Raw genomic sequence first — 54013 nt, 5'->3', positions numbered from 1 at the left:
GGCACCAGCGCGTTCAGCGGGACGGCCGGCCAGTTGCGTTACGCCGTGCTCGGCGACGGCACGACCCACCTGTACGGAGACCACAACGGCGACCGCAACGCCGATTTCGAGCTTGTCCTGACCGGGTCGCTGTCGTTGACCGCGGCCAACTTCAAACTCTAGGCACGGACGGCGTGGCGGGCGGGACAAAAGGTCCCGTCCGCCCGTTCACGTTTCCGGGGCGTGCCGGCGCTCAGGCCGGCACCGGCGACGACTGGCGGGCCAGTTGCTGCAAGGCGGCGCCATCGTTGTTACCAACTACAGCACCTTGCCGGATCAAGAGCTTGACGGACTCTCTTGATCCCCGCCTTCGCGGGGATGACGGTTTTGAGAAAGGTTCAGGCTGAACCGGAATTCGCTCTAGAGGCGGAGTTTTCTTCCGCATCGCCGGACAACGCATATAGGTACGCGCCTACCGAGGTGCCCGCCCTCGCCACGGCAGCAGGGCGGGCACTTTCGTCTTGTAATCCCGGTAGGCGTCGCCGTACAGCGCCTCCAGCGCCCGCTCCTCGTGCCGCATCCCGGCCAGCAGGTAGAGCGATGCCCACAGGGCGGTGGCCAGCGCCCGCTCGTCCGCCACGACGCCCCACAGCATCAGCAGCGCCCCGGTGTAGAGCGGATGCCGCACCCAACGGTTGGCGCCGCGGACGCGCAGCGGCTCGTCCGCCGGCAGGGCCGCGCCGGTGCGGTGCGCGCGGATCTGCGTCACACCGGCGAAGCGGCCGAGGTCGTAGCCGGACACCCCCCACAGGAACACGCCCAGCCCGGCGAGCGCCGCCACCGCCTGGACCGCCGCCAGTTCGGGCGGCCGGGCGAAGGCGAGGGGATCGGGCAACAGCCAGCGTCCGGCGGCGAGCACCGCCAGCAGGTGCAGCGCCGCGAACCCGTTGTAGGCCAGCCGCGTGTACGCGCCCAGTCGCAGCCGTGCGGCCACCCTGGGAATGGCGAGCAGGCTGTGGCCAAGGCCGAAGCTGGCCCAGGCGAGGGCGTAGAGGGTGTGCGGCATAACATCAATATAGTCCTTCCCCCTGCTCCGCAGGGGGAAGGTTAGGAGGGGGCAGCGGCGTGTCGGGGAAGTCGCTGCCCTCACCCACCCCAAGCTGCGTTTGGGGCCCCTCCCTCTCCCAGCGGGGCTGGGAGAGGGCGCCATGCTACGACTGCATGCGCTTGATGGTGTTGGTCGTGCTCTGCCCGGCCACGAGGTTGGCGAGCACCACCTTGCCACCATAGCTCTGCACGAAGCCGGCGCCGACCACCGTCTCGACGGTGTAGTCCGCCCCCTTCACCAGCACGTCCGGGCGCAGCGCCTTGATCAGCTGCTCGGGCGTGTCCTCGCCGAAGACCACCACCAGGTCGACGCAGGACAGCGAGGCCAGCACGGTGGCGCGCGCCGTCTCCGACTGCACCGGGCGGGTCGGCCCCTTCAGGCGCTGGACCGACTCGTCGCTGTTCAGGCCGACCACCAGCACGTCGCACGCCGCCCGCGCCTGGGTCAGCAGCGAGATGTGGCCGGGGTGCAGCAGGTCGAAGCAGCCGTTGGTGAAGCCGACACGCTTGCCGCGCAGGCGCCAGCGCTCGGCGCGCTCGGCGGCCTCCTCGCGGGCGGCGACCTTGGCTTCGCCCTGGCGCCATTCCTGGGCGTGCAGCGCGGCCAGCAGCTCCGGCGCGCGGACCACGGCGGTGCCGACCTTGCCGACCACGATGCCGGCGGCGAGGTTGGCGAGGCGCGCCGCGTCGTTCAGCTCCACCCCCGCCGACAGCGCGGCGGTCAGCGCAGCGACGGCGGTGTCGCCGGCGCCCGACACGTCGAACACCTCGCGCGCCTCGGCTGGCAGGTGCACGGCCGGGCCGGAGCGGGTGACGACGCTCATGCCCCGCTCGGACCGGGTGGCGATGACGGCGTCGATGCCGCAGGTCTCGATCAGGCGGCGGCAGGCGGCCTCGACCTGGGCGTCGTCGTCGGCCGGCAGGCCGGTGGCCTGCATCAGCTCCTTGCGGTTGGGGGTGACGATGCTGGCGCCGCGGTAGCGGCGGTAATCGGTGCCCTTGGGATCGACCACCACCGGCAGCCCGGCGGCGCGCGCCGCCTCGATCAGGCCGGCGACCAGCGCGTCGGTCAGCATGCCCTTGCCGTAGTCGGAGAGGATCACCGCGCCGACCTCGGGCAGTGCCGCGCGGGCGGCGGCGAGCACCGCCTCCACCGAGGCCGGCCCGATCGGGGCGACCGTCTCGGCGTCGGCGCGCAGCAGCTGCTGGCGGCTGCCGATGAAGCGGGTCTTCAGCGTGGTCTGGCGGCCGGGCTCGACGACGATGCCCTCGGCCGAGCCGATCTGGCGCTCCACGATGTGCCGCACCTCGGCGCCGGGGCCGTCGTCGCCGACCACCGAGACGAAGCGGCAGGCGGCGCCCAGCCCCAGCAGGTTGGCGGCGACGTTGCCGCTGCCGCCGAGCATCACCGCCTCGCGCTCGATGCGCAGCACGGGGATCGGCGCTTCCGGCGAGACGCGGTCCACGGAGCCGTAGACGAAGCGGTCGAGCATGAGGTCGCCGACGCACAGCACACGGGCTTGCGCGAGGGCGTCGATGTGGCGGGCGAGGTCGCTCATGCGCACGCTTCTACCAGCGCCGACCCGTTCACGGCAAGGTGACTGGCCGGTGAGCGGCCGGGGCATCACTCTCTGTGCCATGCTCGACCACGCCGACATCCCGTCCCGTCCCTCATCCGCGCGCCGGCTGCTGCCGCTGGCGGTGCTGGCGGCGGGGTTCGCCGGCTTCTTCGCGCTGGGCCTGCACCGCACGCTGACGCTCGAGGGGCTGGCGGCGCAGCGCGCCCAGCTGACGGCGTTCGTCGAGGCGCAGGGCGCCCTGGCGGTGCTGGCGTACGTCGGGGTGTACGCGCTGGCGGTGGCGTTCTCGGTGCCCGGCGGCACGGTGCTGACGCTGGCCGGCGGCTTCCTGTTCGGCGTCGTCTGGGGAGCGGCGTACGCCGTGGCCGGGGCGACGGCGGGCGCCGTGGCGGTGTTCCTGGCGGCGCGCTCGGCGCTGGGCGGGGCCTTGCGCCGCAAGGCGCGGCCGTGGATCGGCCGGCTGGAGGACGGGTTCCGCGACCACGCCTTCCACTACATGCTGTTCCTGCGGCTGGTGCCGCTGTTCCCGTTCTGGCTGGTCAACCTGGTGCCGGCGTTCCTCGGCGTGCCCGTGCGGGTGTACGTGCTGGCGACGCTGGTCGGCATCGTGCCGGGCGCGCTGGTGTACGCGTCGGTCGGCAACGGCCTGGGCGCGGTGCTGGACGCCGGGGAGACGCCGGACCTCGGCCTGATCTTCTGCCCGGAGGTGATGCTGCCGCTGCTGGGGCTGGCGGCGCTGGCGCTGCTGCCGGTGGCGGTCAAGGCGTGGCGGAGGCGGGGGTGACGGAGCGCCTGTCCTGCGGGCTGTGCGTGATCGGCGCCGGGTCGGGCGGGCTGTCGGTGGCCGCGGCGGCGGCGCAGATGGGCGTCAAGACCGTGCTGATCGAGCGCGGCGCCATGGGCGGCGACTGCCTGAACACCGGCTGCGTGCCCTCCAAGGCGCTGATCGCCGCGGCGAAGGCGGCGCACGCGGTGCGCACCGCCGGGCGCTTCGGCGTGGTTTTTCCTTCCGGTGGGGGCCACGAGCCGGCGGTGGATTTCGCTGCGGTGCACGCGCACGTGCGCGGCGCCATCGCCGCCATCGCGCCGCACGACAGCCAGGAGCGGTTCGAGGGCCTGGGCGTGCGGGTGATCCGGGCCTCGGCGCGCTTCACCGGGCCGGGGACGGTCGAGGCCGGCGGGGTGGAGGTGCGGGCGCGGCGCTTCGTGCTGGCCACCGGCTCGCGCGCCGCGGTGCCGCCGATCCCCGGGCTGGACTCCGTGCCGTTCCTGACCAACGAGACCTTGTTCGAGCGCACGGCCGCGCCCGAACATCTGATCGTGCTGGGCGGCGGGCCGATCGGCGTGGAGATGGCGCAGGCGTTCCGCCGCCTCGGCTGCCGGGTCACGCTGGTGGAGAAGCAGACGCTGCTGCCGCGCGACGACCCGGAGCTGGTGGAGGTGGTGCGCCGCCGCCTGGACGCCGAGGGGGTGACGCTGGTCGAGGGCGTCGGCGTCGCCGCCGTGCAGCGCGCCGGCAACGGCGTGGCAGCGGTGCTGGACGACGGGCGGCGGGTCGAGGGCTCGGACCTGCTGGTCGCCGCCGGGCGCCGGCCGAACGTCGAGGATCTCGACCTGGATGCCGCCGGCATCGAGGCGCACCGCGGCGGCATCGCGACCGACAAGCGGCTGCGCACCACCAATCCGCGCGTCTACGCGGTGGGCGACGTCACCGGCGGGCCGGCCTTCACGCACGTCGCCGGCTACCACGCCGGGCTGGTGGTGCGGAACGCGCTGTTCCGGTTGCCAGCGCGCGAGGACTACGCGGCGCTGCCCTGGGTCACCTACAGCGATCCGGAACTGGCCCAGGTCGGCTCGACCGAGGCGGAGGCGCGCGCCGCCTACGGAAACATCGAGGTGCTGCGCCAGCCCTTCGCGGCCAACGACCGGGCCCGCGCCGAGGGCGGGACGGAGGGGCTGGTCAAGCTGCTGGCGCACCGGGGGCGGGTGGTCGGCGCCTCCATCGTCGGGGCGCAGGCGGGGGAGCAGATCGCGCTGTGGTGCCTGGCGGTGGCGACGCGGGCGAAGCTGTCGACGCTCGCCGGGCTGGTGCTGCCCTACCCGACGTTGTCCGAGGCCGGCAAGCGGGCTGCGGGCAACGCCTTCACGCCCACCCTGTTCGGCGCGAGGACGCGCACGCTGGTGCGGATTCTGTCGTGGCTCGGATAATCCACAGGGTTGTAACGCTTCCTTAAAGACGCTGTGCTTCACTGCCGCATCGGGCGAGGAGGCGGGATGCGGATCCTGGTGGTGGACGACTCGCGCATGGCGCGCACGGCGCTGTGCCAGCAGCTGGAGGGTTTCGGCCACCAGACGGCGTTCGCCGACAGCGGCGCGGAGGCCCTGGTCCGCACGCGGGACGAGGATTTCGACGTGGTGCTGGTCGATTTCCGCGTCGGCGACATGGAGGGAGTCGAGGTCTGCTGGCACCTGCGCGCCGCGCAGGGGGCGAAGCACCTCTACCTCATGCTGATGATTCCCGGCAGCATCACCAATCAGTTCTTCGAGGTTGTGGAGAACGGCGCCGACGAGTTCCTGCGCAAGCCGTTGGACTGGGCGTGGCTGCGCGCCCGGCTGCTCGCCGCCTCGCGCGTGGTGGACATGCAGCGCCAGCTGGAGCGCCTCGCCACCACCGACTCGCTGACCGGCGCCCTGAACCGCGGCCGCTTCATGGGGCGGGCGGCGGACGAGGTTATGCGGGCGCAGCGCTACGCCCGGCCGCTGTCGGCGATCATGCTGGACATCGACCACTTCAAGAAGGTCAACGACACGCACGGCCACGCCACCGGCGACGAGGCGATCCGCAGCGTCGTGCGCGTCTGCCGCTCGCTGGTGCGCGGCGCCGACATCCTGGGCCGCCTGGGCGGCGAGGAGTTCGCCATCCTGCTGCCGGAGACGCCGCCGCAGGGCGCGGTGCTGCTGGCCGAACGCCTGCGCCGCGCGCTGGCGGTGACCGAGGTGCGCATTCCCGGCGGGGTCGGGGTGACCTTCACCGTCAGCGTCGGCGTCAGCGCGCTCAAGCCCGGCGAGGAGTCGGTGAGCGCCCTGCTGGCGCGCGCGGACGAGGCGCTGTACCGCGCCAAGAACGGCGGGCGGAATCGGGTGGTGTGCGACGAGACGGTGGAGGTTTAAGGGGGCGTGTCACTTGCCCCCACCCCCGACCCCTCCCCCGCTCTCGGCGGATCCGGAGGATCCGCCTGCCGCGTCAGCGCAAGCGAAGCTTGCGCGTGAGCTGCGCAGGGGAGGGGGAATACGGCGGAGTTCCCTCCCCTGCGCAGCGGGGGAGGGTTAGGGTGGGGGCAATGATCGGGAGCTAAACCGCCCGGCTGTGCCGCCCCGCACCGGTGCTGAGGTAGGTGTCGAAGCGCGCCGCCGGGATGCGCATCAGCGGGCGGGCGGACTCCGGCACGCTCAGGCGGCGGCCTTCCACCATCGCCACGCCGTCGGCCACCAGATCGCCCATGCCGGCCAGTTCCTCGTCGAAGGTGCCGGCGGGCAGGCCGTGCTGCTCGGCCACCGTGTCCAGGTCCACCGCCATGTCGCACATCAGCCGCTCGATCACCGCGCGGCGCACCCGGTCCTCGTCGCTGATCGCTAGGCCCTTGACGGTGGCGAGGCGGCCGGCGTCGATGGCCTCGGCGTAGTGGTCGAAAGGCACGGCGTTCTGGATGTAGCCCTGCGGCAGCTGGCCGATCGACGACGCGCCGAAGCCCAGCAGAACCTCCGACTCGTCCGTCGTGTAGCCCTGGAAGTTGCGGCGCAGCTCGCCCTTGGCCTGCATCACCGCCAGTTCGTCGGTCGGCTTGGCGAAGTGGTCGAGGCCGACGGCGATGTAGCCGGCGTCGGTCAGCGTCTTGGCGATAGCGGCGAACTGGTCCCAGCGGCCGTAGGAATCGGCCAGCTCGGCCTCGACGATCTTCTTCTGGTGCGTCTTCATCCACGGCACGTGCGCGTAGCCGAAGACGGCGAAGCGGTCGGCGTCCATGGACAGCGCGATCTCGGCCGAGCGGGTGACGCTCTCCACCGACTGGCGCGGCAGGCCGTACATCAGGTCGAGGTTGATGTGGCGGATGCCGTTCCCGCGCAGCCACGCCAGCGTGCGCTCGGTCATCTCGCGCGGCTGGATGCGGTTGACCGCGGTCTGGACGGCGGCGTCGAAGTCCTGCACGCCCAGCGAGGCGCGGTTGACGCCGGCGCGGCCCAGGGCCTTCGCCATGTCCTCGGTCAGGGTGCGCGGGTCGATCTCAACCGCGATCTCGGCGCCGTCCACGATGTCGAACCGCTCGCGCACCAGGGCCATGAGCGCCTCGAAGTCCTCTGGCGCGGTCATGGTCGGCGTGCCGCCGCCGAAGTGGATGTGCGCCACCTTCATGCGGCCGGGGATGCAGTCCGCCACCATGCCGACCTCCTTGCGCAGGTGCGCGAGGTAGCGGCCGATCGGCTCGTAGCGGGCGACGATCTTGGTGTGGCAGCCGCAGTACCAGCACATCTCCTTGCAGAAGGGGATGTGCATGTACAGCGAGCCGGGCTTGGCCGGATCGATGGTCCCCAGCCAGCGCCGGTACGTCTCGTGCCCCACGTTGGGCGAGAAGTGCGGCGCCGTCGGGTAGCTGGTGTAGCGGGGCACGCGCAGCCCGTCGTACTTGGCGAGCAGCGCGGAGTCCATCGAGGATGTCTTGGTCATGGCGGGAGAGTGCGTCCAGGCCGGGCGGAGGGCTTTGATCCAGGTCAAGGTCCCATCGTCTCATCCGGATGCGCCTGTCGACAACCGTAGAATCGCTGGGGCTATCGCGGAGTCACCACCCGCATGCCCTCCTCCAGGTGCTGCTCCAGGAGGCGCAGGTTGCGCAGGTTCGACTTGAAGGCGACGTCGAAGACGGTGCCGATCACCGGGATCGAGCCGGCCGCCCAGTCGAACAGGACGTTGCCGAGCATGCGGGCGATCAGCCGCTTCGGCACGCCCATGCGCCGCGCCTGGTCGAGGATGTGCAGCGAGACCAGCGCGGTCAGCGTGTCACCGGCCACCGGCACCAGGCTGGCGATGCCGTCCAGGCCGAAGCCGATGCGGGTGCCGGGGATGGTCCAGCGGTTGTCCAGCAGCCGCGCCAGCCGGCGCAGACGGTCCAGCCGCTCCAGACGGTCGACGCTTTCGGCGCGGGGGCGGCGGGCGTAGGGGGAGGCCATGCTCATGCCGGGTCAACCGCCGGGGATGCCGTCGGGTTCCGCCGCCTGCGCCGGGGCGGGCCTCCGGACCGGCTGGAAGGCCAGCGCCGCGTAGCCGACCAGCGCCGAGGCCAGCGAGCCCAGCAGCACGCCCAGGCGCACCGCCACGTCCTTGTCCGCCGCCCCGCCGAAGGCGAGCGCGCCGATGAACAGGCTCATGGTGAAGCCGATGCCGGTCAGCACCGCCACGCCGTAGAGCTGCGCCCACGTCGCCCCGGCCGGCAGCGGCGCCAGGCGCAGCCGCACGGCGATCCACACCGCCAGCATCACGCCGATCTGCTTGCCGGCGAACAGGCCGAGCGCCACGCCGAGCGTCACCGGTTCCAGCAGGCTGTCCGCCGTGATGCCGTCGAGCGGCACGCCGGCGTTGGCCAGCGCGAACAGCGGCAGGATCAGGTAGGCGACCCAGGGGTGCAGCGCGTGCTCCAGCCGGTGCAGCGGCGTCTCCTCGCCGTGCGCGCCGTTGGTGCGCAGCGGGATGGCGAAGGCCAGCGCCACGCCGGCCAGCGTGGCGTGCACGCCGGATTGCAGGACGCACACCCACAGCACCACGCCGACGATCATGTAGGGGGTGAGCCGTGTCACCCCGACCAGGTTGAACCACGCCAGCAGCACGCCGCACGCCACCGCGAAGCCCAGCGCCGTGGGCACCACGCCGGCGGTGTAGAAGGCGGCGATGATCACGATGGCGCCGAGGTCGTCCATGATGGCGAGCGCCAGCAGGAAGACGCGCAGCGAACCCGGCACCCGGCTGCCCAGCAGCGCCAGCACGCCGACGGCGAAGGCGATGTCGGTGGCCGCCGGGATGGCCCAGCCGCTCAGGTTGTCCGGCCGGCTGATGTTGAAGCCGACATAGACCAGCGCCGGCATCGCCATGCCGCCCAGCGCGGCGATGGCCGGCAGCGCGGCGCGGGCGGGGGTGGACAGCTCGCCCGCCAGGATCTCGCGCTTGATCTCCAGCCCCACCAGCAGGAAGAACAGCGCCATCAGCGCGTCGTTGATCCAGTGGTGCAGCGACATCTCCAGCCCGCGCGCCCCGGCGTGCACGCCCACGGGCAGATGCAGCAGCCCCTGGTACAGCGGGGCGGCGGTCGAGTTGGCCCAGACCAGCGCAACCACCGAGGCCACCAGCAGGACGATGCCGCCCGACGCCTCGTTGTGCAGGAATTGGCGGATGGCGGTGAGCTTCACGAGAGCGTCTCCGAATTCCTGTTCGCAACAACCTTTGGATGGGGTCGATATGGTGTTGCAGGTGCGAGAATTCAGCGCTGCACCGCAATCGACAACTTCACATTCTTTTAAACATGCGTTCATCGGGCTGTCACCCAACCTGGGCTAAAGGTGCGCGGCGAATCGCCGCGTCCGGGGATGGTTGCTGGCGCAAGTCGTTGATTTGCCATGTCAACATGAGCGGAAGGATGAGGGTGGAGAGGGCGTCTCCAACCGCCATATGTCCTTTTCGCCGCTAGCCAGGGACCGAGGATTCCGGTGACACTCAGCCCAACGAAAGAAAAGGCCTCAAGGCCGATGAATATCCGGGAAAACCAAAGTCCGGGAGGAACCATGGACGCCCTGTATTGCGCCTGCTGCGGCCGGCCCTTCAAACGCGCCTCGCACCGCGGTCCTGCCCCGCTCTACTGCTCGCAGGACTGCCGCCTCCAGATGGCGGTGCGGCGTCGCGCCTGGGCCGGGGCCACGACCGCCGCCTGGGCCGCCACCCGCGGCGAGGGCAGGGGGAACGCCTACGCCAAGGTGGCCAATTTCTGACGCGGCTTCCACGACGCACCAAGATGGAAGGGCACCCCATGCGGGTGCCCTTTCGCGTTTCCGGGGCGAAGGGACTCCACAGGACACGAGTCCTGTGCTAGAACATAAAGGGAACAAAACCCTGCGCCGACCGGAGAATTTCCATGGCCGAAACCGCCAAGGCCACGCTGCTGGCCGAGTTGCGCAGCCGCATCCGCCGTATGGAAGGATTGAGTGGCGAGGCGGGCGGCGGCGTGCTGCCGTTCGGGGTGGCGGGGCTGGACGCCGGCCTGCCCGACGGCGGGCTGCCGCTGGGCTGCCTGCACGAGGTGGCGGCGGAGGACGCAGGCGCCGGCACTGCCTTCGCGGCGGCGCTGCTCGCCCGGCTGGCCGCGGCGCGCGGCGCGCCGGCGCTGTGGGTGGTGCGTGGCCGCGACCTGCACGCCGCCGGGCTGGCCGCCTACGGACTAACGCCGGAGCGGCTGATCGCCGTACGGGCGGAGCGCGAGACCGACGCGCTGTGGGCGCTGGAGGAGGCGCTGCGCTGCAACCGGCTGGCCGCCGTGCTGGGCGAGGTGGGGCGCCTCGACCTGACGGCCAGCCGAAGACTGCAGCTCGCCGCCGAGGCGGGCGGGGTGACCGGACTGCTGCTGCAGACGGGGGAGCCATCCAGGGGGGCGGCCAGCGCCGCGGTGACCCGCTGGTGCGTCGCGCCGGCGCCGAGCCTGACCGACGGCGAGCCCGGCGTCGGTGCGCCGTGCTGGCGGCTGGAGCTGCTGCGCTGCCGCGGTGGCCGGCCGGGATCCTGGCTGGTCGGCTGGCGGGACGGGGCTCTCGTGGGCGTCGAGGCGCCGGTGGAGGCGGAAGGCTTCGCGGCGGTGGCGTAGGGCGCCCACCCTACGGCACCGTATCGCGCCCTGGACCCCCGGGGGGCGAACGGCTAAGGTCAATGCCCCGGAGGAACGCCACCGACAAGAAGAGCCACGAGGATGAGCGACAACATCTACGACCTGTTCCGTTCCCGCTTCCCGGAGGACCGGACCCGCCCCTTCATCGAGACGGAGGACGGCGGCATCCTCAGCTACGGCGAGCTGGACGCGGCGGTGGGGCGCACCGCCCGGCTGCTGGCCGACCTGGGCGTGGTCAAGGGCGACCGCGTCGCGGTGCAGGTCGAGAAGTCGGTCGAGAACATCGTGCTCTATCTCGCGGTGGTGCGCGCCGGCGGCGTCTACCTGCCGCTCAACCCCGCCTACACCAAGGCTGAGGTCGCGTACTTCCTGACCGACGCCGAGCCGCGCGTCTTCGTCTGCCGGCCGGAGACCGAGGCGGCGCTGCGCGAGGTCGCCGACGCGGCCAAGGTCGCGCACGTGCTGACGCTGGGCACCCGGGGCGACGGCAGCCTGCCGGAGCAGGCCAGGGGGCTGAACCCGGACTTCGCCACCGTGCCCTGCGGGCTGGATGACCTGGCGGCCATCCTCTACACGTCGGGGACCACCGGGCGCTCCAAGGGCGCGATGATGAGCCACCGCAACCTCGGCTCCAACGCGCAGGTGCTGCACGCGTACTGGGGCTGGGGGCCGGACGACGTGCTGCTGCACGCGCTGCCGATCTTCCACACGCACGGCCTGTTCGTCGCCACCAACTGCGTGCTGCTGAACGGCACGCCGATGATCTTCCTGCCGAAGTTCGACGCCGACCAGGTGCTGTCGCTGCTGCCGCGCGCCACGGTGATGATGGGCGTGCCGACCTTCTACACCCGCCTGCTCGGCCATCCCGGTCTGACCAGGGAGGCGGTGGCGCACATGCGCCTGTTCATCTCCGGCTCGGCGCCGCTGCTGGCCGACACCCACAAGGAGTTCTCGGCCCGCACCGGCCACGCCATCCTGGAACGCTACGGCATGACCGAGACCGGCATGCTGACCTCCAACCCGCTGGACGGCGAGCGCATCCCCGGCACCGTCGGCTTCCCGCTGCCGGACGTCGAGCTGCGCGTGTGCGACGACCAGGGGGCGGTGCTGGGGCCGGACGAGATCGGCGTCATCGAGGTGAAGGGCCCAAACGTCTTCTCCGGCTACTGGCGCATGCCCGAGAAGACCGCGCAGGAGATCAAGCCGGACGGCTTCTTCATCACCGGCGACGTCGGCAAGGTGGATGCGCGCGGCTACGTGCACATCGTCGGCCGGGCCAAGGACCTGATCATCTCCGGCGGCTTCAACGTCTACCCCAAGGAGGTCGAGACGGTGATCGACGGCATCGACGGCGTGGTGGAGTCCGCGGTCGTCGGCGTGCCCCACCCCGACTTCGGCGAGGCGGTGACCGCGGTGGTGCTGAGGAAGCCGGGGGTGGCCGGGCCGGACGAGGCGCAGGTGGTGGCGGTGTGCAAGGAGCAGCTCGCCAACTTCAAGGTGCCGAAGCGCGTCTTCTTCCTCGACGAGCTGCCGCGCAACACCATGGGCAAGGTGCAGAAGAACCTGCTGCGCGACCGCTATGCGGAGACGTTCAAGGGGTAGGATCAAAAGCCCCTCCCCCCTTGCGGGGGAGGGGCTTTACGTCACTTCGTGCCGAACATGCGGTCGCCGGCGTCGCCCAGGCCGGGGACGATGTAGGCGTTCTCGTTCAGGTGGCTGTCCAGCGCGGCGGTGAACACCTTCACCTTGGGGTGCGCGGCGTGGAAGACGCGCATGCCCTCGGGGGCTGCCACCAGCGCCATGAAGCGGATGTTCTCGTCGGCCACCCCGTGCCGGTTCAGCACGTCGCAGGCGTGGACGCCCGAGTTGCCGGTCGCCAGCATCGGGTCGACGACGATGAAGATGCGGCCCTCGGCCTCCGGCAGCTTCACCAGGTACTCGTGCGGCATCTTGGTGTCGTGGTCGCGGTAGAGGCCGATGTGCCCCTCGCGCGCCGAGGGCACCAGCTCGTGCAGGCCCTGCGCCATGCCCAGCCCGGCGCGCAGCACCGGCACGATGGCCAGCTTCTTGCCGGCCAGGACGGGGGCGTCCATGGGTTCCAGCGGCGTCTCGATCCGCTCGGTGGTCATCGGCAGGTCGCGGGTGATCTCGTAGCCCATGAGCAGCGAAATCTCGCGCAGCAGCTGCCGGAAGCCGCCGGTCGAGCGCTCCTTCTCCCGCATCAGCGTCAGCTTGTGCTGGATCAGCGGGTGGTCGAGGATGAACAGGTTCGGGAAGTCGGGAATGGTTCGCATGCCCCGATCCTAAAGCGGATCGGGGCCGGCGTGAAGTGTCCCGAACGGCAGTGTGACCGTCAGCGCCCGCCGGCCGCCCGCCGTGGCACCCAGGCCGCCGCGCCGCGGCCGTCGTCCTCGTCGAACAGCTCGGCCAGCTTGTTCATCATGGTGCCGCCCAGCTGCTCGGCGTCGACGATGGTGACCGCGCGGCGGTAGTAGCGCGTCACGTCGTGGCCGATGCCGATGGCCACCAGCTCCACCGGGCTGCGGCCCTCGATGTACTGGATGACCTCGCGCAGGTGGCGCTCCAGGTAGTTGCCGGCGTTGACCGACAGCGTCGAATCGTCCACCGGCGCGCCGTCGGAGATCACCATCAGGATGCGCCGCTGCTCCGACCGGGCGATCAGGCGGTTGTGCGCCCACATCAGCGCCTCGCCGTCGATGTTCTCCTTGAGGATGCCCTCGCGCAGCATCAGGCCGAGGTTCTTGCGCGCCCGCCGCCAGGGCTGGTCGGCCGCCTTGTAGACGATGTGGCGCAGGTCGTTGAGGCGGCCGGGGTTGGCCGGCTTGCCGGCCGACAGCCACGCCTCGCGCGCCTGCCCGCCCTTCCAGGCGCGGGTGGTGAAGCCGAGGATCTCGGTCTTCACCGCGCAGCGCTCCAGCGTGCGGGCCAGGATGTCGGCGCTCATGGCGGCGATGGAGATCGGCCGGCCGCGCATCGAGCCGGAGTTGTCGATCAGCAGCCCGACCACGGTGTCGCGGAAATCGGTCTCCTTTTCCCGCTTGAAGGACAGCGGCAGCACCGGGTTGACCACCACGCGCGACAGCCGCGCGGCGTCGAGGATGCCTTCGTCCAGGTCGAACTCCCAGCTGCGCGTCTGCTTCGCCATCAGCCGGCGCTGCAACCGGTTCGCCAGCTTGGAGATGACGCCCTGCAGGTGCTGGAGCTGCTGGTCGAGCATCATGCGCAGCCGCGCCAGCTCATCCGGGTCGCAGAGGTCGGCGGCGTCCACCACCTCGTCGAACTGGGTGGTGAAGGCCTTGTAGGCGTTGGGATCGGCCTCGTTGCGGCGGCTGTTCTCCGGGCGCCAGGGGTGGCCGGGGCCGGCCGGCTCCTCGGAGCCTTCGCCCTCGCCCATCTCGGCGTCGCTGTCCTCGCCACCCTGCTCGGCGCCGTCGCCGAGGTCGCTCTCCTGCATCTGCGGGGAGGACATCGACTCCGACTCGGTGGAGGTCTGGTCCTCGCCGCGGGTCTGGCCGTCGTTCGGCTCGTTCTCGTTCTCCTCGGACTTGCGCTCCTCGTCCTCGTCCTCCTCGGTCTCCGGCTCCTCGCCGACGTCCATCTCCAGCTCGGCCAGCAGCTTGCGCACGGCGCGGGCGTAGGAGTCCTGGTCGGTGATGTGCCCGGAGAGGCCGTGGAAGTCCGTGCCCAGCTTCTCCTCGACCCAGCCGCGCCACAGCTCCACCACATGGGCGGCGTTCGGCGGCGGCGTCTCGCCGGTCATCAGCTGGCGCGCCATGAGGCGCAGCGCCTCGGCCAGCGGCGCGCCGTCGCGGTCGGTGATCTTGTCGAAGCCGTGCTTGCGGTAGCGCTCCTCCAGCGCCGCGCCCAGGTTGTGCGCGACGCCCGGCATGGCGCGCGCACCCAGCGCCTCGCAGCGCGCCTGCTCCAGCGCGTCGTAGGCGGCGCGGGCGGTGTCGCCCAAGGGCATGCGCTGGGCGTGGATGGCGTTGGAGTGGAAGCGCAGCCGCAGCGCCACCGCGTCGGCGGCGCCGCGCACCGTGGCGACGTCGTGCGGGTTGAGGTCGCGCGGCGGCACCGGGATGCGCGCCCGCGTCCCCAGCAGGCCCGGCGGTTCGGAGGAATGCGTGACCTGCACGTCCTCGCGCCCCGCCAGGGCGCGCACCGTGGAGGCGGTGGAGCGCTTGAAGATCTCGACGGGGGATTCGCGTTCGGACATGGGGATCTCAGGCAGAAATGAGCTGGAAGTCGGCAAGGCGCGCGGCCTTGCGGTCGAAGGTGACGGTGGTGGTGCAGCCCGCCGTACGGTTGGTCAGTGCGAGAAAGGCGTCCGAGAAATCGATCGGGCCGGAGCGGTAGGCATCCAGGGCCCGTTGCGCTTCCAGTTCATCTTCGATGACGAGGCCTTCGCCGTTGATGATGCGGTCGAGGTATTCGGCCACCTGATCCCGGCCCCAGCGGAACACGCTTTCCAGCACCCAGACGGATTCAACCAGCGCAATGCGGTTGATGCGGCATCTCTGCCCGGCAGCCACCGCAGCCTGAACGGATGTGCGGACCCGTTCGGTCTGTTCCGGGTCGTCTTCAACGACCAACCGAATCAAAGCGTTGGTATCGAGCCCGATCACCGGCGCAAAAACCTTTCCGCTGCCCGTTGCCGGATCGCTTCGTCCATCTCCTCCTGCGACACCGGGCGATGGAATTTGCCTCCCATGCCGACGATGTCGTCGAGGGTATAGCGCTTGCGCGGGCGTTCCGGTGCGGCAGCCGCTTCGGTCTCGGCCTTCAGCACCGCGGTGTGCCGCGCCGGATCGACGTCGATGCGGACGCGGTCGCCGGGCTTGAGGCCGAGCTGATCGCGCACCTCCTGCGGCAGCGCGATCTCGCCGTTCGGCCCGACCTCGATGTAGCCCATGGCGACCTCCCGTCCCCTCCCATCACACCAGGTTGACGCTCACCCCCGTCTCCGGCAGTTCGGCGCCGAAGCAGCGCTGGTAGTACTCGGCCACGGCCGGGCGCTCCACCTCGTCGCACTTGTTCAGGAAGGTGATCCGGAAGGCGAAGGGCACGTCGCCGAAGATCTTGGCGTTCTCCGCCCAGGTGATGACCGTGCGCGGGCTCATCACGGTGGAGATGTCGCCGTTGACGAAGCCCTGGCGGCTCATGTCGGCCAGACGCACCATGTTGGACACCGTCTCGCGCCCCTTGGCGTCGTCGTAGCCGGCGACCTTGGCGAGGATGATGTCCACCTCGGCGTCGTGCGGCAGGTAGTTCAGCGTCGCCACGATGTTCCAGCGGTCCATCTGGCCCTGGTTGATCTGCTGCGTGCCGTGGTACAGGCCGGTGGTGTCGCCCAGGCCAACCGTGTTGGCGGTGGAGAACAGGCGGAACGCCGGGTGCGGGCGGATGACGCGGTTCTGGTCGAGCAGCGTCAGCTTGCCCTCGACCTCCAGCACGCGCTGGATCACGAACATCACGTCGGGGCGGCCGGCGTCGTACTCGTCGAACACCAGGGCGCAGGCGTGCTGCAGCGCCCAGGGCAGGATGCCCTCGCGGTACTCGGTCACCTGCAGGCCGTCGCGCAGCACGATGGCGTCCTTGCCCATCAGGTCGATTCGGCTGATGTGGCTGTCGAGGTTGACGCGGATGCACGGCCAGTTGAGGCGGGCGGCCACCTGTTCGATGTGGGTGGACTTGCCGGTGCCGTGATAGCCCTGGATCATGACGCGCCGGTTGTGCGCGAAGCCGGCCAGGATGGCGAGCGTGGTGTCGCGGTCGAACTGGTAGGCCTCATCGACGTCCGGCACGTGCTCGGTGCGCGTGCTGAACGCCGGCACCTGCATGTCGCTGTCGATTCCGAAGGTCTGGCGCACCGACACGGTGATGTCCGGCACGTGATCGAACAGGGCCGAACTGGCCTGCGTGGCTCCTTGAGACGGCATGAGTAGGGTTTCTTGGGTCGTTTCAGCGATGGTCGGATCCGGGCGCCGCCGCCGGCGGCAGTGTTGCAATCATACGCCGGCGGCGGCTTTCATGCACCATAACAGGCTTTCAGCGTGTTGTAGGCTTGATTGATGTCTTTCAGCCGCTCCTCCGCCGCCCGGTCGCCGCCGTTGGCGTCGGGGTGGTGGAGCTTCGCCAGCTCGCGGTAGCGGGCCTTGATGCGCGCGAAGTCCACCGGCGGCGCGAGGTCGAGGACGGCCAGCGCCTCCTCCTCCGGCGTGCGGGCGGCCTGGCGGCGCTGCGCCTGCTCCTCCGCCTTGCCCTGGCCGGGCTCGCGGCCGAACTCGAAGCCGAAGCCCCTGACCACCCGGTCGCGCAGGAACTTCTCCTGCACGGCCCAGAAGCCGAGCGGCCAGGTCGGGCGCTGCCACGTGGTGTCGCGGCGCACCTCGCTCTCGATCTGGTCGGCGTTCATGCCGGCGTAGTAGTCCCAGGCCTTGTTGTACTCGCGCACGTGGTCCAGGCAGAACCAGAAGTACTCGTTCAGCCGGTCGCGCGCCTTGGGCGCCCGGTATTCGCCGCCGCCGGCGCAGCCGGGATGGTCGCACGCCCGCGTCGCCGGGCGCGGGGCGAAGTCGTAACGGGAGTCGAGGCGGGCACGGTTGCGCTGCATCGGCTGAGTATGGGCACCGGCCGTGGCGCTGGCAAGCGCGCGCATGGCGGTCCCGACGGCCTTTTCCACACCTCGACAGCACGCCTTGACAGGCCGGCGGGCCGGCACCACACAGCACCGGTGAACCGCTTCCCAAGGAGACCCCATGGCCACCGCCACCCCCTACACCGACCGCATGCGCCGCAAGCTGACCGACGGCCTGTCGCCGACGCGCCTGGACATCGAGAACCAGTCGGACCGTCACATCGGCCATGGCGGCGCCCATCCGGAGGGCGAGACGCACTTCCACGTCACCGTCGTGTCGGAGGCCTTCGCCGGCAAGTCGCGGGTCGAGCGGCAGCGCATGGTCTACGCCCTGCTGCAGGAGGAAATGGCCGAACGCGTCCACGCGCTCGCCCTCACCACTCTGGCCCCGCAGGAAGACCGCTAGTCATTGCCGCAGCCCATTTGCATACATTGGTGTGCAACCGATGGCGGATGACTTCGCGTATTCGGCGCGTGCAATGTGCAGTGCCGGTTGCATTTCGCGCTTCATTCGGTAGAGTGCGTTTTATGCAACCGTTTATCGTGTCCGCCCGAGGGGGAGAGCCCCGCGGCCGCGGAGCGAGGGAAGAGCTCTGCATGGCCAATCGCGGGCGGAAGAAACAGACCGTGCGACCCACCGGCGGCGTCGGGCCGCTGGAAAGCCGCAACGTCGTCATGGACGGGCACAGGCGGACCAGCATCCGCCTGGAACCCTCCATGTGGCAGGCCCTGGAAGCCATCGCGCAGCGCGAGGGCCTGACCATCAACGCCCTGTGCTCGCTGATCAAGGAGCGCCTGGACAAGCAGCGCGAGCGCGCCGCCCGGGAACCGGGCGCCAAGCCGCAAACCGCGGCCGAGAAGAAGTCGACCTTCACCTCGGCGGTGCGGGTGCTGATCGCCTCGTACTTCGTTCAGGCGGCCACCGAGCCGGGCCACCAGAAGGCCGGCCACGGCCTGGGCGATCCGTTCGTCGGCACGCCCTTCGACCTGCCGCGCGACGCCAGCGGCGATACCGGCAGCGGCGGCGGCGGCATTCCCGGCGAGGACCCGGGCCTGCCCGGCTCCACCCGGCCGGCCGGCGTCAAGAGCCGCGCGCTGGGCGACGCGTGGATGGAGATGTAGGCGGCGGAGCGGCTGCTTTCCAAAGCCCTTCTCCCCTTGAGGGAGAAGGGTTGGGATGAGGGGGCGTTACGCGCCGGAGGCGCGGAAGAAGGCGTTTCGGCCGGCTTCGCCGGCGCACCCCTCTCCCCGACCCCTCTCCCTCAAGGGGAGAGGGGCTCCGCAGAACGTGCGGCCGTCAGCGCTACTCCGCCGCTTCCGCCTCGGCGTTGGTGGGTTCGCAGTCGCCGGTGTAGTGCTCCGGCCAAAACGTGCGCACCACCTCGCCGTCGCTGGCGAAGATGTGGCACATGTTGAGCAGCACCGGGCGCGCCTTTCTGTCCTGGCCGCGGCCGGCGGCCTTGGCGCGCTCCTCCGCCTCGCGGGCGAGGATCGGGTAGATGGTCTGGAACGCCGTGGTGGCGATCGGGCCGAGCAGTTCCATCAGGTGCGTGCAGCCCTCCACGCCGCCCAGCCGCTCCTTGACCGCGCGGGTCCAGCCCTTGCCGATGCTCAGGCCGACGAGGCGCTGGTAGTTCGGCGCGATGTCGCCGCAGGCCAGGAAGGGCGACTTGTCGGTCACCGTCTCGATGGCGTGCACCTTGAACTGGCTGTCGATGGTCAGCCGCAGCCACATCTCGTGCACCGGGTCGCCCGGCTCCAGCCGGCCGCGCTGCTCGGTCTGGAAGGCGTAGGTCTTGACGTCGGTGAGGTGGCCCTCGATGTCCCACAGCCCGTCGGCACGCCGGTACCCGCGGCAGGCGATCTCCCGGGTGTGGATGTGTTGGCGTTCCGCCGGCGGGGACAGGGGCATCGCTTCGGGTCTCTCGTCGCGTTCGCAGGTGCGAAGCGAATATCGGTGGGGCTGACGCTTACGTCAAGCGAGCCCCACCCCTCACCGTCACATTACGGCAATGCGCCCGCGGAGTAGCCCGAGCCGAACATGAACTCCTCGCGGTCCTTGATCTCGTGCTCCAGGTGCTCACGCACCACGGCGAACAGGTCGCGGATCGAGACGATGCCGACCACCTCGTCGCCGTTGACCACCGGCAGGTGGCGGTAGCGGTGGCGCTCCATCAGATCCAGCGCCTCGCCGGCCGCGGCGTCGGGGCCGAGCGTGTCGGGGTTGCGGGTCATCGCCTCCGCGAGCGTGGTGGTCGCCGGGTCCCTGCCGGCCGCGACGACGCGCACGGTCAGGTCGCGCTCGGTGAAGATGCCCTGGAGGCGGCGCCCCTCGGTCACCAGGATGGCGGCGATGCGGCGTTCGGCCATCAGCACCGCGGCGTCGCGCACCGTGGTGTCGGCCGGCAGGCAGGTCAGTTCCTGTCGCTGGATCACGTCGGGCATCAGCTTGCGTGTCGGCATGCGATCTCTCCCCCTGTCCATCCCTGGTTCGTCGGGCCGCCCGAAAGGGGCGCCTTACGATTATGGTGAGGTGCGATCGGAGATGCGTCAAGTCGCCGCACCGGAGACGGGGCTATTCGCGGTCCTCGCCCCGCATCGGCGGGGAGACGCGCAGCGCGGCGATCTGGTGGCGCTGGCGGCGCAGGATCTCGAAGCGGAAGCCGTAGAAGGTGAAGACCTGCCCGACCTCGGGGATCTTGCGCGCCTCGTGCAGCACCAGCCCGGCGATGGTCGAGGCCTTGTCGTCGGGCAGGCGCCACTCGAACTCGCGGTTGAGGTCGCGGATGGTGACCCAGCCGTCGATGACGTAGGAGCCGTTCGGCTGCGGCTTCACGCCGGCGACGTTGACGTCCAGCTCGTCGGAGATGTCGCCGACGATCTCCTCCAGGATGTCCTCCAGCGTCACCACGCCCATCAGGCTGCCGTACTCGTCCACCACCAGGGCGAAGTGCTCGCGCCGCTCGCGGAAGGCCTGCAGCTGGTCGAGCAGCGTGGTGGTGTCGGGGATGAACCAGGGCTGGGCGGCCAGCGCCACCACGTCCACCGGCTCCAGCTGCGCGCCGTGCGCCCGCACCTCGCGCAGCAGCGCCTTGGCGTGCAGCACGCCGACGATGTTGTCGGGGTTGTCCCGCCACAGCGGCAGGCGGGTGTAGGGGCTGGCCAGCACCTCGTCGACGATCTGCGCCGGCTGCTGGCCGGCGTCGATGGTCACCAGGTTGCGCCGGTGCGTCATGATGTCGGAGACCGGCACCTCGTTGAGGTCGAGGATGGAGCGCAGCATAGCGCGCTCGTGGCGGATCTCCTCCTCCTCCTCGGTGGTCTGCTCGCCGCGGTGCAGTTCGATGGCGCCGCGCAGCTCCTCGGCGGAGCTGCCGACCGACACGGTGCGGATGTCGCTGCCGAACATGCGCAGGATGAGGGCGACGATCCACTCCACCGTCGCCGCCACCGGCCCCAGCAGCGCCACCGCGAAGCGCACCACCGGCGCCAGCGCCAGCGCCGAGCGGTCGGCGTGGTTGATGGCGTAGGTCTTCGGCATCACCTCGGCGAAGATGACGATCAGCGCGGTCATGCCGATGGTGGCGTAGGCGACGCCGTGCTCGCCGAACAGCCCGATCAGCACCGAGGTGGCGAGCGAGGACGCCAGGATGTTGACCGCGCTGTTGCCCAGCAGCAGCGCGCCGATCAGCCGCTCCTTGTCCGCGCGCAGGCGGTTGACGAGGCGGGCGCGGCGGTTGCCCTCCTGCTCCAGCTGGTGCAGGCGCGGCCGCGACACGCCGGTCAGCGCGGTCTCCGCCCCGGCGAAGAACGCCGACAGCGCGATCAGCACGATCACCGCGCCGAGCATGATCCAGAGGGTCAGCCCGTCGTTGGGGTCCACGCCGAAGTCGATCTTCTCCATGGGGCGTCAGTCCTGTCGCCGGGCCATCGCCTTACGCCGCAACCGCGTCCTCCAGCAGCGCGCGCACCGCCGCGGCGTCCACGTCGCGCAGGGTGAAGGCGTCGCCCAGGCGGCGGGCCAGCACGAAGGTGATGCGGCCGTCCTTCACCTTCTTGTCCTTGGCCATGGAGGCGATCAGTTCGTCCACGTCCCATTCCACGCCGGGGACGTCGGTCGGCCGGGTCGGCAGGCCGACCGCCTTCAGGTGCGCCCGCGCCCGTTCGGCGTCGGCCGCCGGGCAGAGGCCCAGGCGCACAGAGAGGTCGAACGCCAGCACCATGCCGATCGCCACGCCCTCGCCATGCAGCAGGCGCTGGCCGAAGCCGGTCGCCGCCTCCAGCGCGTGGCCGAAGGTGTGGCCGAGGTTGAGCAGCGCGCGGTCGCCGCTCTCGCGCTCGTCGATGCCGACGATGTCGGCCTTGGCGCGGCAGCTCACTGTCACCGCGTGGCGCCGCGCGGCCGGGTCGCCGTCCACCACGCGCCGGCCGTTCTCCTCCAGCCAGGCGAAGAAGTCGGGCTGGCGGATCAGGCCGTACTTCGCCACCTCGGCGTAGCCGGCCAGCACCTCGCGCTTCGGCAGGGTGTCGAGGGTCGCGGTGTCGGCGATCACCAGGCGCGGCTGGTGGAAGGCACCGACCAGGTTCTTGCCGTGCCGGGTGTTGATGCCGGTCTTGCCGCCGACCGAGCTGTCGACCTGGCTGAGCAGCGTGGTCGGCACCTGGACGAAGTCGATGCCGCGCAGCGCGGTGGCGGCGGCGAAGCCGGTGATGTCGCCGATCACCCCGCCGCCCAGCGCCACCAGCACCGCCGAACGCTCGATCCCGCGCCCCAGGATGGCGTCGAGCAGGCGCTCCAGGTGGGCGAAGTCCTTGGTCTTCTCGCCCTGCGGCAGGACGATGGCGGTGCCGGGGTCAATGCCGGCGCGGCCCAGGCTGGCCTCCAGCGTGCCGAGGTGCAGCGGCGCCACGGCGTCGTCGGTGACGATGATCGGCGGCTTGCCGCGGGTGATCTCGGCGATGCGTGGCCCGGCCTCGGCCAGGATGCCGTCGCCGACCAGGATGTCGTAGCTGCGGGCGCCGAGCTCGACGCGGACGGTCTGGACGGTCATGGGTGCTTCTCCTCGGGCGCGGCGGCGGACCTGGACGGGCGGATGGAGTGGCCGAGATGCGCCTCCACCGCCTCGATGACGCGGGAGACGGTGTATTCCGGCGGGTGCTCGTCGCTCTCCACCGTCAGCTCGGCCTCGGCGTAGACGGGATAGCGCTGCTCCATCAGGCGGGACAGGATCTCGCGCGGGTCGCCCTTCCTCAGCAGCGGCCGGTGGGTGCGGCGCGCGGTGCGGTCGAGCAGCACCTCCAGCTCGGCGCGCAGCCAGACCGAGGTGCCGCGCTGGCGGATCAGCGCCCGGGTGTCCGGGTCCATGAAGGCGCCGCCGCCGGTGGCCAGCACGTGCGGCGCGCGCTCGGTCAGCAGGCGGGCGATGATCTTGCGCTCGCCGGCGCGGAAGGCGGCCTCGCCGTCGCGGGCGAAGATCTCCTCGATGGTGCAGCCGGCGGCCTGTTCGATCTCCGTGTCGGCGTCCACGAACGGCAGCCCCAGCCGGGTGGCCAGACGCCGGCCGATGGCGCTCTTGCCGGCGCCCATCAGTCCCACCAGCACGATGGTCCGCGGCAGGACGGGCGGCACGACGGTCTTGGGCAAAACTCGCAACTCCCGGTCGATGCGGCGCGGGCTCGGCCGCTGTTGCGCGCCGCCCGTGCCGGGTCTAAAGTAACGCCCCGCTCGGGCGCCAGCCGAACGGCCGGTCCCAGGGCGCGGGTGCCTTGCTTTAGCATGAAAGCGCACCCTTGTCCCAACCCCTGCGGGCCAGCCCCATGGTACGTCCGAAATCCCGTTCCTTTTCCGCTGCCGGGTCGTCCCGCCCCATGAAGTCTCGCGCTCTCTCCGCCCTCCTGGTGCTGTTGCTGGTGGTTGCCGTCGGCGGCCTCGCCGTCCTCGGCACCTGGGATCTGCCCGCTCCCTCGAAAGCGGTCGAGAAGGTCCTCCCGGATGAGCGCTTCCCGCGCTGAGCGCGCCGGGAGCGTCCGTCCAGGCCGCCGCACCGCGCCGGCCGCCATCCTGATTCCGCTGGCGACCATCCTCCTCGCCGCACCGGCGGCGCAGGCCCAGTCGCAGGGCCCGATTCGCCTCGGGCCGCCCGCGGCCGACACGGCGCGCTCGGTGACCGTGCCGGTGGTGCCGGCCGGTCCGGACACCCCGATCATCCTGGTGCCGCCGCCGGCCCGGCCGGACGCGGCGCCCGCACCCCCGCCCGCACCTCTGCCCGTGGCCGACCCGATCACCCCGGCCCCGGCCAAGCCCGGCATGATCCAGGCGGCGCCGCTCGCCGCCCCCGACCCGGATGGCGCCGGGGTGCTGGATCCCGCCGGCGGCGGCCTGGGCGTGCTGCTGTGGCACGGGGTGCCGCGCGGCGCGGTGCTGCGCCTGCTGTCCGAACTGCCGCTGCCGATGCCGTCGCCCGCCGCGCGCAGCCTGATGCGCCGGCTGCTGCTGACCGACGCCGCCGCCCCGCCGCCGGCCCTGGACGAGGGGCCGCCGGTCCGCCGCTTCGGCGCGCTGCGCGTCGAGGCGCTGGCCGGGCTGGGCGATCCCAAGGGGGCAATGGACCTCGCCGCCAAACTGCCCGGCGTGCTGGAGGACGAATCGGCGGCGCGCGCCGTGGTCGATGCGCAGCTGCTGCAGGGCACGCTCGACTGCCCGTGGGCGGCGGAGGCCGGCAAGCCGTTCCCGACCACCTACTGGCAGCGCCTCGACCTCTATTGCCGGGTGCGCGGCGGCGACCGCGCCGGCGCGGCGCTGGTCCTGGAGCTGCTGCGCGGCCAGGGCGACGGCGACGACGGCTTCCGCACGCTCGCCGAGGCGGCCATCGCCGGCGGCGTGCCGTCGCTGCGCGGCCTGAAGGACCCGGCGCCGCTGACGCTCGCCATGATGCGGCTGGCCTCGGCGCCGGTGTCGCCGGACCTGCTGGACCTCGACCCGATGCGGCTGGCCGGGGTGGCGCGGCTCGCTTCCGCCGATCCGGCGACCCGCGTCGCCGCGGCCGAGCGGGCGGCCACCGCACTCTATATGGATGCCCGCGCGCTCAGCGAGGCGTACCGCGCGGCGCCCGCCAAGGGGGACGAGCTGTACCGCCTGAAGGACCTCGCCGCCCGCGACCGCGGGGCGCGGGTGCGCGGGCTGGTGCAGCAGGCGTTCGCCGGGGCGGCGGACGGCAACCGGCGGATGGCGCTGGTGGCGCAGGCCATCGACCTGCTCGACCCGCCGATGTGGGCGGGGCCGGCCGGCACGGTGGTGGCCGCGATGATCGACACCGTCACCGTGAACGTCGAGGCGGCGGCGCTCGCCCCCGCCGCGGTGCGGCTCTACGAGGCGCAGGGGCGCACGGAGCAGGTCCGGCGCTGGCGCGATCTGGCGACGCGCACCGGCGCCGGGGCGCGGCTGTGGCCGCTTGCCGCGGCGGCGAATCCGGCGGCCGGCGGGCTGTCGGCGTGGCTGGACGACGCGCTGCGCGGCGGCGACCCGGCGGCCCCGGCGCGCGCGGCCGGCACGCTGGCGCTGCTCAAGGCGCTGGGCGTCGAGGTGCCGGAGGAGGCGTCGCGCCGCGTTGCGGCCGAGCCGCCGGCGCTGCCGGGCGAGCCGATGCGCTGGTCGCAGCTGGACATGGCGGTCAAGGAGGGGCGCGTCGGCGAGACGGTGCTGCTCGCCCTGGTCCTGCTCGGCGAGGCCGGGCCGGCCGGGACGCCGCCGGCGGTGCTGGCGCGGCTGGCCGGCGCGCTGCGCACGGTGGGGCTGGACAACGATGCCCGCGCGGTGGCGCGCGAGGCCATCGTGGCGCAGGGGCTCTGAGCGACCGCCCATGACGACGAAACGCCGCGGACGACCCTGCAAACCCCGCCCGGTGTCGCGCGTGCCGCAGCTCGACGCCTTCCTCGACATGCTGATGGCCGAGCGCGGGGCGGCGCTCAACACCCGGCAGGCCTACGAGCGCGATCTGACGGACGCGGCGCTGTGGCTGGCGCAGCGCGGCGTCACGCTGGACCGTGCCGGCACCGACGATTTGCGCGGCTACCTCGCGCATTTGCAGGCCAAGGAGGGGGCGGCGCCGCGCACGGTGGCGCGGCGGCTGTCGGCGCTGCGGCAGTTCTTCCGCTTCCTGGTGTCGGAGGGGCGGCGGGCCGACGACCCGGCCTCGGCGCTCGACAGCCCGAAGCAGGGCCGGCCACTGCCCAAGATCCTCTCCGAGGCGGAGGTGGAGCGCATGCTCGACACCGCCCGCGCCCGCGGCGGGCCGGACGGCGGGCGGCTGGTGACGCTGCTGGAGGTGCTGTACGCCACCGGGCTGCGCGTATCGGAGCTGGTGGGGCTGCCGCTGTCGGCCATCCTGCGCGACGGGCGCGGCCTGATCGTGCGCGGCAAGGGCGGCAAGGAGCGCATGGTGCCGCTCTCCGACCCGGCGCGCGCGGCGATCGCCGCCTACCTGCCTCTGCGCGCGGCCTTCCTGCTGCCCGAGCGCGAGGCGGTGCAGGCGCGCTTCCTGTTCCCGTCGCGCACCTCGGCCGAGGGCTACCTGACGCGGCAGCGCTTCGCGCAGATCCTCAAGGACCTCGCCATCGAGGCAGGGATCGACCCGGAGAAGGTCAGCCCGCACGTGCTGCGCCATGCCTTCGCCACGCACCTGCTGGACCACGGCGCCGACCTGCGCTCGGTGCAGAAGATGCTGGGCCACGCGGACATCGCCACCACGCAGATCTACACCCACGTGGTGGCGGACCGTCTGCGCAAGGTCGTCACCGAACACCACCCGCTGGCGAAGAAGCGGGCGGTGAAGGAAGAGACCTGAGCGCGCGTCAGCGCTTCAGCCCGTTGCCGTAGCGGCGGCAGTCGTACTGGTCCGTCCCGCGCTCGGCGTTGCCGCCGTTCGAGGTGTTGTAGGACGGGTCGTCGCACCGGCCGTTGTGGGCGTACGGACCGCCGCCCTGGCGGGTGCGATAGCTGTAGTCGTCGTAGCTGCTGCCCGAGCTGCCGAACAGGCCGCCGCCGCGGCCGTAACTGTTGCTGGTTTCATTGCAGGCGACGAGCGTCAGCGGCACCGCGATGATCGCGGCTGCGCGAAGTGCGGTCTTCATGGTCGTTTCCTTCTCATTGTGCGGGGAGAGCCCCGTCCTCGATCCCTCAACAGGCGAAGGCCGCGTGGAATTCCCTCGCGGCGTGCAGACCGGCCGGGCGCGACCAAACGCCCGCGACGGGTGTGCCGCGGCTGTGCTATAGCGGCTGCAAAGGTGCGCGCCGAAGCGCGGCAGCGTTCATGGAGGGGAAACCGCTATGGCAACCACGATCTCCGGGCTCGAGATCCTCGGCCCCGTCAAGCCGGGCTACGAGGAGATCCTGACGCCCGAGGCGCTGGCCTTCATCGCCGAGCTGGAGGGCCGCTTCGGCCCCGAGCGCGAGCGCCTGCTGGATGTCCGCCGCAAGCGCCAGGCCCTCATCGACGCCGGCGAGACACCCGACTTCCTGCCCGAGACCAAGGCGATCCGCGCCGCCGACTGGAAGATCGCGCCGCTGCCGCACGACCTGCTGGACCGTCGCGTGGAGATCACCGGGCCGGTCGACCGCAAGATGGTCATCAACGCGCTGAACTCCGGCGCGAAGGTGTTCATGGCCGACTTCGAGGACGCCAACACCCCCTCCTGGTCCAACCAGATCGAGGGGCAGATCAACGTCCGCGACGCGGTGCGCCGCACCATCACCTTCCAGGACCCGGCGACCGGCAAGGCCTACGCGCTGAACCCGAAGACCGCGGTGCTCAAGGTGCGCCCGCGCGGCTGGCACATGGAGGAACGCCATGTCCGCTACGAGGGGCAGCCGATCTCCGCCGCGCTGTTCGACTTCGGCCTGTACGTCTTCCACAACGCCAGGGAACTGCTGGCGCGGCACAGCGGCCCGTACTTCTACCTGCCGAAGCTGGAGAGCCATTTCGAGGCGCGGCTGTGGCGCGAGGTGTTCGTGGTGGCGGAGGACTGGCTCGGCCTGCCGCACGGCACCATCAAGGCCACGGTGCTGATCGAGACGATCCTCGCCGCGTTCGAGATGGACGAGATCCTCTACGAGCTGCGCGACCACTCGGCCGGCCTGAACTGCGGGCGCTGGGACTATATCTTCAGCGCCATCAAGAAGTTCCGCAACGACCCGGCGGCGGTGATGCCCGACCGCTCCGAGGTCACCATGGCGACGCATTTCCTGCAGTCCTACAGCCTGCTGGCGATCAGGACGTGCCACCGCCGTGGCGCCCCGGCCATCGGCGGCATGGCCGCCTACATCCCGGTGAAGAACGACCTGGAGGCCAACGAGGTGGCCTTCTCCCGCGTGCGCGCCGACAAGGAGCGCGAGGCCTCCAACGGCCACGACGGCACCTGGGTGGCGCACCCGGGCCTCGTCCCGGTGGCGCAGGAGGTGTTCGACGCCTACATGCCCGGCCCCAACCAGATCGAGCGCAAGCGCGCCGACGTGGCGGTGACGGCGGCCGACCTGCTCCAGGTTCCCGAGGGTCCGAAGACCGAGAAGGGCCTGCGCCTGAACGTGGCAGTCGGCATCGGCTACATCGAGGCGTGGCTGCGCGGCCTGGGCTGCGTGCCGCTGTTCAACCTGATGGAGGACGCTGCGACGGCGGAGATCAGCCGCTCCCAGGTCTGGCAGTGGGTGCGGCACGGCGCGTCGCTGGACGACGGCCGGGCGGTGACGCTGGAACTGGTCGACGCGGTGATCGCCGAGGAGCTGGTGGCCTGGAAGGGCCGGCTGGGCGCGGCGGCCTACGATGCGGGCAAATGGGCCGAGGCTGCGGCGCTGTTCCGCGATCTGGTGGCGCGGACGGACTTCGTGGAGTTCCTGACGCTGCCGGCCTACGACCGCATCGTGGCGGACGGCGCGTGACGTTGTCCGGCGTTGGGCCTCCGGAGTTCGACGCCGCGTTCCGCGAGCGGCTGATCGAGCTGTTCCGCTGGCGCCGCGACGTGCGGCGCTTCCGCACCGACCCGCTGGCGGCTGGGCTGCTGGACGCGCTGATCGACGCTGCCTGCCTCGCCCCCTCGGTGGGGTTCAGCCAGCCCTGGCGCTTCGTCACGGTGGATGGGCCGGCGCGGCGCGACGCGGTGCGCGCCAGCTTCACCGCGTGCAACGAGGCGGCGCTGGGCGGCTACAAGGGCGAGCGGGCGGAACTGTACGCGAAGCTCAAGCTGGAGGGGCTGACCGACGCGCCGGTGCAGCTGGCGGTGTTCTGCGACGAGGGGACGGACGCCGGCCACGGCCTGGGCAGCCGCACCATGCCGGAGATGCTGCGCTATTCGGTGGTGGCCGCGGTGCAGACGCTGTGGCTGACCGCGCGGGCGCACGGGGTGGGGGTGGGCTGGGTGTCGATCCTCGACCCCGACGCGGTGACCCGCGCGTTGGAGGTGCCGGACGGCTGGCGGCTGGTCGCCTACCTGTGCATCGGCTACCCGGTCGAGGCGTTGCCGGAACCGGAGCTGCAGCGGGCGGGATGGCAGGCGCCGGACCCGGAGGCGCGGCGGGTGTGGACGCGATGAGGCAGGCGATAGGAGATATCTGTTATACTCGCCGTAACCCACACGCTTTTCGGTGCCGGGCATGGATCGCAACGCTGCCGACTATGATCTGGACTTCTACGGCTGGACGCAGGAGCAGGCCGGGCTGCTGCGCGCCGGCAAGCTGTCGGAAGTCGACGCCGGGAACCTGGCCGAGGAGATCGAGAGCATGGGCCGGAGCGAGGCCGACCGGCTCCGCAGCTGCCTGCGGCTGATCCTCCTGCACCTGCTCAAGGGGCAGGAACAGCCCGAGCGCCGCTCCAAGAGCTGGCGCAACAGCATCCAGCGCGAGCGCGACAACGCCGCCCTGGTGCTGGAGGAAAATCCCAGCCTCAAGCCCAAGCTGTCGGCCCTCTTCGCCAAGGCCTACCAGCTCGCCCGCCGCGAGGCCGCCCGCGAGACCGACCTGCCGGCCGATCGCTTTCCCGAGGACAGCCCCTTCACCCCGGAGCAGACGCTGGACGCCGATTTCCCGGAGGGGCTGGAGGACTGGGGGCGGGAGGAGGCGTAGGTCACACCTGGAACTCCGGGTCCACCGGCACCTGCATGGCGGTGGCCAGCGCGTTGGTCTGCATCGCCATGCCGACCACGGCCAGGAAGTCCTGGTACTGCGCCTCGGTCATGCCCTTCGCCCTGGCGGCGGCGGTGTGCGAGTGGACGCAGTAGCTGCACGAATTGGCCGTCGACACTGCGAGATAGATCAGCTCCTTGGTCACCGGATCCAGCGCGGACGGCGCCACCATCACCTGCTTCAGCCGCGCCCAGGTGGCCTCCAGCAGCTCCGGCTGGCCGGCCAGCGCCCGCCACATGTTGTTGACGAAGTCGGTCTTCCGGGTCGCCCGGATGTCGTCGAACACCGCCTTGACGCGCGGGTTCGTCTCGACATCCGCGTCGGTCCAGATCTTCACCGCTGACATCGCTGGCTCCTCTCCGGTGGGTGTCCGCCGACGATACCGCACCGGAACCGGCGGGGCGACCGCCTACTCGGCCGCCCGCCGCTTCGCCGCGTGGTAGGCGCCGGTGCCGCGATGGTACACCCGGTCGGTCGGCAGCACGGCGCCCGGCTCGTAGGGCGGCCGGCCGGCCAGCTGCCGGTACAGCGGCGTCAGGTCCTGCGTCGTCTCGGCGAACAGGCGGTCGTAGCTGTCGATGACGAAGTAGGTCTCCTGGTAGTCGTCGATGCGGTAGTGCGTGTTCATCACCCGCCTGAGGTCGAAGCCGATGCGGTTCGGCGACGGATCCTCCAGGCACCAGATCGACTCGCCCTTCGAGGACGCGATGCCGGCGCCGTAGATGCGCAGCCCGTCGGGGGTGTCGATCAGCCCGAACTCCACCGTGTACCAGTACAGCCGGCCGAGATAGTCGAGGAACCCCAGGTCCTTGGCCTTCAGCCCGGCGGCGCCGTAGGCCGCCATGTAGTCGGCGAACACCGGGTTCATCAGCAGCGGCACGTGGCCGAACAGGTCGTGGAAGAGGTCCGGCTCCTCCAAATAGTCCATCTGCTCGGGCGTGCGGATCCAGCGGGTGACCGGGAAGCGGCGGTTGGCGAGGTGCTCGAAGAAGATCTCCCCCGGCACCAGCCCCGGCACCGCGACGATGGTCCAGCCGGTGACCGGCATCAGCATCTCGGTCAGCCGCTCGAAGCGCGGGATGCCCTCGGCGGTCATCTCCAGCGCCCGCATGGCCTCGACCAGCTCGGGCACGGCGCGGCCTTGCAGGATCTCCTCCTGCCGGCGGAACAGCGTGCGCCAGATGGCGTGCTCCTCGGGCGTGTAGGCGTCCCAGTCCTGGTCGATGGTGTAGTCGGGGCGGGTCCCCGGCGGCGCGGTCGCGACCATGGCTCGTCTCCCCTTTTCCATAACAGTGGTGTGGAACAGGGGCGGGCGCCAGGGAGTCGCGGCGGAGTACGCCGATGGTCGCTAGAGATTGCCCAGGCGTACCGCCAGCGGCCAGCGGATGGCGCGCGGCGCGTCCGGGTCGCCCCACGCCGCCGCCAGCTCCGGCACGAAGCCATCCAGCGGGTTGGCTCCGGTCGCCTTGAGCGCCGCCTTCACCGCCGACCAGGTGCCCAGGTAGCCGACCACCTGCGCCAGGGTCCACGGCATCTCCATGGCGAGCGGCGGCACCGGGCGCTCCGGCACCGGGAAGGGCAGGGAGCGGTAGCCGTTGTCGACGTGCGCCCGCTCCGGCGGCCACCAGCGGCCGATGGTGTCGTCGTGGAAGGTGCGCAGCAGGGCGCCGACCTCGCCGTCCGCCTCCAGCACGCCGTAACTGACCAGGGCGAGCGCGGCGCCGGGGCGGGCGACGCGCTTCGCCTCGGCGTAGAAGGCCGGCAGGTCGAACCAGTGCGCCGCCTGGGCGGCGACGATCAGGTGGGCGCAGGCGTTGGGCAGGCCGCTGTGCTCGGCCGGGGCGACGCGGTACTCGACGGCGTCGTGCGGCACGGCTTGAGCGATCTGCGTGGAGCTGGCGTCGGTGGCGACGACGCGGGTGAAACGGGCCGCCAGGTCGCCCGACAGCTGCCCGTTGCCGCAGCCGGCGTCCCAGGCGAGGCCGCGGCCGGGGGCGGCGTCGGCCAGCACATCCACCAGCGCCGCCGGGTACAGCGGGCGGAAGGCGCGGTAGTCGCCGGCGTGGCCGGAGAAATGGTCCTTGAACGCGCTGGTCATCGCGGGGCCTTCCGTTGCGGGGCGCCATGGTAGCAACGGAGCGGCGTTCTAGGCTATGGCGCTGCGGTGCGGCGCGTGGTAGGTAGCCCGGTCCCGAGCAGACCCCGCGAAATCCCCCGACATGCAGACCTTTCTGGAATTCGAAAAGCCGATCGCCGAACTCGAAGGCAAGATCGAGGAACTGCGGCACCTGACCGACGCCGGCGAGCTGAACATCGCCGACGAGGTCGGCAAGCTTCAGGTCAAGGTCGACAAGCTGCTGCGCTCGACCTACGCCAAGCTGACCGCGGCGCAGAAGGTGCAGGTGGCGCGCCATCCGAGCCGGCCGCACTGCCTGGACTACGTGGAGGGCCTGATCGAGGACTTCACGCCGCTGGCCGGCGACCGCCACTTCGCCGAGGACGCCGCGGTGGTCGGCGGCCTGGGCCGCTTCCGCGGCCGGTCCGTCGTGGTGATCGGCCAGGAGAAGGGCCACGACACCGAGTCGCGCGTGCGCCACAACTTCGGCATGGCCAAGCCCGAGGGCTACCGCAAGGCGCAGCGCCTGATGCAGATGGCCGAGCGCTTCAGCCTGCCGGTGGTCTCGCTGGTCGACACTGCCGGCGCCTTCCCCGGCGTCCAGGCCGAGGAGCGCGGCCAGGCCGAGGCCATCGCCAAGAGCATCGAGACCTGCCTGCGCATCGGCGTGCCGCTGGTCAGCGCGGTGATCGGCGAGGGCGGTTCGGGCGGCGCCATCGCCATCGCGACGGCCGACCGCGTGCTGATGCTGGAGCACGCCATCTACTCGGTGATCTCGCCGGAGGGCTGCGCGTCGATCCTCTGGCGCAGCTCCGACATGGCCGGCGAGGCGGCGACCGCGCTGCGCCTGACCAGCCAGGACCTCAAGGAGCTGGGCGTCATCGACCGCGTGGTGCAGGAGCCGATCGGCGGCGCCCACCGCGCGCCGGACGAGACGGTGACCGCGCTGGGCGACGCCATCGAGGAGTCGCTGCGCGAGCTGGACGGCCAGGACGCCGCCACGCTGCGCCGCCGCCGCCGCGAGAAGTTCCTGGAGATGGGCCAGAAGGGGCTGGGCTGACGCCATGGCGGCGGGGAAGCGCCTCATCGCCACGGCGGCCGGCGTCAACCTCGCCTCGGCGGCGGTCACCGTCGCCCTGTTCGTCCTGCTGGCGCCGCTGATCGCGGCGCCGGAGGGCGTCGTCGCCCTGCAGGCGCGGCTGGCGCTGGCGGCGCGGCTGTCATTGTGGCCGGCGCTGGTGCTGTTCGCCATGGTGGTCGGCGTGATGGCGGTGCGTGGCCGCACCCAGGCCTTCAACCCGATCGAGGACACCGAGAGCCGCGCCTACCGCGTGGCGCAGCGGGCGCTGTCGAACACCGTCGAGCAGACGCTGGTCTTCTTGCCGGCGCTGACGGCGCTGAGCACCCTGCTGCCGGTCGCCAGCCTGGGCGTGCCGTCGCTGGCGACGGCGCTGTTCGTGGCGGGGCGGCTGCTGTTCTGGGCGGGGTACGCCGTGCATCCCTACGCCCGCGCGCCGGGCATGGCGATGACCTTCACGGTCAACCTGATCGTGCTGGGCTGGGCGGTGCTGCTGGCGGTGTGAGGACGCGCGTCGGTTGTGCCATTGACGCATACGATCGCGTGACCTATCTTCTTTGCCGGCCATTACGACAGCGCCGGTCATCCGCAGAAATACCGCAAACTGGGTTTCTGCGTGTCGAAGCTGATTCTGGCATTGCTGGGCGGCGTTCTGGTGGTCGTGTACGGCGTGACCACCGCTCCGGCGGCGTTGCAGATCGGGGCGTCGGCATCGGCGTTGGTGCTCGCGCTGGCACGCAAGGAAACGCCGCCAGCCGGGGCTCCGGCTTGAGGCCTACAGCCACCCTCGCCGCTTGAAGTACCAGACCGGCAGCACGGCCGAGATCAGCATCAGCGCCACGGCCATCGGGTAGCCGAAGACCCTGTCCGTCTCCGGCATCACGTCGAAGTTCATGCCGAAGAAGCTGCTGACCAGCAGCGGCGGGAACAGGATGACGGTCAGCACGCTGACCAGCTTGACGATGTCGTTCTGCCCCACCGTGATGCGGCCCAGCGTGCTGTCCAGCAGCAGGCCGACCTTGCTGGACAGGAAGCGCGCGTACTGGTCCAGCCCGTCCACGTCCTGCAGGATGCCGCGCGCCCAGCGCCGCGCCGCCTTGCGCAGCGCCACGTCGCCCTCGCCGCGCATCAGGAAGTCGAGCATGCGGCGCAGGCTGACCAGGCTCTCGCGGGCCTTGGCCAGCACATGGCCGCACTGCCCCAGCGCCTTCAGCGTGCGGGTGTCGTCGGTCTCCGCGGTGCCCGGGTCGAAGCGGCGGAAGGCGCGGCTGCTCAGCGAGTCCAGCTCGGCGCCGGTGCGGCGCAGGACGCCGGCGGTGCGCTCGACCACCGCCTCCAGCAGCGCCACCAGGATGGCGTCGGGGCTGGTGCCGCCGTAGCCCTGACGCACCGTGCGGCGGCGGAAGGTCAGGAACGGCTGCGCGTCCATGTAGTGGATGGTGGCGAGCCGCCCGCCGGCCACCACGAAGCGCACCGGGGTGAGGCGCGGCGCCTCCGTCTCGGCCAGCGCCAGGACCAGCACGGTCATGTGCACGGCGCCGCTGGCGCGGCGCAGGCGGCTCGACTCCTCGATCTCGGCGATCTGCTCGCGGGTCGGCAGGGCCAGGCCCATCGCCGTCTCGCCCTGCGCCTGTTCCTCGTGCGTCGGCGTCACGAGGTCGAGCCATGCCGTCTCCGCCGGCAGCGGCGCGCCGTGGGCACCGGCGCCCTTGGCCCAGCGCAGGATGCCGCCGTCGTTGACGAAGACGTGCATCATGGCCGGCGGCTCAGACGATGCGGCCGATTCGGCGGGGCTTCAGCGGGTGCGACTCCGCCTTGGGAGCCGCGTCCTTGCCGGACTCCAGGTCGAGCGCGGCGCCCTCCTGCTTGAGCGCCTGCTCGAGCTTGCGGCGGAAGGCGCCGCCGTCGTCGCGCTGGTCCAGGAACTGGGAGACCGCCTGCTTGGCGGTCTCCTGGTCGTAGGGGACCTTGCCGAACGTCGCCAGCTTGGCGCGGTTCAGCACCTTGGGGTCGATGGTCTGCCGCAGCGCCGCCATGCGGCGCAGCAGCTCCTTGCGCAGATCCGCGGACTCGTCGGACATGGGGTAGCCTCCCCGGGCGGTTATTCCCGCCCGATCAGCGTGCCGGCGCCGCCCTCGGTGAAGATCTCCAGCAGCAGCGCGTGCGGCACGCGGCCGTCGAGGATGACGGCGGCATCGACGCCTTGTTCCACCGCCTCGATGCAGGTCTCGATCTTCGGGATCATGCCGCCGGTGGCGGTGCCGTCGGCGATGGCGTTGCGGGCCTCCTCCAGCGACAGGCGCGGGATGAGGTTCTTGTCCTTGTCCAGCACGCCGGCCACGTCGGTCAGCAGGAAGAACCGCGTCGCACCCAAGGCACCGGCGATGGCGCCGGCCGAGGTGTCGGCGTTGATGTTGTAGGTGTCGCCCTGGCGGTCGACGCCCACCGGGGCGACCACCGGGATGATGTCGGCGGCCAGCAGCCCTTCGAGGATCTGCGGGTTGACCTGGTGGGGCTCGCCGACGAAGCCGAGGTCCAGCACCTTCTCGATGTTGCTGTCCGGGTCCCGCTGGGTGCGGCGCAGCTTGCGCGCGATGATCAGCTGGCCGTCCTTGCCCGACACGCCGACGGCGCGGCCGCCGGCCTTGGAGATGGCAGTGACGATCTGCTTGTTGATGGAGCCGGACAGCACCATCTCGACCACCTCGACCGTCTCCTTGTCGGTGACGCGCAGGCCGTCGATGAACTCCGACTTGATCTGCAGGCGCTTCAGCATCTCGCCGATCTGCGGCCCGCCGCCGTGCACCACCACCGGGTTGATGCCAACCTGCTTCAGCAGCACGATGTCGCGGGCGAACAGCTCGGCCAGGTGCTCGTCACCCATGGCGTGGCCGCCGTACTTGATGACGAAGGTGCGCCCGGCGTAGCGGCGCATGTAGGGGAGCGCTTCGGACAGGGTGCGGGCCTTGCCCAGCCACTCTTCGCGGTCGTTCGTCACGGCGGTGCCATCGATGGGGTTGGACGTTGCCGGACTCTTTATCGGAACCGCGCCGCGCTGCCTAGCGCCTTTTGCGGGAACCGGCCGTGCGGCGTACGGTTGGCCCTTCTGACCAAGGATGCCGATCAGGACTGGGACGCTTGCCATGACCGACCGCCGGATGCCCGAGCCCCGCACCCCTTTCACCGACGCCTTCAAGCAGGAGCGCGACGAGCGCCCGCCGCAGACCGGCGAGAAGCTGGGGCCGGGGAGCGCGAAGAAACCAGGGCCCGGACCCGTGGAGGAGACGGGGATCGACAGCCCGAGTTGACGAAGTGATATACTAGTATTGACTCGCGGGGCGCGGGCCGGCAGCATGGAGCCGTCACCCCTTCCACGCGCCCCAGGAGACATGACGATGCAGGACCGCTCCCTCTACGACGCCGTCGCGTGCACCGCCGAGACCGAAGGCGCCGCGGGCGCCATCGACGCGACGCCCGCGCGCCGCCGCGACACGGATCTGGTGAGCGTCTGCATGGCCCGCTGGCCGGGCGGCATTGGTGAGGAACCCCTGTTCACCGACGCCTGATCGGCATCTGGCCGGGCCGTGGCGCCGGGGACAACCCGGAACACGGATTTCACGGATTTCGACACGGATTTTCCGTCCACCCCGCCGCGACAGCACACAGTCGCCGGCATCCGTGCAATCCGTGCTTCAATCCGTGAAATCCGTGTTCCGGGTTGCCACGGGCGCGGATCGCTCACCTCATCCGTTCCAGCGCGAACTCCACCACCGCCGCGGCGTGCAGCTCGGTGGTGTTGAACATCGGGAACTCCGGCCGGTCGGCCTGCTGCACCAGCAGGAAGATCTCCGTGCAGCCGAGGATGACGCCCTCGGCCCCCTGCGCCCTGAGGCCGTCGATGATGCGCAGGTACTCGGCCTTCGACGAGTCCCGCAGGTCGCGGCGCACCAGCTCGTCGAAGATGATGCGGTCGACGACATCCATGTCGGCGGGCGGCGGCACCAGCACCTCGATGCCATAGCGCTCGGTCAGCCAATTGCGCAGGTAGTCCGAGCGCATGGTCGGCATCGTGCCCAGCAGGCCGATGCGCGACAGTCCGGCGCGGCGGATCGCCTCGCCGGTCGGGGCGGCGATGTGGATGAAGGGCGTGGCGCGGCCCGCCATGATCGGCTCGACCACGCGGTGCAGCGTGTTCGACACGCAGAGGATCACGTCCGTCCCGGCGCGTTCCAGAGCGTCCACCTTGCCGGAGAGGTAACGGTGAGCCTCGTCCCAGGCGTCGTTGCGGACGAAGTGCTCGATGTTGCCGAAGTTGACGCTGACGATGACGATCTCGCCGTTGTCCCAGCCGCCCAGGCGGCGGTTCAGCCCGTCGTTCAGCAGGCGGTAGTACTCGCCCGTCGCCTGGTTGCTCATGCCGCCCAGCACGCCGATGGTCGGCTGCGGCAACGGACGGGTGTTGGGCTTCGTCATGGCGTCTCTCCCCAGTGGTGGGCGGGGAGGATGGCGGGTTCGGCGCCGCCCGTCCAGCGTCCGGCGAGCAGCGCCGCGCCGGGTCAGGCGACCCGGTGCCGAGCCTTGACCCGTGCGCGCATCAGGATCTCCTTATCCGAGCAGCGCGCCATATGCTGGGGAAACGGTTCGGCCTCGCCGATCAGGGGGCCGGCCAAGTACTTGAACGCCGCCTTGTCCGTGGCCTCCAGCATCCATGGGCTGCGCACCCCGTCGGCGTAGGGCACGATTCCGGCCCTCCGGCACGCCGCGCCGAACCGTTCGATGTCCTGCCGCATCTTGCCATCGTCGGCGTGGGCGCAGACGTCCAGCCCCGCGGCCTTGACGCCGCCCTGCACGTAGGTCGGCAGGTCGGGCAACTCGCTTCCGGTCCGCGCGATCACGGTCCGGCAACACGTCCGCAGGACGTTCACGATCTCGCTCAGCCGGCCGAAGGGGATCTTCGGCGGGAGGCCGACCAGCTCGAAGGCGAGGAAGGGGATCAGGTACTTTGGCGTGATGCGGAAGAGCTGCCAATATTCGCGCCGGCGCTTCGTGTTGGCCAGCGTCTCGAAATGCACGGGAATGGTCAGCACGAAACGGAAACGGTTCTGGAACAAATCGTTGTAGGTCGCGATTGCCTCGGAATACGTCTTCACATCGAGATCGAGAATGTCATCGTAATTTTCCTGGTCGTAGAGGACGTCATACCCGCGCACCCTGCTGAAGCCGGGCCGCACCAGGAATGCCTCGCAGACGTAGGTGGAGATCACCTGCGCGTAGGCGTCCCACACCGGCCGATACATGAATTCCAGCTCGGCCTTTCCGGTGATGCCGAGCTTCTGCGCCAGTGTCTGGGCCGTGTCGATGCACGGAGGCTCCGCATCGTCGCCCCGGTGGTCGCATCCCGTGCACGCGGTGGCGGCGGACGCTTGCGTGGCGAACGCTTCGAGCAGGTCGCCCAGGCGCTGCGTTTCGACAAGAACCTGTCCATCCAGGTCGATCGTCGCCGTCTTGACCGTGATCGTGCCGGTCTCGCTGCGTCCGAGCAGAAGTTCGTGCAGCTCCGCCTTCACCTTCCCGCAGATCAGCTGTGCGGCGGCCTTGTCCCGACCCGAGAAGACGATCAGGTAGTTCGCGTTGTCGTACTTGATCCAGGCGTCGTTCGGGCCGAGGTGCTTCTTCAACATGCGGGCTGCCAGATCGTGGACCCGTTCGCTGATCAGCGGCCACTTCTCGCCGATCGCCTCCTGGAGCTGGTCGAGACCGAGCAGATGCACGACGCCGGCGGCGACGGACGATTGCGTCTGCAGGATCTGCCGCGCCTTCTGGCGGAAGTCGACACCGTCAAGCGGGGCGTCCTGGCCGGCGTTCGCCGGGGGTTCGGAGGCTGCACTGCGTGGAAGCCCTGAAGCGGGAGATGGTGCGCGCGACATGATTTCGATCCCATGATCCGCAAATATTCATCGCAGACGGCACGGCTCATGGGGGGTATCGTGTGTGAAACTTATTTATAGAACGTGAACGTGCTTGAAGTCATACTCAAGTATGCTTCAGCTGTGAAATATCTTACACGGAAATTTCGAAGGATTGTTTTTTGTCTAAAGTGCGGAATCTGCTATTCCGTAAGGAGTTATTGCATATTACATTGGGAGAGGATCTTAACCGTTCCGGCGCTCCAACCCCAGATTCCTGTTCGCTTCTGCGCCTCTCCCGGCGAGCAGCGTCATCGGCTGGGTCAGCGCGGTGGTGGCGATGGCCATCAGCACCAGGGCGGAGAAGGCGCCGACCGACAGCACCCGCGCGTCCAGCAGGATGGTCAGCACGATGACCTCCATCAGCCCCTTGCATGGCATCAGCGCGCCGAGCCGCCAGGAATCGCCCCAGCTCTCGCCGGACAGCCGGGCCGGCAGCGCGGTGCCCAGCAGCTTGCCGGCGATGGTGACCAGGGTGGCCAGCGCGAACACCGTCCATTGCGCCGGCTCCGACAGGTCGAGCGTCACCTTCAGCCCGGTCAGCGTGAAGAAGAAGGGCAGCAGCACCAGCGTGGCGAAATGCTCCAGCCGGTCGAGGACGGCGGCGGCGAGGCGCTTCGGCATCACCGTGCCGGCGACGAAGGCGCCCAGGATGTAGTGCAGGCCGATGGCCTCGGTCACCGCGGCGGACGCCAGCAGGCCGGCGCAGGTCAGCACGATGGCGGTGTCGCCCACCTCGTCGCCCGGCGCGACGCGGGCGAACAGGCGCTCCAGCAGCGGCTTGGCGACGAAGGCGGAGACCGCGAGGTAGCCGGCGCCGAGCGCCAGCACCCAGGTCACCTCCTCGCCGCCGCGGCCCGAGGCCCAGGCCAGCACCGCCGTCACCAGCACCCACAGCGCCGCGTCGTTGACCGCCGCGTAGCCGAGCGCCAGACGGCCGACGCGCTGCTCGATCAGCCCCATCTCGCGCAGGATGGCGCCCAGCACCGGCAGCGCGGTGACGCCCAGGCAGACGCCGAAGCCGACGGCGAACAATGCGGGCGAGGCGGCGGGACCGGCCATGCCCGGCAGCGCGCCGGCGATCCACCAGCCCAGGCCCGTGCCGAGCAGCGTCGGCACCACGAGGCTGGACAGGCTGACCGCCACGAAGGCGCGGCTTTTGCCGCGGAACTCGGTGACGTCCAGGTGCAGGCCGGTCAGGAAGGCGAACAGCACCACCGCCAGCCAGGACAGGCCGGACAGCGGCGCCAGGATCTTCGGCGCGAACAGCGCTTCCCATAGGTTCGGGGCCACCCACCCGAGCAGCGAGGGGCCGAGCGCCACGCCGAACAGGATCTGGATCACCACCATCGGCGCCACCCGGCGGATGCCGCTGAGGCGCCACAGCAGGAACGGCACCGCGATCAGCAGGATCGCCTGCACCAGGAAGAGCAGGGCCGGCGTGACCTCGACGCGCATGGCCGGGTCAGTATTCGGTCAGCTTGGCGAGGCTGGCGCGCAGCTCGGCGATGCCCAGGCCCTTGTCGGAGCTGGTGACGTGCACCTCCGGGAAGGCGGCGGGGTGCTTCTTCAGCGCGGCGAGGGTCTGGATGCGGATGTTCTCCAGCGCCTGCGGCTTCACCTTGTCGGCCTTGGTCAGCACGATCTGGTAGGGCACGGCGGCCTGATCCAGCATGGTGAGGATCTCCTGGTCGTTGGGCTTCAGCCCGTGCCGGGAGTCGATCAGCACCAGCGCCCGGCGCAGCACCACGCGTCCCTTGAGGAATCGGCGCACCAGCGTGTTCCACGCCTCGACCTTGTCCTTGGCCTCCTTGGCGTAGCCGTAGCCGGGCATGTCGACCAGCCGCAGCCGGCCGCCGAGGTCGAAGAAGTTGAGTTGCTGCGTGCGCCCCGGCGTGTTGGAGGTGCGGGCCAGCGTCCTGCGCCCGGTCAGCGCGTTGATCAGGCTGGACTTGCCGACGTTGGAGCGGCCGGCGAAGGCGACCTCCGGCAGCGTCGCCTCGGGCAGCTGGGACAGCGCGTCGGCGCCCCAGACGAAGTCGCAGGCCTGCGCGAACAGCAGCCGCCCGGCCTCGACCTCCGCGTCGCTGAGGTTGCCGGTGAGGGAGGGGGATTTCGGTTCGGTGTCGGTCATGGGGCCACCAGATAGCAAAAGCCCTTCCCCCCGTGCGAGGAGAAGGGCTTCAGGGAGGTGCTCGTGCGTCAGGCCTTCACGCCGGCCTTGCGCATGATCAGCCACTGCTGGGCGATGGACAGCGTGTTGTTCCAGGCCCAGTAGATCACCAGACCGGCCGGGAAGCTGGCCAGCATGAAGGTGAAGACGATCGGCAGGAACTGGAACATCTTGGCCTGCACCGGGTCGGGCGGGGCCGGGTTCAGCTTCTGCTGGAACCACATGGTGACGCCCATGATGAGCGGCCAGATGCCCAGCATCAGCATGTGCGGCGGATCCCACGGGATCAGGCCGAACAGGTTGAAGATGGTCGTCGGGTCGGGCGCCGACAGGTCGTGGATCCAGCCGAAGAACGGCGCGTGCCGCATCTCGATGGTGACGAACAGCACCTTGTACAGCGCGAAGAACACCGGGATCTGGATCACGATGGGCAGGCAGCCCGCCATCGGGTTGACCTTCTCGCGCTTGTAGAGCGCCATCATCTCCTGCTGCTGGCGGACCTTGTCGTCCTCGAAGCGCTCGCGGATCTTGGTCATCTCAGGCTGGAGCTTCTTCATCTTGCTCATGGCCTGATAGGACTTGTTGGCGAGCGGGAAGAACGCCGCCTTGACGATCACCGTGAAGATCAGGATCGCCACGCCGAAGTTGCCGACCAGCCCGGCGATGATGTCGATCGCGTAGAAGAACGGCTTGGTCAGGAAGTAGAACCAGCCGAAGTCGATGGCGAGGTCGAAGTTGGTGATGTCGTACTGCTTGGCGTAGGCGTCCAGCAGGCGCACCTGCTTGGCGCCGGCGAACAGGCGGGCGGTGTCTTCCGCCGCACCGCCGGCCGGCACCTCGATCGCCTGGCCCATCAGGTCGACCTGGAAGCGGTCCTGGTTGCCCACGGTGGTGTGGACGAAGCGCGCGGTCTCCGCCGCCTTGGCGTCGGGGATCAGCGAGACCAGCCAATACTTGTCGGTGACGCCGATCCAGCCGCCGGTGGTCGGCTTGCTGATGGTGCCGGCCTTCTTCAGGTCGTCGTACTTGTGCTCGTTCAGCTTGCCGTCGAAGACGCCCAGCGGGCCCTCGTGCAGGATGTAGTAGCCCTCGGTGTGCGGCGTGCCGTGGCGCGAGACGAGGCTGTAGGGCAGCAGCTTCACCGGGGCGCCGGTGGTGTTGCGCACCTTCTGGGTGACGGTGAACATGTACTGCTTGTCCACCGCGATGGTGCGCTCGAACACCAGGCCCTTGCCGTTGTCCCAGGTCAGCGTCACCGGCTTGTCCGGGCCCAGCGTCTGGCCGGCGGCCGTCCACATGGTGTCGGCGGCGGGGACGGGCAGCGAGCGGTCCTCCGGCACCCAGCCGAACTCGGCGTAATAGGCGTTGGGCGCGCCGGCCGGGGCGAGCAGCGCGATCTCCGGGCTGCCGCGGTCGGGCGTCGCGTGGTAGTCGGCCAGCTTCAGGTCGTCGATTCGCCCGCCCACCAGGTTGATCGAGCCGTGCAGCGCCGGCGTGTCGATCTTGATGCGGCTGCCGGCCTGCTCGGCGAGGATCTGCGCGGCGTCCTTCGCCACCTCGGGCTGGGCGGCCGTGGGGGAGGGGACGTTGACCGGCGCCTCCGTCTGCTGCGCCTGCTGCTGGCGCTGCTGCTGCACCTTCGGGCCTTCGTAGAAGTATTGGAAGCCCAGCAGGATGGCGATCGACAGGGCGATCGCGAGGATGAGGTTGCGTTGGTCGGTCATGGCTCCCCGAGAATCTCCAGCGGGCCTATCGAATGGGTGTGCGGCGGTGGTCGAAACGGTTCAGTGCTGGTGATGCGCCCCGCCGCACCCGTGCGGCTTGGTGCGGCGGTCCTCCCCCGGCTCGGGCACCGGGTCGTAGCCCGAACCGCCCCAGGGATGGCAACGCAGGATCCTCCGGCCGGCCAGCAGGCTGCCCCGGATCGCCCCGTGCTTAGATAGCGCGTCCAGCGCGTAGTTGGAACAGGTCGGAAGAAATCGGCAGTGCCGGCCGATGAACGCCGACAGCGTGTACTGGTAGACGACGACCAGCCCGTACAGCACGCGGGCGAGCGGGCTCATGGTCGTATCTCCGGATTCGGTTCTTTTTCGCTGCGCCAGACGCCCAGGCGCTTCAGCCCGGAGGTGAGGTCGTTCAGCAGGTCGGTCCAGGGGCGGTCCGGCGTCTCGCCGCGCGCCACCAGGACGAGGTCGAAGCCCGGCAACGCGTTGGCGGGCAGCAGGAGCCGCGCCGCCTCGCGCAGGCGGCGGCGGGCGCGGTTTCGCTTCACGGCGTTGCCGACCTTGCGGCTCGCCGTCAGGCCAACACGAAGCAACGGCTCGCCGGGAGCGGGCCGTTGGCGGTCATCGTGTCGGCGCACCTGCAGGATCAGGCCGGGAGCGACGTGCTTGCGGCGCGCCCCGGCCACGGCCAGGAACTCCGGCCGATTCTTCAGGCGCCCGACCTTGAGGTCCGGCGCCGTCATCGGGCCCTTAGGCGCTCAGGACCTTGCGGCCGCGGGCGCGGCGGCGGGCGAGGACCTTGCGGCCGCCGACCGTGGCCATGCGGGCGCGGAAACCATGGCGGCGCTTGCGCACGAGCTTGCTCGGCTGGAAGGTACGCTTCACGACACTTACTCCGTCAGATCGATCACGGGACAAAACGAGCCCCGCGACCAGGGCGAGGCAAAACGAGCCCCGCTGTATAAGGGCGACGGTCCCGAGAGTCAACCGTGGGGGTGGGGGTGCGGCGCGCAGCCCTGCGGTTTCAGCACGCGCGTGGTGCCGGGCGGGTTGTTCGCCAGCTTTTCCGCCGGGCGCACCGGGCGGCGGACCAGCTCGCCGCCGCAGTTCGGACAGCGGCCGTCCAGCACCGCGTCCTTGCAGCCGCCGCAGAAGGTGCACTCGAAGGAGCAGATGTAGGCGTCCAGCGACTCCGGCGGCAGGTCCTTGTCGCAGCACTCGCAGTTGGGGCGCAGTTCCAGCATGGGGCGGGTCCTCAGGCGGGCGGCAGGTCGCCGCGGGTGCCGACGGACAGCTCGTTGCCGTCGGGATCGTGGACGATGAACACGCGGTTGCCGGCGCCGGTGGTGTGGGTGCCGGACTCCAGCCACACGCCGGCGGCGCGCAGGCGGGCCTCGACGGCTTCGGGTTCGGGGCTGTGGATCAGGAAGACGATCGCCGTCTGCGGGGTGGCCGGCCGCCGGAACGGGCTGTCCGCCAGGACCAGACGCGCGCCGTCTCCCAAGGCGAACCACGCCATGCGGACCGGCTGCCCGTCCTCGTAGGTGCTGGACAGGGAGCGGATCTCCGGGCCGAGAAGAAGCCGGTAGAAGGCGAGGCACGCATCGTGGTCGCGCGTGCGGATCGCCAGTTCCAGAAGGGGCGGGGCGTCGGTCATGGTGGCGTCGCCGTGTGGTTGCGCAACCACCGGAACGCTAAACCAGATTTCAGGGGAAGTACAGGCGTCAGGCCCCCTCCCAACCTCCCCTTACTTCGCGAGGGGAGGTTGGGAGGGGGCCTGACGCGGGCGCGTCTCCCACCCGCCCCGGCGCCGCGGTCGCCGCCAGATGCAGCCAGTGCCGGTACGCCGCCTCGTCCACCGGCCGGCGGTGCTTCAGCCCGATGCGCAAAATCTCCGGTAGCCTCGTCAGCACCCACAGATCCGTCGTCCGCGGCCCGTGCCGCAGGTTCTTCCAGCTGTTCCCCGCCCACACGCGGGCGAATCGCCAGGGCAGCAGCCGCACCGGGCAGCGGGCGACCTCGCGGATCAGGTCGTTGCGGTGGTCGAAGCGGCGGACCAGCCCCGGCACGCGGTTCTTCTCGCTCTTGTGGTGGTGGACCATGACGTCGGGCAGCGCCATCACCCGCCAGCCGGCGCCGTACAGGCGCAGGCAGCGCTCCTTCTCCTCGCCCTGGCGGTAGAACTCGGCAAGGTACAGCCCCGTCTGTTCGACCGCCGTCCGGCGCAGCAGGTGGCCGCAGCCGACGTACCACGGCACCTCGAACGGTGCGGCACCTGGCGGCAGGTAGACCAGCCCGTCGCGCGTCGTGATGTTGCAGGCCGCCGCCGCCACGTCCGGGTGCGCCTCCATGTGGGCGACGGCGCGGGCGAGGCCGTCGTCGTCGACGAACCAGGAATCGTCGTCCACCGACAGCACGTAGTCGCCCGTCGTGTTCACGAAGCCGAAGTTGCGCGCCCAGATCAGCCCGCGGTTCTCCGGCAGGCGGACGTAGCGCGCGTCGGGGAACTCCGCCCGCATCATGGCGCCGGTGCCGTCGGTCGAGCCGTCGTCCACCACCAGGATCTCCGCCACCGCGAGGCTCTGCCCGCGCAGGCGGGTCAGCGCGGTGCGCAACTCGGCGCACCGGTTGAAGGTGGCGATGACGGCGCTGACGGTGGCCATGTCAGGCGCTCCTGCGCTTCGCGCCGGGAAGCGGCAGCGGCACCGGCGGTGCCTTCAGCTCCTCGGGGTAGCGGTCGAGCAGGCCGGACAGGTACCAGCCGGCGAAGCGCCGGAACGCCGCCGGGTCGCGCCGCGCCAGCAGGTGGTAGAGCCCGTATTTGACCAGCGTCTTCGGCACCGCCGCCTTGCCCTCGTAGCGGCCGTGGATGTAGCCCATGTTGCGGAAATAGTAGGAGGCGCGCGCCTCCGGCAGCTCCTCGACCCAGCCGAGCCAGCCGCCGAACAGGTCGACGCGGCGGCTCTGCGCGCGCGGGTGGACGTGGCGGGCGTGCACCGCGGTGCCCAGGCGCATGCCGGCCCGGCGGGCGCGCAGGCCGAACTCCCACTCGTCGCCCCAGATGAACATCTCACGCTTGATGTTGCCGATGACCTCGAAGACGCGGCGGTGGATCAGCGTGCCGTTGAACGGGCAGACGTCGCCGAGCAGAACCCCGCCGTCCCCCGCGGCGGCCACCGCGGCGTCGGCGCGGGTGTGCCCGGCGAGGCGGAAGGCCAGCTCGTCCGGCGCCTGCGCCGCCACCACCATGGCCCCGGTGATGTCCAGCCGGTGCGCCTCGGCCTGGTGCAGCAGTTCGGCCAGCGCGCCCGGCTGCGGATGGCCGTCGTCGTCCATCGCCCAGGTCCACAGCAGGTCGCTCGCCACCGCGCGGGCGAAGGCGGTGTGGTAGGCGCCGGCCGAACCGCAGTTGCGTTGCCGGACCACGTCGAGGTCGGGCTGCGCCGCCAGCCATTCGGCGGTGCCGTCGGTCGAGCCGCTGTCGACCACGATGATGCGCGCCGGCCGCGGCTTTTGCGCGCGCACCGCCTCGACGCAGGCGCGCAGAAGCGCCAGGCGGTTGAAGGTGACGATGGCGGCGGCCACCGGAGCGGTGTGGGGCATGACGGTCCTCAGCGGGGCGCGCGGGTGATCAGCGGGCCGGGGTTCTGCTCGCGCGCGCCGAAGGCGGCCCAGGCACGCATGAACCGGCTCAGCACCACCCACAGCAGGATCGGCAGCAGGGCGAAGAAGCCGAACTTGAAGATCGTGATGCCGCCGTCGCGGTACCATTGCAGCGACAGCGGCACGAAGGTGCAGAAGAACAGCACGCCCTGCGGGGTGCGGCAGCCCTTCGTCCAGAACCAGCGGTGCACCCGCCCCAGCACGAGGCCGACCACCACCATCGTCAGGATCATGCCGATCCAGCCGCCGCTCATCCAGCCGTCGCCGGCCAGCGAGGCGGTGAGGTTGGAGAAGTTGCCGAAGTCGTTCAGCTCCACCCACTTGACCGGTGCGCCGACCGGCTTGCCCGGCCAGAAGATGCGCGGGATCGGCTCGGTGAACAGCTGCAGGTACTGGGTGAACCACGTGTGGGTGCCCGACTGCCCCGGCACCACCCACAGGATGAAGCTGAGGAAGTCGAAGTTGGCGAGGTCCTGGTTGGCGAGGCTGTCGATGAAGCTGCGCCCCGGCTCGTCCAGCAGCGGCGGCGCCTCGCCGCTCAGCGCCGCGCGCGTCCAGCCGCGGTTGGAGCCCAGCAGGTGGAACAGGTACAGCACCGGCAACCCGGCGAGCACCTGCCACCACGCGAACCACCTGTGCTTCGAGCGGTAGAGCAGCAGCAGCACCAGCGAGATCACCCCCATGATGATCGCCCAGCGACCCCAGCCGAGGTACGCGCGGTACAGCACGAAGCCGAGGAACGGGATGAAGGACAGCGGGTTGAAGCGGCTGATGAAGACCAGCCCCAGCGTCAGCGGCAGGCCGATGGCGTGCGCCTCGGCGATGTAGCCGGTGGTGTTGACGTAGATCGGCTGGCCGGTGACGGGGTCGCGCTCCATCTGCACGTCGCCGGTGAAGTCGAAGCTGGCGCCGTCCTGCCGCATCACCGCGGAGTAGATCGCCAGCGGCGCCAGCAGCGCCAGCGTCAGGCCGTAGGCGACCAGCTCGGCGCGATCGAACTCCAGCTTCGGCTGCGCCTTCAGGTCCGGGCGGACGTTGCCGGCGACGCCGCAGGCGATGGCGAAGGCGACCATCGCCACCGTGCTGACCGTCAGCGTGAGGATGAACTGCTGGTCGTTCGGCCAGAAGCCCATGAAGAGCCAGACGTTGTCGAAGCCGTAGAGGTGCACCAGCACCGGCCGGGCGACGAACACCAGGCCATGGAAGATCAGGTAGTAGGTGAGCGGGTGGAACATGGACGCCGACCCGCTCATCAGGAAGACCGCCACGACCAGCGCGAACACCGCGGCCTGTGCGATCAGCGCCGTTTCGATCATCGGTCGGTCCCGCCCCATCCGCTGCGCGTCGTCCGACCGGTGAAACAGCCGCTCCGGCGGCGGGGTCCGTTCGCGACGGGGCGCATCGGGCTTGCCCCAGGCGGACGTGCACCGCTTGCGCGTCTTGGGCGCGTGTCGGTGGCACCACCTTTGGGCCTTGGACGCGGCGCCGCCGGGACTTCAGTTTTCGCGGGGGACTCGGGTGGAGGGATGATGATCCGGCGGCTTGCGGTGATGCTCGCGGTGCTCTGGGCGCTTCCGGCGTGGGCGGCGGACGGCGCCTTTTACGTCGCCCCCACCGGCGGCGACGGCGGGAGCGGCCACGCCGACAGCCCCTTCGCCACGCTGAAGCGCGCGGTGGAGGCAGCGCGCAAGGCCGGCGTGAAGTCCATCGTCGTGCGCGGCGGCCATTACCGGATGGAGCAGACGCTGACCCTCGCCGCCGAGGACGAAGGGCTGCGCATCGCCGCCGCACCCGGCGAAACGCCGGTGTTCTCCGGTGCCGAGCGGGTGGAGGGCTTCAAGCCGGAGGCCGGCGGCGTGTTCGCGGCACCGCTCGGCCGCGAGCCGGGCCTCGACGTGACGCTGGCCGGCACGCGCCTGCAGGCGGCGCGCAGCGGCGACTACACGCCGGACGACCCGATCCGCTCGGGCTGGGCGGTGGCGACCGCGGTGAAGGGCGGCGGCGACAAGCGGCGCTTCCGCTTCACCCCCGGCGCGGTCGACCCGAAATGGGCGCAGCCCGGCGTGCGGGTGCAGACGCTGGACCGCGAGCGGCTGGCCGACGACATCGCCGGCATCCGGCAGATCGACGCGGCGAGCCACACGCTGACGCTGGACGCCGATGCCTGGTACCCGCTGCGCGACGGCGCCACCTTCCGCCTGCTCGGCCATCCGGACTTCCTGAAGTTCCCCGGGCAGTTCGCCTGGCGGGCCAGGGACAAGCGCCTGCTGCTGCTGCCGCCCGACGCCGGGGCGTTCGGGCGCGAGCCGGCGGTGCTGGTGGCGCGGCTGGCGCCGCTGCTGCGGCTGGCCGGCACCTCCGCGGTCACGCTGGAGGGATTGGCGTTCGAGGACGTGCCTTACAGCGGGCCGGCGGTGCTGATCGACGGCGGCGGCCGGCACCGCATCGTCGGCAACCGCTTCGCCAACGTCGGCAAGGCACTGGAGCTGAACGGCAGTTCCGATAACGAGGTGCGCGGCAACCGGATGGAGCACCTGGGCCGCAGCGGCGTGGAGGTGAAGCCGGGCAGCGCCGGTAACCGCATCGTCGCCAACACCATCGACGGGGTGGGGGAGGTGGCGCTGTTCAGCGCCGGGGTGTCCCTGTCCGGCGTGACCGACACCGTGGTCGGCCACAACGACATCCGCCGCTCGGCGCGCTACGGCATCTCGCTGAAGAACTGGAACCCGGAGACGGTCAACACCGGCACGGTGATCGAGTACAACCGCATCCGCGACACCGGGCGCGAGACCGCCGACGCCGGCGCCATCGAGACGCTGGGGCGCAGCGACACCGACACCCGCACCATCATCCGCTACAACGACATCCGCGAGACCGGCGGGCTGGCCACCGACGCCGCCGGGCGCTGGCTGGAACGCTACAAGGGCTTCGGCATCTACCTGGACGACCTGACCAACGGCGTGCTGGTGGAGGGCAACTTCCTGATGGACACCGGCTGGGCGTCGGTCTTCATCCACGGCGGCGACAACAACCGGGTGGAGAACAACATCGCTGTGCTGACCCGGCCGAACGACAGGTTCCTGCGCCTGGAATGGGTGCCGAAGGCCGGCGTCGCCGGCTTCCTGAAGGACAACGCGATCACGCAGAACGTCATCCACCTGCGCGCCCCGGTGAAGGACATCGTCGAGAGCCACACCGGCGGGCAGCCGGTGCTCAACGCCAACGTCATCGACCGCCCCGGCAGCGGTGCGGCGCCGCGCCCCCCGGCGACCGCGCGCTCGCAGCAGGGCCCGCGGCTGGCCAACCCGTACTTCGTCGATCCGGCCAACGACGATTTCCGCCTGCGCCCCGACGGGCAGGCGCGCGAGCTGGGCATCGAGGACCTGCCCTGGTCGCGCATCGGGCCGGCGGGGTATCCGGGGCGGTAGACCCTACAGCGACCGCGGCGCGGGGGCGGCCTCGCGCTCGCGGCGCGCGGGTTCGGGCTGCGGCACCGGGCCGATCAGCATCGCCACCAGGCGCTCCAGGCCCTCGCGGCTCTGCTCGTGCGCGGCTTGGGCGCGGGCCAGCGCGGCCTGGGCGGAGCGGTGCAGCGCCTCGCGGTCGGCGGCCCAGGTGCGCAGCGTCGGCAGCACCGCCCGCACGAAGTCCTCGTCCACCGGCACCACGCGCCCGGCGGGACCGGGGCCGAGGTCGCCGGCGATGCAGCCGCGCGCAAAGGCCAGCGCCGGCACGCCGGCCGCCAGCGCCTCGAACAGCACCAGCGGCTGCGCCTCGTTGCGGTAGCGGGTCGGGAAGACGAAGACGTCGATGCCGCGGTAGAACGCCTCCTTGGCCTCGCCGTCGAGGGGGCCGAGGTACTCCACCGCGTCGCCGAACTCGTAGAGGCCGGCGGCGATCAGCGCCTCGTCCATGCGGCCGAGGCCCGGCCCGGCGAGCACCAGCTTGGCCGGGACGCCCTCGTCCAGCAGGGCGCGCAGCAGCGAGAACAGCGTGTCCAGCCCCTTGTCCATGCACAGGTTGGACAGGTGCCCCAGGCGCAGCGCGCCGTGGCTGCGGCGCAGCGGGGCGGGGGCCTCGTCCGGCGGCGTGAAGATGGCGTTGGACAGCACCACCCCCTGCCGTGCCGCCGGGTACAGCGCCTGGAACCGCGCCTGCATGGCCGGCGACAGCAGGATGTGCCGGCAGCGCGGCCCGGCGACGCGGGTCAGCAGCGCCATGCGCGCCTTGCGCTTCGTCAGGTACGCGTAGGAGTGGTGATGCACGAACAGCGCGTAGCCGAGCAGCCGCGCCACCCCCAGCAGGAAGATCGTGTACCAGCAGCCCAGCCCGGCGTCGGCCGGCATGTACAGCCGCTTGTCGGCGCGCATGGCGCCGGCCCACAGCTGCAAGGCCGCCCACAGCACCCGGCTGGCCTTCACCGCGTGGTACAGCGGCCCCCGCCCGTTGTGGCCGGGCGACAGGTTGGCGGCGCGCACAGTGCCGTGCCGGCGCAGCCGCTCCAGCACCAGGGTGGTGACGCGGGCCATGCCGTCGATGGGCGGCGGCAGGCGGCCGGCGACGATGATCCAGGGGGATGCGGGCGCGCGGCGGGTCGGCATGCGGCTCATCCCTCGCTCCGGCGCGCGGCGGGCAGGCTTGTCGGCAGCGGGGCGGATTCCGGCAGGGCGTTCAGGCTGGCCAGCGCCTTCTCCACCGCCTCGGCGAAATGGCCGGCGTCGGCGACCGGCTGGAAGGCGCGGCCGGCGAGGCTCATGCGCTGCCACTCCGCCTCGTCGCCGGACAGCGCCAGCATGGCGCGGGCGAGGCCCTCCGGGTTGTCGGGCTCGACCACGTGGCCGTTGACGCCCTGGCGCACCAGCAGGTCGCGCGCCCCGCAGACGTCGGACAGCACCACCGGCAGGCCCATGGCCAGCGCCTCGTTGACCACCAGCCCGAACTGCTCCTCGGTGGAGGGCAGCAGCAGCGCCAGCGTGGTGCCCAGCGTTTCGGCGATGCCCTTCTCCTGAAGGAAGCCGCGGAAGATCACGTGTCCGGCCAGCCCGTGCCGCTCGACCGCGGCGCGCAGCTCCGCCTCCAGCGGGCCGGAGCCGCAGAGGTGCAGCGGCCGGGCACCGGCGCCGGCGAGGTCGCGGTAGAGCGCGTAGGCCTCGACGGCGCGCAGCAGGTTCTTCTTCGGCACGAAGCGGGCGATGATGGTGAAGTGCCGCCCGGTCCACGGCGTACCGTCCGGGGCGGGCGGCGTGCCGGCCAACGCGCGGATGCGGTCCAGCGACAGCGTGTCGTAGCCGAGGAAGATCCGCTCCCCCGGGATGCCCAGCAGGCGCAGGTAGTCGCGCGTGCGCTCGCTGCCGGCGAGGCCGGCCTGATAGGGCGCGTAGAACAGCGCCTTGCCCAGCTCGCGCGTCAGGAAGCGCGGCTTGTCGTCGAACTTCGACGCCTGCATGGCGACGAGGCGGCGGCCCATGGCGCGCAGCGTCACCGCCAGCGCGAAGACGTCCGGGTCCTCGTAGTTGCACAGGAAGGCCGCATGCGGACGAAGCCCGAGGCATGCGCGCGCCAGCGCGGCGTAGATTACGGGCCACGCCACCTGGTCCTTGGAGCGGCCGGGGAACAGGGTGATCTTGCGGAAGTGCCGGCCCTGCCCGGTGGAGTCCCAGGCGTAGGTGTGGCTCTTCGAGCCGATCTCCAGCCCGACCACGTCGAACCGGTCGCCGAGGCGCCGGCCGACCGCCTCCAGCCGGTCCATGTGGTAGGGGCCGAACATCTCCCAGGAGAAGACCAGGGCGGGTTTGCGGACGCCGCTCATCGCCCCTCCTCCCCCATCAGCAGCCGCGCGTAGCGCGCCAGCGTCACCGGGCGCGACGCGTTCTCCTCCGCCCAGGCGCGGCCGCGGCGGCCCATGGCGGCGCACACCGCCGGGTTGTCGAGCAGCTGCGCCACCGCCTCCGCCATCGCCCCGGCGTCGCCCGGCGGCACGCAGCGGAAGGCGCCGACCTCGGCGCCCAGCCGCTCCAGCGCCGAGCCCGCCTCGCAGGTGCAGACGAACGGCCGGCCGGCGGCCATGATGGTCACCGCCTTCCCGGGCATGGCGAAGGCCGCCCCCTCCGGGCGTTGCGGCACGAGGTGCACGTCGCCCTCGGCCAGCCCCTCGTTCAGCCGGTGGCCGGGGGTCAACGGCTCGAACGACAGGTTGGGCAGCGCCATGCGCCCGGCCCGTTCGCGCAGCTCCGCCTCGATGCCGCCCTGGCCGCGCAGCACGACGCGCGCCCCGGGCATGCGGGCGTGCAGGATGACCGCCATGTCCAGCACCACCTCCAGCCCCTGCTTGCGGGCGAAGGCGCCGCTGTACAGCACGGTCGGCGGCCGGTCGGGCAGGCGGGGCAGGGGATGGATGCGGTCGGTGTCGACGTAGGGCGGGATGACGTGGACCGGCACGGTGACGCCGAGGTCGCGCAGCACCGCGCGCATCGGCTCGGACAGCACCACCACGGCGTCGGCGCGGTTCAGCGCCAGCCGCTCGACCGCCCGCAGCGCCCTCACCGCCAGCCCGCCGCCGAGGCCGAGCGCGCCGGCCAGCCCGCTCTGGATGTCGTGCACGACGGCGACGTGCCGGCCGCCGGGCGCCGTGCAGCGGTCGGCGACGGCGACGCTGAAGATCGACGGGCACAGCGACAGCACCGCCCGGTGCGCCGGCACCCGCCCGCCGGCCCGCGCCGTCATGAAGCCGGAATGCAGCACGCCCTCGTGCAGGAAGCGGGCACGCAGGCCGCCGCCCTTCGGCGGGATGGTCAGGAAGCGTTCGATGCGCACGCCGTCGGCCACCTCGCCGTCGCGGCGGCCGTCCGCGTACTCGGGATAGACCTGCTGGCCCGGGTAGTTGGGGCGCGCGGTCAGGACGGTCGTCGCCGCCCCCGCCGCCGCGAACGAGGTGGCGAGGTCGGTCATCATCGGCGCGCTGCCGGCCGGCTCCGGCCAATAGCTCATGGCGACCAGCAGCACCGCCGGCGGCACGGCGACCTGGTCGAGCGTCGGGCGGGTCGCCGCCGGGGCGCGCAGGGCGGTGTCGGGCATCGCCTCACTCCGCCGCCGCGGCGTAGGGGGCGGCGCCGTTCCCCAGGAACCACGCGTAGGTGCGCCGGATGCCCTCGTCCAGCGGCATCCGGGCGCGCCATCCGATGGCGGTCAGCCGGGTCACGTCCACCACCTTGCGCGGGTGGCCGTCGGGCTTGGTCAGGTCCTGCTCGATGCGGCCGGCGTAGCCGACGGTCTCGCGCACCAGCTCGGCCAGGTCGCGGATGGCGATGTCCTCGCCGGTGCCGAGATTGATCAGCTCGCCCTCGTCATAATGCCGCATCAGGTGGATGCAGGCGTCGGCCATGTCGTCCACGTACAGGAACTCGCGCCGCGGCGTGCCGGTGCCCCACAGCGTGACGCTGGGCGCCCCCGCCACCTTGGCGTCGTGGAAGCGGCGGATCAGGCCGGGCAGCACGTGCGAGGACTCCGGCTCGAAATGGTCGCCGGGGCCGTAGAGGTTGGCCGGCTGCCCGCAGATGGCGTTGAAGCCGTGCTGCTTGCGGTAGGCCTGGCACATGGTGATGCCGGCGATCTTGGCGACGGCGTAGGGCTTGTTGCTGGGCTCCAGCGCGCCGGTCAGCAGCGCGTCCTCGCGCATCGGCTGCTCGGCGAGGCGCGGGTAGATGCAGGACGAACCGAGGAACAGCAGCTTGCCCACCCCCGCCCGCCACGCCGCGTCGATGACGTTGGTCTGGATCAGCAGGTTGTCGCGGATGAAGTCCGCCCCCTGCCGCTCGTTGGCGAGGATGCCGCCGACCCGCGCGGCGGCGAGGAAGACGTGCTCGATCTTCTCGCGGTCGAAGAAGG

The 54013-nt window shown here is 71.1% G+C and carries 61 protein-coding genes (2 of these 61 cut by a window edge); 21 read left to right on the top strand and 40 right to left on the bottom strand.

The features are described from left to right. The coding region annotated (locus TSO221_RS20030; protein WP_199229546.1) for a M10 family metallopeptidase C-terminal domain-containing protein crosses the window boundary (this coding region is incomplete at its 5' end): on the top strand, positions 1–162 show 162 of its 584 nt. The annotated region extends 422 nt beyond the left edge of the window. A 289-nt stretch (positions 163–451) separates the two neighbouring features. Here TSO221_RS20030 and TSO221_RS20025 read toward each other — a convergent pair. Continuing rightward, positions 452–1045: a methyltransferase gene (locus TSO221_RS20025; protein WP_109120276.1), complete on the bottom strand. Its 594-nt coding sequence runs from the start codon at positions 1043–1045 to the stop codon at positions 452–454. A 145-nt stretch (positions 1046–1190) separates the two neighbouring features. Then, the gene (gene rfaE1, locus TSO221_RS20020) at positions 1191–2645 is read right to left on the bottom strand and encodes a D-glycero-beta-D-manno-heptose-7-phosphate kinase (protein ID WP_109120275.1); all 1455 of its coding nucleotides are present in this window, start codon (positions 2643–2645) and stop codon (positions 1191–1193) included. Between the two features lie 49 nt (positions 2646–2694). Here rfaE1 and TSO221_RS20015 point away from each other — a divergent pair, with 49 nt between their 5' ends. From TSO221_RS20015 to TSO221_RS20005, 3 genes are all read left to right on the top strand, one after another. Continuing rightward, entirely contained in the window at positions 2695–3450 is a 756-nt protein-coding gene (locus tag TSO221_RS20015; protein WP_247878143.1) for a VTT domain-containing protein, read from the top strand. Beyond that, positions 3447–4874 carry an FAD-dependent oxidoreductase gene (locus tag TSO221_RS20010; protein WP_109120291.1) on the top strand — a complete coding sequence of 476 codons (1428 nt, stop codon included), beginning with the start codon at positions 3447–3449 and terminating at the stop codon, positions 4872–4874. The genes TSO221_RS20015 and TSO221_RS20010 overlap by 4 nt, the downstream gene beginning before the upstream one ends. 66 nt (positions 4875–4940) lie before the next feature. Continuing rightward, the gene (locus TSO221_RS20005; RefSeq protein WP_109120273.1) at positions 4941–5837 is read left to right on the top strand and encodes a diguanylate cyclase; all 897 of its coding nucleotides are present in this window, start codon (positions 4941–4943) and stop codon (positions 5835–5837) included. 181 nt (positions 5838–6018) lie between these two features. Here TSO221_RS20005 and hemN read toward each other — a convergent pair whose 3' ends face one another. From hemN to nhaA, 3 genes are all read right to left on the bottom strand, one after another. Then, on the bottom strand, positions 6019–7389 hold the full coding sequence (hemN, locus tag TSO221_RS20000; protein WP_247878142.1) for an oxygen-independent coproporphyrinogen III oxidase: 1371 nt from the start codon (positions 7387–7389) through the stop codon (positions 6019–6021). Between the two features lie 101 nt (positions 7390–7490). Then, positions 7491–7895, bottom strand: coding sequence for a DUF4112 domain-containing protein (locus TSO221_RS19995; protein WP_109120272.1), 405 nt, complete (start codon positions 7893–7895; stop codon positions 7491–7493). 6 nt (positions 7896–7901) lie between these two features. Next, entirely contained in the window at positions 7902–9119 is a 1218-nt protein-coding gene (gene nhaA, locus TSO221_RS19990) for a Na+/H+ antiporter NhaA (protein ID WP_199229545.1), read from the bottom strand. Between the two features lie 372 nt (positions 9120–9491). Here nhaA and TSO221_RS19985 point away from each other — a divergent pair, with 372 nt between their 5' ends. The 3 genes from TSO221_RS19985 to TSO221_RS19975 all read left to right on the top strand — a co-directional run bounded on the left by TSO221_RS19985 (position 9492) and on the right by TSO221_RS19975 (position 12184). After that, positions 9492–9695 carry a hypothetical protein gene (locus tag TSO221_RS19985; RefSeq protein WP_109120270.1) on the top strand — a complete coding sequence of 68 codons (204 nt, stop codon included), beginning with the start codon at positions 9492–9494 and terminating at the stop codon, positions 9693–9695. A gap of 143 nt (positions 9696–9838) precedes the next feature. Continuing rightward, positions 9839–10561 (top strand): hypothetical protein, encoded by a 723-nt coding sequence (locus TSO221_RS19980; protein WP_199229544.1) that lies wholly within the window; start codon positions 9839–9841, stop codon positions 10559–10561. Positions 10562–10663: 102 nt separating this feature from the next. After that, positions 10664–12184, top strand: a complete 1521-nt coding sequence (locus TSO221_RS19975) for a malonyl-CoA synthase (protein WP_109120269.1) — start codon at positions 10664–10666, stop codon at positions 12182–12184. A 41-nt stretch (positions 12185–12225) separates the two neighbouring features. Here the strand turns inward: TSO221_RS19975 and upp are convergent, their stop codons facing one another. The 6 genes from upp to TSO221_RS19945 form a co-directional block, all read right to left on the bottom strand. After that, positions 12226–12876 (bottom strand): uracil phosphoribosyltransferase, encoded by a 651-nt coding sequence (upp, locus tag TSO221_RS19970; RefSeq protein WP_109120268.1) that lies wholly within the window; start codon positions 12874–12876, stop codon positions 12226–12228. A 59-nt stretch (positions 12877–12935) separates the two neighbouring features. After that, positions 12936–14819, bottom strand: a complete 1884-nt coding sequence (cobT, locus tag TSO221_RS19965; RefSeq protein WP_109120267.1) for a cobaltochelatase subunit CobT — start codon at positions 14817–14819, stop codon at positions 12936–12938. A 7-nt stretch (positions 14820–14826) separates the two neighbouring features. Beyond that, positions 14827–15228, bottom strand: a complete 402-nt coding sequence (locus tag TSO221_RS19960) for a type II toxin-antitoxin system VapC family toxin (protein ID WP_158284148.1) — start codon at positions 15226–15228, stop codon at positions 14827–14829. After that, positions 15225–15515, bottom strand: a complete 291-nt coding sequence (locus TSO221_RS19955) for an AbrB/MazE/SpoVT family DNA-binding domain-containing protein (RefSeq protein WP_109120265.1) — start codon at positions 15513–15515, stop codon at positions 15225–15227. The genes TSO221_RS19960 and TSO221_RS19955 overlap by 4 nt, the downstream gene beginning before the upstream one ends. Positions 15516–15537: 22 nt before the next feature. Continuing rightward, positions 15538–16542 carry a cobaltochelatase subunit CobS gene (cobS, locus tag TSO221_RS19950; RefSeq protein WP_109120264.1) on the bottom strand — a complete coding sequence of 335 codons (1005 nt, stop codon included), beginning with the start codon at positions 16540–16542 and terminating at the stop codon, positions 15538–15540. An 89-nt stretch (positions 16543–16631) separates the two neighbouring features. Then, positions 16632–17216, bottom strand: a complete 585-nt coding sequence (locus TSO221_RS19945) for a J domain-containing protein (protein WP_109120289.1) — start codon at positions 17214–17216, stop codon at positions 16632–16634. Positions 17217–17361: 145 nt separating this feature from the next. Here TSO221_RS19945 and TSO221_RS19940 point away from each other — a divergent pair, with 145 nt between their 5' ends. Together TSO221_RS19940 and TSO221_RS19935 are read left to right on the top strand one after the other, a co-directional pair. Further along, the gene (locus tag TSO221_RS19940; protein ID WP_247878141.1) at positions 17362–17646 is read left to right on the top strand and encodes a BolA family protein; all 285 of its coding nucleotides are present in this window, start codon (positions 17362–17364) and stop codon (positions 17644–17646) included. A 221-nt stretch (positions 17647–17867) separates the two neighbouring features. Beyond that, positions 17868–18362 carry a ribbon-helix-helix domain-containing protein gene (locus TSO221_RS19935; RefSeq protein ID WP_247878140.1) on the top strand — a complete coding sequence of 165 codons (495 nt, stop codon included), beginning with the start codon at positions 17868–17870 and terminating at the stop codon, positions 18360–18362. 181 nt (positions 18363–18543) lie between these two features. Here TSO221_RS19935 and TSO221_RS19930 read toward each other — a convergent pair whose 3' ends face one another. The 5 genes from TSO221_RS19930 to TSO221_RS19910 form a co-directional block, all read right to left on the bottom strand. After that, positions 18544–19152 (bottom strand): DUF2889 domain-containing protein, encoded by a 609-nt coding sequence (locus TSO221_RS19930; protein WP_109120262.1) that lies wholly within the window; start codon positions 19150–19152, stop codon positions 18544–18546. A 92-nt stretch (positions 19153–19244) separates the two neighbouring features. Then, the gene (locus TSO221_RS19925; protein WP_109120261.1) at positions 19245–19703 is read right to left on the bottom strand and encodes a CBS domain-containing protein; all 459 of its coding nucleotides are present in this window, start codon (positions 19701–19703) and stop codon (positions 19245–19247) included. Between the two features lie 112 nt (positions 19704–19815). Next, positions 19816–21144, bottom strand: coding sequence for an HlyC/CorC family transporter (locus TSO221_RS19920; RefSeq protein WP_109120260.1), 1329 nt, complete (start codon positions 21142–21144; stop codon positions 19816–19818). A gap of 31 nt (positions 21145–21175) precedes the next feature. Further along, on the bottom strand, positions 21176–22291 hold the full coding sequence (gene aroB, locus TSO221_RS19915; protein ID WP_109120259.1) for a 3-dehydroquinate synthase: 1116 nt from the start codon (positions 22289–22291) through the stop codon (positions 21176–21178). Further along, positions 22288–22827, bottom strand: coding sequence for a shikimate kinase (locus tag TSO221_RS19910; protein ID WP_109120287.1), 540 nt, complete (start codon positions 22825–22827; stop codon positions 22288–22290). Before TSO221_RS19910 ends, aroB begins: the two co-directional genes overlap by 4 nt. A 281-nt stretch (positions 22828–23108) precedes the next feature. Between TSO221_RS19910 and TSO221_RS36015 the strand changes: the two genes are divergently transcribed. The 3 genes from TSO221_RS36015 to xerD are packed head-to-tail and all read left to right on the top strand — an operon-like array spanning position 23109 to position 26083. After that, positions 23109–23252, top strand: coding sequence for a hypothetical protein (locus tag TSO221_RS36015; RefSeq protein WP_199229543.1), 144 nt, complete (start codon positions 23109–23111; stop codon positions 23250–23252). Beyond that, positions 23233–25089, top strand: a complete 1857-nt coding sequence (locus TSO221_RS19905) for a hypothetical protein (RefSeq protein ID WP_109120258.1) — start codon at positions 23233–23235, stop codon at positions 25087–25089. Before TSO221_RS36015 ends, TSO221_RS19905 begins: the two co-directional genes overlap by 20 nt. Before the next feature lie 10 nt (positions 25090–25099). Continuing rightward, the gene (gene xerD / locus TSO221_RS19900) at positions 25100–26083 is read left to right on the top strand and encodes a site-specific tyrosine recombinase XerD (RefSeq protein ID WP_109120257.1); all 984 of its coding nucleotides are present in this window, start codon (positions 25100–25102) and stop codon (positions 26081–26083) included. A gap of 7 nt (positions 26084–26090) precedes the next feature. Here xerD and TSO221_RS19895 read toward each other — a convergent pair whose 3' ends face one another. Beyond that, positions 26091–26369, bottom strand: a complete 279-nt coding sequence (locus tag TSO221_RS19895) for a hypothetical protein (RefSeq protein ID WP_109120256.1) — start codon at positions 26367–26369, stop codon at positions 26091–26093. A gap of 196 nt (positions 26370–26565) precedes the next feature. Here TSO221_RS19895 and aceB point away from each other — a divergent pair, with 196 nt between their 5' ends. The 3 genes from aceB (at position 26566) to TSO221_RS19880 (ending at position 29349) form a co-directional block, all read left to right on the top strand. Beyond that, complete coding sequence (gene aceB / locus TSO221_RS19890) at positions 26566–28170, top strand: malate synthase A (protein ID WP_109120255.1); 1605 nt, start codon at positions 26566–26568, stop codon at positions 28168–28170. Between the two features lie 2 nt (positions 28171–28172). Next, positions 28173–28820 carry a 5,6-dimethylbenzimidazole synthase gene (gene bluB / locus TSO221_RS19885; RefSeq protein ID WP_247878145.1) on the top strand — a complete coding sequence of 216 codons (648 nt, stop codon included), beginning with the start codon at positions 28173–28175 and terminating at the stop codon, positions 28818–28820. A 61-nt stretch (positions 28821–28881) separates the two neighbouring features. Continuing rightward, positions 28882–29349 carry a DUF29 domain-containing protein gene (locus TSO221_RS19880; RefSeq protein WP_109120253.1) on the top strand — a complete coding sequence of 156 codons (468 nt, stop codon included), beginning with the start codon at positions 28882–28884 and terminating at the stop codon, positions 29347–29349. Between the two features lies 1 nt (position 29350). On the opposite strand, the gene TSO221_RS19875 is transcribed toward TSO221_RS19880, so the two are convergent. From TSO221_RS19875 to TSO221_RS19865, 3 genes are all read right to left on the bottom strand, one after another. Beyond that, entirely contained in the window at positions 29351–29755 is a 405-nt protein-coding gene (locus TSO221_RS19875) for a carboxymuconolactone decarboxylase family protein (RefSeq protein ID WP_109120252.1), read from the bottom strand. Between the two features lie 63 nt (positions 29756–29818). Further along, positions 29819–30676, bottom strand: coding sequence for a phenylalanine 4-monooxygenase (gene phhA / locus TSO221_RS19870; protein WP_109120251.1), 858 nt, complete (start codon positions 30674–30676; stop codon positions 29819–29821). A gap of 81 nt (positions 30677–30757) precedes the next feature. Continuing rightward, on the bottom strand, positions 30758–31507 hold the full coding sequence (locus tag TSO221_RS19865) for a class I SAM-dependent methyltransferase (protein WP_109120250.1): 750 nt from the start codon (positions 31505–31507) through the stop codon (positions 30758–30760). A gap of 121 nt (positions 31508–31628) precedes the next feature. Here TSO221_RS19865 and TSO221_RS19860 point away from each other — a divergent pair, with 121 nt between their 5' ends. From TSO221_RS19860 to TSO221_RS35525, 3 genes are all read left to right on the top strand, one after another. Next, on the top strand, positions 31629–32585 hold the full coding sequence (locus TSO221_RS19860; RefSeq protein ID WP_109120249.1) for an acetyl-CoA carboxylase carboxyltransferase subunit alpha: 957 nt from the start codon (positions 31629–31631) through the stop codon (positions 32583–32585). A 4-nt stretch (positions 32586–32589) separates the two neighbouring features. Next, positions 32590–33108, top strand: coding sequence for an MAPEG family protein (locus TSO221_RS19855; RefSeq protein WP_109120248.1), 519 nt, complete (start codon positions 32590–32592; stop codon positions 33106–33108). 111 nt (positions 33109–33219) lie between these two features. Then, a complete protein-coding gene (locus TSO221_RS35525) occupies positions 33220–33375 on the top strand; it encodes a hypothetical protein (RefSeq protein ID WP_158284147.1) in 156 nt (51 codons plus the stop codon). Positions 33376–33378: 3 nt separating this feature from the next. Here TSO221_RS35525 and TSO221_RS19850 read toward each other — a convergent pair whose 3' ends face one another. From TSO221_RS19850 to argB, 3 genes are read right to left on the bottom strand one after another with little or no spacing between them, the layout of a single operon-like run. Further along, positions 33379–34359: a magnesium transporter CorA family protein gene (locus tag TSO221_RS19850; protein ID WP_109120247.1), complete on the bottom strand. Its 981-nt coding sequence runs from the start codon at positions 34357–34359 to the stop codon at positions 33379–33381. 10 nt (positions 34360–34369) lie between these two features. After that, a complete protein-coding gene (locus tag TSO221_RS19845; RefSeq protein ID WP_109120246.1) occupies positions 34370–34684 on the bottom strand; it encodes a hypothetical protein in 315 nt (104 codons plus the stop codon). Between the two features lie 20 nt (positions 34685–34704). Further along, entirely contained in the window at positions 34705–35601 is an 897-nt protein-coding gene (gene argB / locus TSO221_RS19840; RefSeq protein ID WP_247878139.1) for an acetylglutamate kinase, read from the bottom strand. A 145-nt stretch (positions 35602–35746) separates the two neighbouring features. Here argB and TSO221_RS35520 point away from each other — a divergent pair, with 145 nt between their 5' ends. Next, a complete protein-coding gene (locus TSO221_RS35520; protein WP_158284146.1) occupies positions 35747–35911 on the top strand; it encodes a hypothetical protein in 165 nt (54 codons plus the stop codon). Between the two features lie 81 nt (positions 35912–35992). Beyond that, the gene (locus TSO221_RS35515; RefSeq protein WP_158284145.1) at positions 35993–36169 is read left to right on the top strand and encodes a hypothetical protein; all 177 of its coding nucleotides are present in this window, start codon (positions 35993–35995) and stop codon (positions 36167–36169) included. A gap of 172 nt (positions 36170–36341) precedes the next feature. On the opposite strand, the gene TSO221_RS19835 is transcribed toward TSO221_RS35515, so the two are convergent. From TSO221_RS19835 to TSO221_RS19775, 13 genes are all read right to left on the bottom strand, one after another. After that, complete coding sequence (locus tag TSO221_RS19835) at positions 36342–37076, bottom strand: amino acid racemase (RefSeq protein WP_109120245.1); 735 nt, start codon at positions 37074–37076, stop codon at positions 36342–36344. An 83-nt stretch (positions 37077–37159) separates the two neighbouring features. Continuing rightward, positions 37160–38530, bottom strand: coding sequence for a hypothetical protein (locus TSO221_RS19830; RefSeq protein WP_146208854.1), 1371 nt, complete (start codon positions 38528–38530; stop codon positions 37160–37162). A 225-nt stretch (positions 38531–38755) separates the two neighbouring features. Next, positions 38756–40027, bottom strand: coding sequence for a cation:proton antiporter (locus TSO221_RS19825; protein ID WP_109120243.1), 1272 nt, complete (start codon positions 40025–40027; stop codon positions 38756–38758). Between the two features lie 7 nt (positions 40028–40034). Further along, a complete protein-coding gene (gene yihA / locus TSO221_RS19820; RefSeq protein ID WP_109120242.1) occupies positions 40035–40703 on the bottom strand; it encodes a ribosome biogenesis GTP-binding protein YihA/YsxC in 669 nt (222 codons plus the stop codon). Between the two features lie 68 nt (positions 40704–40771). After that, positions 40772–42466, bottom strand: coding sequence for a membrane protein insertase YidC (yidC, locus tag TSO221_RS19815; protein WP_109120241.1), 1695 nt, complete (start codon positions 42464–42466; stop codon positions 40772–40774). Between the two features lie 60 nt (positions 42467–42526). Then, positions 42527–42805: a membrane protein insertion efficiency factor YidD gene (gene yidD / locus TSO221_RS19810; protein ID WP_109120240.1), complete on the bottom strand. Its 279-nt coding sequence runs from the start codon at positions 42803–42805 to the stop codon at positions 42527–42529. Then, positions 42802–43209, bottom strand: coding sequence for a ribonuclease P protein component (gene rnpA / locus TSO221_RS19805; protein WP_109120239.1), 408 nt, complete (start codon positions 43207–43209; stop codon positions 42802–42804). The genes yidD and rnpA overlap by 4 nt, the downstream gene beginning before the upstream one ends. Before the next feature lie 7 nt (positions 43210–43216). Next, entirely contained in the window at positions 43217–43351 is a 135-nt protein-coding gene (gene rpmH, locus TSO221_RS19800) for a 50S ribosomal protein L34 (RefSeq protein ID WP_109120238.1), read from the bottom strand. Positions 43352–43449: 98 nt separating this feature from the next. Beyond that, complete coding sequence (locus TSO221_RS19795; protein ID WP_109120237.1) at positions 43450–43710, bottom strand: DUF1272 domain-containing protein; 261 nt, start codon at positions 43708–43710, stop codon at positions 43450–43452. Between the two features lie 11 nt (positions 43711–43721). After that, entirely contained in the window at positions 43722–44123 is a 402-nt protein-coding gene (locus TSO221_RS19790; protein WP_109120236.1) for a VOC family protein, read from the bottom strand. 67 nt (positions 44124–44190) lie between these two features. Further along, the gene (locus tag TSO221_RS19785) at positions 44191–45129 is read right to left on the bottom strand and encodes a glycosyltransferase (protein WP_109120235.1); all 939 of its coding nucleotides are present in this window, start codon (positions 45127–45129) and stop codon (positions 44191–44193) included. Position 45130: 1 nt separating this feature from the next. Next, complete coding sequence (locus tag TSO221_RS19780) at positions 45131–46069, bottom strand: glycosyltransferase (protein ID WP_109120234.1); 939 nt, start codon at positions 46067–46069, stop codon at positions 45131–45133. An 8-nt stretch (positions 46070–46077) separates the two neighbouring features. After that, complete coding sequence (locus TSO221_RS19775; RefSeq protein ID WP_109120233.1) at positions 46078–47445, bottom strand: hypothetical protein; 1368 nt, start codon at positions 47443–47445, stop codon at positions 46078–46080. Positions 47446–47658: 213 nt separating this feature from the next. Here TSO221_RS19775 and TSO221_RS19770 point away from each other — a divergent pair, with 213 nt between their 5' ends. After that, on the top strand, positions 47659–49557 hold the full coding sequence (locus TSO221_RS19770; protein ID WP_158284144.1) for a right-handed parallel beta-helix repeat-containing protein: 1899 nt from the start codon (positions 47659–47661) through the stop codon (positions 49555–49557). Positions 49558–49560: 3 nt separating this feature from the next. Here the strand turns inward: TSO221_RS19770 and TSO221_RS19765 are convergent, their stop codons facing one another. The 4 genes in view from TSO221_RS19765 to TSO221_RS19750 are tightly spaced (at most 5 nt apart) and all read right to left on the bottom strand, a layout consistent with a single transcriptional unit that may run on beyond the window. Further along, the gene (locus tag TSO221_RS19765; protein WP_109120285.1) at positions 49561–50730 is read right to left on the bottom strand and encodes a glycosyltransferase family 4 protein; all 1170 of its coding nucleotides are present in this window, start codon (positions 50728–50730) and stop codon (positions 49561–49563) included. A 5-nt stretch (positions 50731–50735) separates the two neighbouring features. After that, positions 50736–51938 carry a glycosyltransferase family 4 protein gene (locus tag TSO221_RS19760; protein ID WP_109120231.1) on the bottom strand — a complete coding sequence of 401 codons (1203 nt, stop codon included), beginning with the start codon at positions 51936–51938 and terminating at the stop codon, positions 50736–50738. Further along, the gene (locus tag TSO221_RS19755) at positions 51935–53203 is read right to left on the bottom strand and encodes a glycosyltransferase family 4 protein (protein WP_109120230.1); all 1269 of its coding nucleotides are present in this window, start codon (positions 53201–53203) and stop codon (positions 51935–51937) included. The genes TSO221_RS19760 and TSO221_RS19755 overlap by 4 nt, the downstream gene beginning before the upstream one ends. Positions 53204–53207: 4 nt before the next feature. Continuing rightward, on the bottom strand, positions 53208–54013 hold the 3' portion of the coding sequence (locus tag TSO221_RS19750; protein WP_109120284.1) for a GDP-L-fucose synthase. It continues 148 nt past the right edge of the window; only the last 806 of its 954 coding nucleotides appear in the window; its start codon lies off the right edge, out of view — the gene reads right to left on this strand; it ends in the stop codon at positions 53208–53210.

The organism is Azospirillum sp. TSO22-1, from assembly GCF_003116015.1.
Taxonomy (GTDB): domain Bacteria; phylum Pseudomonadota; class Alphaproteobacteria; order Azospirillales; family Azospirillaceae; genus Azospirillum.
The sequence above is the reverse complement of the archived record's forward strand: the minus strand, read 5'-3'. Positions and strand labels throughout refer to the sequence as shown.

Bases quoted from the DNA above. Each gene is read 5' to 3' on its own strand.
- yidC (WP_109120241.1), bottom strand. From the start codon at position 42,466: ATGACCGACCAACGCAACCTCATCCTCGCGATCGCCCTGTCGATCGCC.
- TSO221_RS19905 (WP_109120258.1), top strand. From the start codon at position 23,233: ATGAGCGCTTCCCGCGCTGAGCGCGCCGGGAGCGTCCGTCCAGGCCGC.
- TSO221_RS19825 (WP_109120243.1), bottom strand. From the start codon at position 40,027: ATGCGCGTCGAGGTCACGCCGGCCCTGCTCTTCCTGGTGCAGGCGATC.
- TSO221_RS19855 (WP_109120248.1), top strand. From the start codon at position 32,590: ATGGCGGCGGGGAAGCGCCTCATCGCCACGGCGGCCGGCGTCAACCTC.
- TSO221_RS36015 (WP_199229543.1), top strand. From the start codon at position 23,109: ATGAAGTCTCGCGCTCTCTCCGCCCTCCTGGTGCTGTTGCTGGTGGTT.
- TSO221_RS19980 (WP_199229544.1), top strand. From the start codon at position 9,839: ATGGCCGAAACCGCCAAGGCCACGCTGCTGGCCGAGTTGCGCAGCCGC.
- TSO221_RS19780 (WP_109120234.1), bottom strand. From the start codon at position 46,069: ATGCCCCACACCGCTCCGGTGGCCGCCGCCATCGTCACCTTCAACCGC.
- yidD (WP_109120240.1), bottom strand. From the start codon at position 42,805: ATGAGCCCGCTCGCCCGCGTGCTGTACGGGCTGGTCGTCGTCTACCAG.
- TSO221_RS19880 (WP_109120253.1), top strand. From the start codon at position 28,882: ATGGATCGCAACGCTGCCGACTATGATCTGGACTTCTACGGCTGGACG.
- TSO221_RS19830 (WP_146208854.1), bottom strand. From the start codon at position 38,530: ATGTCGCGCGCACCATCTCCCGCTTCAGGGCTTCCACGCAGTGCAGCC.
- TSO221_RS19955 (WP_109120265.1), bottom strand. From the start codon at position 15,515: ATGGGCTACATCGAGGTCGGGCCGAACGGCGAGATCGCGCTGCCGCAG.
- rnpA (WP_109120239.1), bottom strand. From the start codon at position 43,209: ATGACGGCGCCGGACCTCAAGGTCGGGCGCCTGAAGAATCGGCCGGAG.
- TSO221_RS19920 (WP_109120260.1), bottom strand. From the start codon at position 21,144: ATGGAGAAGATCGACTTCGGCGTGGACCCCAACGACGGGCTGACCCTC.
- TSO221_RS19930 (WP_109120262.1), bottom strand. From the start codon at position 19,152: ATGCCCCTGTCCCCGCCGGCGGAACGCCAACACATCCACACCCGGGAG.
- TSO221_RS19925 (WP_109120261.1), bottom strand. From the start codon at position 19,703: ATGCCGACACGCAAGCTGATGCCCGACGTGATCCAGCGACAGGAACTG.
- cobT (WP_109120267.1), bottom strand. From the start codon at position 14,819: ATGTCCGAACGCGAATCCCCCGTCGAGATCTTCAAGCGCTCCACCGCC.
- rfaE1 (WP_109120275.1), bottom strand. From the start codon at position 2,645: ATGAGCGACCTCGCCCGCCACATCGACGCCCTCGCGCAAGCCCGTGTG.
- TSO221_RS20005 (WP_109120273.1), top strand. From the start codon at position 4,941: ATGCGGATCCTGGTGGTGGACGACTCGCGCATGGCGCGCACGGCGCTG.
- TSO221_RS35520 (WP_158284146.1), top strand. From the start codon at position 35,747: ATGACCGACCGCCGGATGCCCGAGCCCCGCACCCCTTTCACCGACGCC.
- TSO221_RS19865 (WP_109120250.1), bottom strand. From the start codon at position 31,507: ATGACCAGCGCGTTCAAGGACCATTTCTCCGGCCACGCCGGCGACTAC.
- TSO221_RS19940 (WP_247878141.1), top strand. From the start codon at position 17,362: ATGGCCACCGCCACCCCCTACACCGACCGCATGCGCCGCAAGCTGACC.
- TSO221_RS19760 (WP_109120231.1), bottom strand. From the start codon at position 51,938: ATGAGCGGCGTCCGCAAACCCGCCCTGGTCTTCTCCTGGGAGATGTTC.
- TSO221_RS19860 (WP_109120249.1), top strand. From the start codon at position 31,629: ATGCAGACCTTTCTGGAATTCGAAAAGCCGATCGCCGAACTCGAAGGC.
- TSO221_RS19835 (WP_109120245.1), bottom strand. From the start codon at position 37,076: ATGACGAAGCCCAACACCCGTCCGTTGCCGCAGCCGACCATCGGCGTG.
- TSO221_RS19795 (WP_109120237.1), bottom strand. From the start codon at position 43,710: ATGCTGGAACTGCGCCCCAACTGCGAGTGCTGCGACAAGGACCTGCCG.
- TSO221_RS19910 (WP_109120287.1), bottom strand. From the start codon at position 22,827: ATGGGCGCCGGCAAGAGCGCCATCGGCCGGCGTCTGGCCACCCGGCTG.
- TSO221_RS19770 (WP_158284144.1), top strand. From the start codon at position 47,659: ATGATCCGGCGGCTTGCGGTGATGCTCGCGGTGCTCTGGGCGCTTCCG.
- aroB (WP_109120259.1), bottom strand. From the start codon at position 22,291: ATGACCGTCCAGACCGTCCGCGTCGAGCTCGGCGCCCGCAGCTACGAC.
- TSO221_RS19995 (WP_109120272.1), bottom strand. From the start codon at position 7,895: ATGAGCATGGCCTCCCCCTACGCCCGCCGCCCCCGCGCCGAAAGCGTC.
- TSO221_RS19785 (WP_109120235.1), bottom strand. From the start codon at position 45,129: ATGGCCACCGTCAGCGCCGTCATCGCCACCTTCAACCGGTGCGCCGAG.
- hemN (WP_247878142.1), bottom strand. From the start codon at position 7,389: ATGACCAAGACATCCTCGATGGACTCCGCGCTGCTCGCCAAGTACGAC.
- TSO221_RS19765 (WP_109120285.1), bottom strand. From the start codon at position 50,730: ATGCCGACCCGCCGCGCGCCCGCATCCCCCTGGATCATCGTCGCCGGC.
- TSO221_RS19845 (WP_109120246.1), bottom strand. From the start codon at position 34,684: ATGTCCGACGAGTCCGCGGATCTGCGCAAGGAGCTGCTGCGCCGCATG.
- TSO221_RS19775 (WP_109120233.1), bottom strand. From the start codon at position 47,445: ATGATCGAAACGGCGCTGATCGCACAGGCCGCGGTGTTCGCGCTGGTC.
- TSO221_RS19755 (WP_109120230.1), bottom strand. From the start codon at position 53,203: ATGCCCGACACCGCCCTGCGCGCCCCGGCGGCGACCCGCCCGACGCTC.
- aceB (WP_109120255.1), top strand. From the start codon at position 26,566: ATGGCAACCACGATCTCCGGGCTCGAGATCCTCGGCCCCGTCAAGCCG.
- TSO221_RS19875 (WP_109120252.1), bottom strand. From the start codon at position 29,755: ATGTCAGCGGTGAAGATCTGGACCGACGCGGATGTCGAGACGAACCCG.
- cobS (WP_109120264.1), bottom strand. From the start codon at position 16,542: ATGCCGTCTCAAGGAGCCACGCAGGCCAGTTCGGCCCTGTTCGATCAC.
- TSO221_RS19975 (WP_109120269.1), top strand. From the start codon at position 10,664: ATGAGCGACAACATCTACGACCTGTTCCGTTCCCGCTTCCCGGAGGAC.
- phhA (WP_109120251.1), bottom strand. From the start codon at position 30,676: ATGGTCGCGACCGCGCCGCCGGGGACCCGCCCCGACTACACCATCGAC.
- upp (WP_109120268.1), bottom strand. From the start codon at position 12,876: ATGCGAACCATTCCCGACTTCCCGAACCTGTTCATCCTCGACCACCCG.
- TSO221_RS19850 (WP_109120247.1), bottom strand. From the start codon at position 34,359: ATGATGCACGTCTTCGTCAACGACGGCGGCATCCTGCGCTGGGCCAAG.
- TSO221_RS35515 (WP_158284145.1), top strand. From the start codon at position 35,993: ATGACGATGCAGGACCGCTCCCTCTACGACGCCGTCGCGTGCACCGCC.
- yihA (WP_109120242.1), bottom strand. From the start codon at position 40,703: ATGACCGACACCGAACCGAAATCCCCCTCCCTCACCGGCAACCTCAGC.
- TSO221_RS19895 (WP_109120256.1), bottom strand. From the start codon at position 26,369: ATGAAGACCGCACTTCGCGCAGCCGCGATCATCGCGGTGCCGCTGACG.
- xerD (WP_109120257.1), top strand. From the start codon at position 25,100: ATGACGACGAAACGCCGCGGACGACCCTGCAAACCCCGCCCGGTGTCG.
- TSO221_RS20025 (WP_109120276.1), bottom strand. From the start codon at position 1,045: ATGCCGCACACCCTCTACGCCCTCGCCTGGGCCAGCTTCGGCCTTGGC.
- TSO221_RS19985 (WP_109120270.1), top strand. From the start codon at position 9,492: ATGGACGCCCTGTATTGCGCCTGCTGCGGCCGGCCCTTCAAACGCGCC.
- TSO221_RS19945 (WP_109120289.1), bottom strand. From the start codon at position 17,216: ATGCAGCGCAACCGTGCCCGCCTCGACTCCCGTTACGACTTCGCCCCG.
- TSO221_RS19790 (WP_109120236.1), bottom strand. From the start codon at position 44,123: ATGACCGACGCCCCGCCCCTTCTGGAACTGGCGATCCGCACGCGCGAC.